The organism is Paenibacillus pectinilyticus, assembly GCF_001700435.1.
Taxonomy (GTDB): domain Bacteria; phylum Bacillota; class Bacilli; order Paenibacillales; family NBRC-103111; genus Paenibacillus_E; species Paenibacillus_E pectinilyticus.
In genome coordinates, this window is the sequence record NZ_LYPC01000028.1 from 360,644 (window position 1) to 418,314 (window position 57,671).

Annotated in this window: 40 protein-coding genes (2 of these 40 running past the window's edge); 9 read left to right on the plus strand and 31 right to left on the minus strand. The window is 48.3% G+C overall.

The annotated features are described in order from the left end of the window. The 7 genes from A8709_RS29425 to gltB form a co-directional block, all read right to left on the minus strand. A protein-coding gene (locus tag A8709_RS29425; RefSeq protein ID WP_065857963.1) for an S-layer homology domain-containing protein crosses the window boundary here: on the minus strand, positions 1-5,061 show its 5' portion. The gene continues 2,442 nt to the left of window position 1, outside the view; 5,061 of the gene's 7,503 nt are visible here — the first part of the coding sequence; it begins with the start codon at positions 5,059-5,061; its stop codon lies off the left edge, out of view. A 29-nt stretch (positions 5,062-5,090) separates the two neighbouring features. Next, positions 5,091-10,385, minus strand: a complete 5,295-nt coding sequence (locus A8709_RS29430) for a hypothetical protein (RefSeq protein WP_065857965.1) — start codon at positions 10,383-10,385, stop codon at positions 5,091-5,093. A gap of 33 nt (positions 10,386-10,418) precedes the next feature. Continuing rightward, positions 10,419-11,117: a S1 family peptidase gene (locus tag A8709_RS29435; protein WP_065857967.1), complete on the minus strand. Its 699-nt coding sequence runs from the start codon at positions 11,115-11,117 to the stop codon at positions 10,419-10,421. A gap of 157 nt (positions 11,118-11,274) precedes the next feature. Next, positions 11,275-12,387: a response regulator gene (locus tag A8709_RS29440; RefSeq protein ID WP_065858735.1), complete on the minus strand. Its 1,113-nt coding sequence runs from the start codon at positions 12,385-12,387 to the stop codon at positions 11,275-11,277. Then, positions 12,380-15,493, minus strand: a complete 3,114-nt coding sequence (locus A8709_RS29445; protein ID WP_341833446.1) for a hybrid sensor histidine kinase/response regulator — start codon at positions 15,491-15,493, stop codon at positions 12,380-12,382. The genes A8709_RS29440 and A8709_RS29445 overlap by 8 nt, the downstream gene beginning before the upstream one ends. Positions 15,494-15,692: 199 nt before the next feature. Continuing rightward, a complete protein-coding gene (locus tag A8709_RS29450; protein WP_065857971.1) occupies positions 15,693-17,177 on the minus strand; it encodes a glutamate synthase subunit beta in 1,485 nt (494 codons plus the stop codon). 108 nt (positions 17,178-17,285) lie between these two features. Then, complete coding sequence (gene gltB, locus A8709_RS29455; RefSeq protein ID WP_065857973.1) at positions 17,286-21,878, minus strand: glutamate synthase large subunit; 4,593 nt, start codon at positions 21,876-21,878, stop codon at positions 17,286-17,288. A 376-nt stretch (positions 21,879-22,254) separates the two neighbouring features. Between gltB and A8709_RS29460 the strand changes: the two genes are divergently transcribed. The 5 genes from A8709_RS29460 to A8709_RS34795 all read left to right on the plus strand — a co-directional run bounded on the left by A8709_RS29460 (position 22,255) and on the right by A8709_RS34795 (position 25,914). Continuing rightward, positions 22,255-23,232 carry an HD domain-containing protein gene (locus tag A8709_RS29460; RefSeq protein ID WP_084225607.1) on the plus strand — a complete coding sequence of 326 codons (978 nt, stop codon included), beginning with the start codon at positions 22,255-22,257 and terminating at the stop codon, positions 23,230-23,232. 113 nt (positions 23,233-23,345) lie between these two features. Beyond that, on the plus strand, positions 23,346-23,921 hold the full coding sequence (locus A8709_RS29465; protein WP_065857975.1) for a thymidine kinase: 576 nt from the start codon (positions 23,346-23,348) through the stop codon (positions 23,919-23,921). 104 nt (positions 23,922-24,025) lie between these two features. Continuing rightward, the gene (locus A8709_RS29470) at positions 24,026-25,204 is read left to right on the plus strand and encodes an MGDG synthase family glycosyltransferase (protein WP_065857977.1); all 1,179 of its coding nucleotides are present in this window, start codon (positions 24,026-24,028) and stop codon (positions 25,202-25,204) included. Positions 25,205-25,231: 27 nt separating this feature from the next. Continuing rightward, positions 25,232-25,717 carry a hypothetical protein gene (locus tag A8709_RS29475; protein WP_065857979.1) on the plus strand — a complete coding sequence of 162 codons (486 nt, stop codon included), beginning with the start codon at positions 25,232-25,234 and terminating at the stop codon, positions 25,715-25,717. 41 nt (positions 25,718-25,758) lie between these two features. Next, on the plus strand, positions 25,759-25,914 hold the full coding sequence (locus tag A8709_RS34795; RefSeq protein WP_167357205.1) for a hypothetical protein: 156 nt from the start codon (positions 25,759-25,761) through the stop codon (positions 25,912-25,914). A 600-nt stretch (positions 25,915-26,514) separates the two neighbouring features. Here A8709_RS34795 and A8709_RS29480 read toward each other — a convergent pair. Continuing rightward, the gene (locus tag A8709_RS29480) at positions 26,515-27,726 is read right to left on the minus strand and encodes a WD40/YVTN/BNR-like repeat-containing protein (protein WP_065857981.1); all 1,212 of its coding nucleotides are present in this window, start codon (positions 27,724-27,726) and stop codon (positions 26,515-26,517) included. A gap of 191 nt (positions 27,727-27,917) precedes the next feature. On the opposite strand from A8709_RS29480, the gene A8709_RS29485 reads away from it, so the two are divergent. Together A8709_RS29485 and A8709_RS29490 are read left to right on the plus strand one after the other, a co-directional pair. Then, positions 27,918-28,925: a M23 family metallopeptidase gene (locus A8709_RS29485; RefSeq protein WP_244163345.1), complete on the plus strand. Its 1,008-nt coding sequence runs from the start codon at positions 27,918-27,920 to the stop codon at positions 28,923-28,925. Beyond that, entirely contained in the window at positions 28,922-29,374 is a 453-nt protein-coding gene (locus A8709_RS29490; RefSeq protein ID WP_065857983.1) for a bactofilin family protein, read from the plus strand. The genes A8709_RS29485 and A8709_RS29490 overlap by 4 nt, the downstream gene beginning before the upstream one ends. Before the next feature lie 68 nt (positions 29,375-29,442). On the opposite strand, the gene A8709_RS29495 is transcribed toward A8709_RS29490, so the two are convergent. The 6 genes from A8709_RS29495 to A8709_RS29520 all read right to left on the minus strand — a co-directional run bounded on the left by A8709_RS29495 (position 29,443) and on the right by A8709_RS29520 (position 35,977). Then, entirely contained in the window at positions 29,443-30,468 is a 1,026-nt protein-coding gene (locus A8709_RS29495) for an ABC transporter substrate-binding protein (protein ID WP_065857985.1), read from the minus strand. Positions 30,469-30,481: 13 nt separating this feature from the next. Beyond that, entirely contained in the window at positions 30,482-31,246 is a 765-nt protein-coding gene (locus A8709_RS29500; RefSeq protein ID WP_065857987.1) for an ABC transporter permease, read from the minus strand. Beyond that, positions 31,179-32,018, minus strand: a complete 840-nt coding sequence (locus A8709_RS29505; RefSeq protein WP_065857988.1) for an ABC transporter ATP-binding protein — start codon at positions 32,016-32,018, stop codon at positions 31,179-31,181. Before A8709_RS29505 ends, A8709_RS29500 begins: the two co-directional genes overlap by 68 nt. A gap of 74 nt (positions 32,019-32,092) precedes the next feature. Then, positions 32,093-33,346, minus strand: coding sequence for a DUF445 domain-containing protein (locus tag A8709_RS29510; RefSeq protein ID WP_065857990.1), 1,254 nt, complete (start codon positions 33,344-33,346; stop codon positions 32,093-32,095). 727 nt (positions 33,347-34,073) lie between these two features. Beyond that, a complete protein-coding gene (locus A8709_RS29515) occupies positions 34,074-34,754 on the minus strand; it encodes an HD domain-containing protein (RefSeq protein ID WP_065857992.1) in 681 nt (226 codons plus the stop codon). Then, a complete protein-coding gene (locus A8709_RS29520; protein ID WP_065857994.1) occupies positions 34,751-35,977 on the minus strand; it encodes a TrmB family transcriptional regulator in 1,227 nt (408 codons plus the stop codon). Before A8709_RS29520 ends, A8709_RS29515 begins: the two co-directional genes overlap by 4 nt. 267 nt (positions 35,978-36,244) lie before the next feature. Between A8709_RS29520 and A8709_RS29525 the strand changes: the two genes are divergently transcribed. Further along, positions 36,245-36,697, plus strand: coding sequence for a flavodoxin (locus tag A8709_RS29525; protein WP_065857996.1), 453 nt, complete (start codon positions 36,245-36,247; stop codon positions 36,695-36,697). A 100-nt stretch (positions 36,698-36,797) separates the two neighbouring features. On the opposite strand, the gene A8709_RS29530 is transcribed toward A8709_RS29525, so the two are convergent. The 16 genes from A8709_RS29530 to arfA all read right to left on the minus strand — a co-directional run bounded on the left by A8709_RS29530 (position 36,798) and on the right by arfA (position 56,282). After that, positions 36,798-37,484 carry an MgtC/SapB family protein gene (locus A8709_RS29530; protein ID WP_065857997.1) on the minus strand — a complete coding sequence of 229 codons (687 nt, stop codon included), beginning with the start codon at positions 37,482-37,484 and terminating at the stop codon, positions 36,798-36,800. Positions 37,485-37,627: 143 nt separating this feature from the next. Continuing rightward, positions 37,628-38,317, minus strand: a complete 690-nt coding sequence (locus A8709_RS29535; protein WP_065857998.1) for a response regulator transcription factor — start codon at positions 38,315-38,317, stop codon at positions 37,628-37,630. Beyond that, positions 38,314-39,789 (minus strand): sensor histidine kinase, encoded by a 1,476-nt coding sequence (locus A8709_RS29540; protein ID WP_065857999.1) that lies wholly within the window; start codon positions 39,787-39,789, stop codon positions 38,314-38,316. The genes A8709_RS29535 and A8709_RS29540 overlap by 4 nt, the downstream gene beginning before the upstream one ends. A 5-nt stretch (positions 39,790-39,794) precedes the next feature. After that, the gene (locus tag A8709_RS29545; protein WP_065858000.1) at positions 39,795-40,547 is read right to left on the minus strand and encodes an ABC transporter permease; all 753 of its coding nucleotides are present in this window, start codon (positions 40,545-40,547) and stop codon (positions 39,795-39,797) included. Beyond that, positions 40,540-41,277: an ABC transporter ATP-binding protein gene (locus tag A8709_RS29550; protein ID WP_065858002.1), complete on the minus strand. Its 738-nt coding sequence runs from the start codon at positions 41,275-41,277 to the stop codon at positions 40,540-40,542. The genes A8709_RS29545 and A8709_RS29550 overlap by 8 nt, the downstream gene beginning before the upstream one ends. Positions 41,278-41,344: 67 nt before the next feature. Continuing rightward, positions 41,345-42,274, minus strand: a complete 930-nt coding sequence (locus A8709_RS29555) for a hypothetical protein (RefSeq protein WP_065858004.1) — start codon at positions 42,272-42,274, stop codon at positions 41,345-41,347. 223 nt (positions 42,275-42,497) lie between these two features. After that, entirely contained in the window at positions 42,498-43,661 is a 1,164-nt protein-coding gene (locus A8709_RS29560; RefSeq protein ID WP_065858006.1) for a Ger(x)C family spore germination protein, read from the minus strand. Between the two features lie 2 nt (positions 43,662-43,663). Further along, positions 43,664-45,112, minus strand: a complete 1,449-nt coding sequence (locus A8709_RS29565; RefSeq protein WP_065858009.1) for a spore germination protein — start codon at positions 45,110-45,112, stop codon at positions 43,664-43,666. Further along, on the minus strand, positions 45,113-46,204 hold the full coding sequence (locus A8709_RS29570; protein WP_167357207.1) for a GerAB/ArcD/ProY family transporter: 1,092 nt from the start codon (positions 46,202-46,204) through the stop codon (positions 45,113-45,115). 312 nt (positions 46,205-46,516) lie between these two features. Beyond that, the gene (gene helD, locus A8709_RS29575; RefSeq protein WP_065858013.1) at positions 46,517-48,847 is read right to left on the minus strand and encodes an RNA polymerase recycling motor HelD; all 2,331 of its coding nucleotides are present in this window, start codon (positions 48,845-48,847) and stop codon (positions 46,517-46,519) included. A 37-nt stretch (positions 48,848-48,884) separates the two neighbouring features. Then, entirely contained in the window at positions 48,885-49,856 is a 972-nt protein-coding gene (locus tag A8709_RS29580) for an ABC transporter ATP-binding protein (protein WP_065858015.1), read from the minus strand. 30 nt (positions 49,857-49,886) lie between these two features. Continuing rightward, the gene (locus A8709_RS29585) at positions 49,887-50,678 is read right to left on the minus strand and encodes an ABC transporter permease (protein WP_065858017.1); all 792 of its coding nucleotides are present in this window, start codon (positions 50,676-50,678) and stop codon (positions 49,887-49,889) included. Then, positions 50,675-51,451, minus strand: coding sequence for an ABC transporter permease (locus A8709_RS29590; protein ID WP_065858019.1), 777 nt, complete (start codon positions 51,449-51,451; stop codon positions 50,675-50,677). The genes A8709_RS29585 and A8709_RS29590 overlap by 4 nt, the downstream gene beginning before the upstream one ends. Positions 51,452-52,143: 692 nt before the next feature. Then, positions 52,144-54,153: an LTA synthase family protein gene (locus tag A8709_RS29595; RefSeq protein ID WP_141692700.1), complete on the minus strand. Its 2,010-nt coding sequence runs from the start codon at positions 54,151-54,153 to the stop codon at positions 52,144-52,146. A gap of 99 nt (positions 54,154-54,252) precedes the next feature. Continuing rightward, positions 54,253-54,579 carry a c-type cytochrome gene (locus A8709_RS29600; RefSeq protein ID WP_065858743.1) on the minus strand — a complete coding sequence of 109 codons (327 nt, stop codon included), beginning with the start codon at positions 54,577-54,579 and terminating at the stop codon, positions 54,253-54,255. Between the two features lie 191 nt (positions 54,580-54,770). After that, complete coding sequence (arfA, locus tag A8709_RS29605) at positions 54,771-56,282, minus strand: arabinosylfuranosidase ArfA (protein ID WP_065858021.1); 1,512 nt, start codon at positions 56,280-56,282, stop codon at positions 54,771-54,773. A gap of 176 nt (positions 56,283-56,458) precedes the next feature. Between arfA and A8709_RS29610 the strand changes: the two genes are divergently transcribed. Further along, a complete protein-coding gene (locus tag A8709_RS29610) occupies positions 56,459-57,364 on the plus strand; it encodes an ArsR/SmtB family transcription factor (protein ID WP_065858023.1) in 906 nt (301 codons plus the stop codon). Between the two features lie 63 nt (positions 57,365-57,427). Here A8709_RS29610 and A8709_RS29615 read toward each other — a convergent pair whose 3' ends face one another. After that, positions 57,428-57,671, minus strand: the final stretch of a protein-coding gene (locus tag A8709_RS29615) for a DUF1003 domain-containing protein (RefSeq protein ID WP_065858025.1). The gene runs 269 nt beyond the window's last position; only the last 244 of its 513 coding nucleotides appear in the window; its start codon lies off the right edge, out of view — the gene reads right to left on this strand; it ends in the stop codon at positions 57,428-57,430.

Consider the following 57,671-nt stretch of genomic DNA (forward strand, 5'->3'; position numbering starts at 1 on the left):
CGCAGCAGCGGATACGCCAACAACATACGATTGTCCTACTTCCAAGCCCGTATATTTGATGTTCCCTTCTAGGGATTCGCCAGCCAAGCTTGTCTGATTGACTGCGCTCGAATTGGAATTCGCCGTCCATCCGCCGAGACGAATGTGCTCATATTGGCCATTGGACTCATTCCAATAAGGCTTCAGGTCCTCTTCTGTCATTTGCAACGAGGAGAAGTTCGGATAAGCGCTAAGCTTCCCATTCGCTTCCTGCAGGACATCAATAGCATAGCTGAGTTCGCTATCCCCTTGATTCGATCCTCGCCCAGCCGGCTTAAAGGAAAGGTCGAAATAGCCGTTACCTGCTGGTTTCACATTCACATCGCTGACCGCTGGTGGTGCAAGCGGGTCAATGATTTCAAATTTATTCAGTGTCGTCTTTGTCTCGAAATTACTTGTCGATTTCAGCTCTGCGCGCAAATAGTAATTGCCTTGCGACAGCAAGCCCCTAATATCTTCGGTATCCCCAAGCAATGGCACTTTCGTAACATCGATTTCCGTTTGCCCGGATGTTATGCTGCCTGACACTGTGCCTAAATTGGCCACATTCAAGTCCTTGGCAATTAACAGCCCTGTATCACCCGGAGCCGCAATCTCCTCATTGAATGCCTGCTTCGTTGTGCTCACCGCATCTTTGGTCAAATACAGACTTACGGTATCGCCAGGCTTCGCATGACTCACTTTCCAAGATGCTGTAAATTTGTTCGCGTCCGTACGACTTGGATCTAACTTGATCTCGTCAAGCTTGGCCGCTTGCGGGATATTCATTAACTTAGACTCCACACTCTGATCGGCGTATAGTTTCCATGTATTTCCGCTAATACGGTCGTGCGGCATGGCTACATACACCTTGTTCGAACCATCCGTCGTCCCTTGTTGGGTAAAAGCATTCGCTTGCGGATTCGTTCTCGTTTCATCATAGATAAGCTTGTAATCTTTGCCGTTATTGTCTTTCATAACGAGATTAGGCGCTTTATTACCGGAGTATGATAGCTCAAGAAGGGCATCGCCCGTAATTCCATTCATTGGAATTTCATGAAGCTTTCCTTCATCAGATACTTTAATGCCGCCAATACCCACATTCATCGAGCCGTTATCCAGCACGTCAACGCCTTCGGCTACACTACGATATTGAATTTCATGGACGGCATCCTCTTTGGTCTCCCATGAAGTCGCTACCGTCTGAACTCCTTCTCCTAAGACCACTAGTCTCGGTCCCTTTTCAGGATCCTGCACCTGTAAGTAAATGAGACCTTCCGGCAGACCTTCACCCGACGTGCCGAATTCGATTCCGCCATTAAAGTAGTAGGTAATGCCCAGACTAAAGAACAGAATGGAGACACTGCCCCACATTTTATCGTTGTTCGCGCCTAAGGAAACGCCGCCCAAGCCCATGCCGCCGAAGATGGGCACTTTACCAGGCACCTGCACTTTGGCGCTGACGAAGCCTTCAAAGTCAATTCTGTTTTTGATCAAATTTTGACCTAGGAAGATCGAAGCTTTACCAATAATCAAGTCCCATCCCATGACGTCGATTTCGGCAGAAGCACTGACGAACCATGGCGTCATCCATTGTGCGGAGACCATCGCTTCCTTCAGCATTTCCACACGATCCGACGTGGAGCTCGCACGATAGTCCATTTTCCCAACGAGCTTAATGCCCGAGCGTCTCAGCGTCATATCGATGCTGCCGTAGAAGGTCGCGGGTGTGACGCCAAACGAAACGTCCGCTCCCGCTTCAATCGTTAAAGGCACATCGCTGGAGCCCCCTGCAATCGTATCCGCAAGTTCACGAATCGCACCGCGAATGCCTGTCAAATACGTACCTCCTGCAACCATGACGCCAGGGTCTCCCAGCTCAGCCGAAAAGGCGATCACATTTGGGAGAATTCGCTTGTCGGGCACTTGCTTAAACCCGATCTCAACATGTACCTTCGTAATTCCTCGAAGATCCGCATCAAAATTGAGGTCATACTTATTCTGAACGCCAGGTTCCTTCTGCTCGTAATGGACGAGATTGAATTCACCCGATACATTGCTTTTCTTGTCTTCACCTTCGGACTTAGAGCTATCCATCAGGCCGATGCTTTTCTCCAAATCGAATTTCAAGTCGGCGTCAATACCGACAAACCCTTTATCGTTAAATTTAACATTCTTAATTTCAGCATCTGCAATCTTCATGTTCACCGTTCCACCGAAGGAAACGCCGTCTTCACGCAGAATGAAGTCATTGAACTTCAGCCCAAAACCGCTGATCGAGAAGCTTGGCGCTGCAAATAAACTGTGTTTGTTAAAATACACATCAGGAATTAACAGTTGTCGAAGCGGGTTCAATCGATCACCTAGATCGCCTGCTGCCCACTTCAAGGAGCCGTTTAACGAGTCGTCCTCGCCGCCTTTATCGGCTTCTGCTTCTGGTTCTTCGGCATCCTCTGCCGTTAGTGATTTATCAAAGCCGTTGAAGAAATCCAGCGTCCATTCGCCCTTATGGAACACGAATCCGCTGCTTGCCACACTTAACGTGCCATCACCTTTTACGTTCAACGTATTTAAGAAAGGGATGTCTTTATAAGCGCTCGACAGTTTACCGGCAAGACCGAAGACATCCAACTGCCCCGTTGCGAAAACCATATCCTTCCCGCGATAAGCGACACTGTTATTGATAATCGCCGGCTCTGATTTCGTATCGACCACATATTTTGCTTCAGTGCCCGTCCCAATACGGTTGATCATCCCTTTGATTTCTACCAGCACTTCTTGATGGGTTTGATCGCCTTCCTCTTTGAACTGCTCTAGTTCTTCTTCACTTTCAAAAGCCACCAAGCGGTAAGCCGGCACGCGAACTTCCGGCAGCAGCGAAGTGATGTCCAGCTCTGGATCTGCGAGTTTACTCGCTTTCTCCACAAGGCTTTTCGCTTGATTAAACAGTGCCTTATGGGCACTAAATCCACCGTTTACGGTATAGCCAGGATAGGCTTCCTCCAGCTCTTTCTTCGCTGAATCTGTCATGCCCTGCCCTAAATTCACCATCTTCTTCACAACGGCCAACAGGTTCGCCTTCTTAACTCTGGCCTCTTCATTCTCGCTCACAACAAAACGTTGGCTCGTCGTGATGTCATATAGCTTGGCATCGTCCGGGTTATCACCGGTGTCACCTTTATAGTCAATCTCAACTTGATACTCACCCAGCGGCAGATCAGGTCCCAAATCCTTCAATTCCTTGCCATCTGCATCTTTCAAAAGCGCTCCGCTTGCGTCCACAAGATCGCCAGTCCGATACGTAATGCGCATATCCCCGACTTGCCCATCTCCGGATGGCTGCAGGATAACAGAATTCTTCACGGGCACTTTATACCGGTGACCTGTCGCGATTTCTTTTAGATAAAGATCGAAGTTCGGGTCTGTCGTTGCATTGCCCGTATTATACGCTTCAATATTGCTCAAATTCAGTGTGATGTACTTCACATCCGTCGTATAAGCCTCTTTCGGCGACATGGCATAGACAAATGTTTGCGAACCTTCACCTACAGCAGGCAAGAAAACAAAATTAGCTTTGCTGGACATATATTGTGCTTTAATCGACTCGTCTTTCACGGTTTCCAGCTTTAATTCCGTTTCCGGCGAGCTGGCCGTCAGCATATATTCTTTGGTCGTCGGCCATGCTTTACCCTTGGCAACTACCTTGAAGGAAGCTGTTACGGTTTCCCCAGGCTTATACTTGGGCTCTATACCGTTTTGCGCTTCTTCTGGTGTTGCCTCTTTCTTGAACGTAATCGAGGATCTATCCGACGTTTTGGTCAGGATTTTCCCGTTGGCATCACGCTTGATCTGTCCGCGTTCATCGAGGTCGACAAACTTTAACCCGTTAGCCAGTTGCATCTCAACGTCTATCCGAGACTGTTCCATTTGGAAAGCCGGCAAGTTCTCGATTTCAGCTACAACGTTAAACACGCCTTCATTCTCATAAGCACTGCCATCTTCCTTCGTTGCCAATTGGTTGACAGGGTCGATGTAACGGATGGAGAATACTTTGTCCGGTTCTATGATTTCACCAAGACCATAAACCGTTTCGAACGATTTCGTCGCGTCTTTCACGATACGATCGGGGTTCCAGTACAAAGCAACCGCAGAATCGGCTGTCCCATAATCATTCGTGTCTGTTGTAAAATCCAAGTTGGGATGCACTTGATAATCCCACTTCGTATTCGCTAGGCCATTCCAATGGCCGACGATCATTTCATCAACAATGTTGATATCATTTTCCGAAAAATTGTTAAATCCATAAGCAACCACATTAGTCGCCAGCGGATTGGTCTTATCGTACTTGTCCTTCATGACCCAATACGCAGGCAGTGTATATAACGCTCTTTCGTCAGGACCAATACTTCCGTCCAATTTGGATTCATCTACGAGCTTTCTTTCCACCTGCAAGGGCACTTTATAAGCAGTTCCTACTTGAAAAGCAGGACCATCATTGCCACCGACCATCGTGTCCAGCAAAATACGTGATCCAACCTGCACCTCGACCCCAGAATGATTGGTCACTTCATATCGGATATTCACATTGCCGGCATTTTTCTTGTCTTTGACATCCATATACAGCATGAGAATTTGTTTGATCGATACACCTTTGATCGTCCAAACCGTTTCAATTTGTCTCGTCCCATCCGGGTTGTTGACAATTGTTGGAGGCGTCACCTCAGATAGAAAGTTAATGGCAAATTTATAGGGATTACCAAAAATATAGTCCGTACCATCAATCCGGAACGTCGTAAAGGAAGATTCCGGATCATCGCCTCTGAACATCATATCGACCTGTTGATCGTTCTTACGTACCGGTTGACCATCCACCGTGCGAATGGCGAAACGGCCTGAGTGATTATCGACGGTTACTTTAATAAAGCTGTTGCTAAGCACCGTCACGTCCTTGGCATTCAATCCGTCAGCCAAAGCGGCTAACGGAAAATTCATAACAAGTGTGAAGAATACAAGAATGGCTAAACATTTTCTAAACGCTCTCATGAACAACGGCTCCTTCGTTTACTGCCGGTCTATTTATTAATTTTGCCTATGAAGAAGGTCGCGAACTCCCTCTCCCGTTCTTGCGTTCTAACGATGATCGTATACCAACCTGTCTCTGGGAAAACAACGGTAAATTTGTTATTCAGCAATTGGTCCATCGTGATTTTCTGTGCGATATATTTCATCTGTCCTTCACGGTAAAGCCCACTGTGATACAGAATATCGAAGGTACCGCGTTCGTTGACCGCACTTTCTCCATTCACCTGCATCAGGTTATAACCGGATATCGTGAACGTAATATCGTTGCGGTTAAACAAGATGCTTTCGCTCGATGATGCGGACAAGACTTGATCATTGCCTACAATAAGCAGACCCGCACTTGAAAGTACTACGACATCCTGTTTGATCGTGGCTGTATTCCCAACTTCATCGGTAACGGTGTACACCACTTTTTGCCTGCCAAGCTTCGATAGGTCCAGTTGCTCTACGGTAACCTTCAGGTTGCTAGCTGCTGAAAGATTATCCGAAACCGTGTAGCCGCCAAGATCGACAAGCGGGTTGAAATTCGCTTTATTTTGCGCAATTGCGATGAAGGGACTCTTTAATTGAATCGTCGGAGCTGTATTGTCGAGTCCTTCCACTTTAATGAGTGAGATAGTGGTATTACCCAATAAATCCGTCAAAGCCACACGCATCTCGCCATTCGTACTATAAGTCATCGCATAGTCATAATGGCCATCCGCATCGCTGATTAAATTGCTGTAGCTTGCCCCATCTGGTACCGGCACTGTACCTCGGAATACTTGATTCGGAGCATCCACATGCCCATGCATCGTTACTCTCATTTTGCCTTTCGCATAGGTTTTACCGTCGATCGTCACGATTCGGTCCTGTGTCAAAAGGTTGCCATTCTCATCAACAAACTCGTAATCGATGCGTTCAGGATCAGGCAGCTTCGTCACAATTTGGGTAACTGTTTCTTCTAAAACGGTGGTATTGCCTAAACCATCCGCAATCGTGAATTCCCCTGAACCATTGGCGTATAACGTTGTTTGTTTAGGCGCTCTTATGATTTTAAAATCTTTATCACTCACATTGATTTTCTCAACGCTTAATGTCACACCTTGTGCCATAACCACTTGATTTTGCGCGTTTTTAACGGTTTTGAACGTCTTTTCTCCGTGGCTGCCGTAACTGTACGATTGAACAATATGTGCAGTAGGCTGCGATCGGTCAATGTTATCCACAACGACTGTTGCCGATCCCTGATTTCCCGCTTCATCCTCGAAGTCGAAAGTGAATGTCCCATTCTCGGTGAAAATGTAACTAGAACGCCCCTCATTGTTGGTGATGCGAACGTCTTCCGAAGTGGAGAGCTTCACGCGTACATTCGACGTTGTCGGACCGATGACGCTTTTCTCGATCGTTCCGGTCGGCGGCGTATTGTCAACATTGTTGACGACGATAAGGAGTTTGTCATGCCTTGTAACATCTGTGACATCTGTCAGATCAAAGGTATAGACTCCATTTTGCGAAATGCTGAATGTATTTCCCTTTGTTCGAACTGGCAGCACGGGGTTCTCCGTAAGCGTTGCTGGCATTACTTTGATGCCCGGCTTAACAGTAATCGTTAGTAGCGCATTACCAGCTACTGGCCGCAGCGTGTCTTGGGACGCAAGTCCATAAATCGGCTCGTCTGAAGATGAATATCCTCTTGTGTCGATATCAACTGCGTCGCTTATCGTACCGGTTGCCGACTTAAATTTGACCTTTAACTTCAATTGACCGGCTTGTCCGCTAGGTACATCGACTTTGATGAAATTCGTATAGGGCAGCCATGGATGCCAATTCGCTCCATCGTCCGTAGAAATCGCATATGAATAGCCATCCTTGGCTACGTTTTTAAGCTCCGTTTTGACGATGGCCTGATAGCCATCCGTTTCGTTGCCATCCAAGTAAACCAAATCTGATTTCAGCACTTCGATCGGGGTATTTTCTTCTCTCACGAGCTTGAAAGCACCCGTATGTGTAATCGCCACGTTACCTGCTCCATCTGTTGCATATACATATAACGTGTAGTCAGTGACTTCGCCTGGAGCCAAGTTGGAATTATCAACAGTCACGTTGCCGTCTTCAGGTAGAATCTTCCAAATTGCAGAAGACTCATCAGGCGGAACTGCTGCAGTAGGAAGCCATTGGTATTTGGTTGTCATCCCCTCCGGTGAAAACAGCTCCGTCGCCACAACGGCGACACTATGCGATGGTTTAGCGTAGCCCACTTCTGTTTTACTAAAGTAGACAACTGGTGCTTTATTATCGAAATTGTAAGTTTGGCTGAAGTAGTAAAGCTTATCATCCGTTTGACTTTTGATTCGAATATGAAGGTATTGTGTACCGTTTAGGCTTGTATCTTTACCTACAATGTAAACCGCGTTCGTGACACTGCTCTCACCAAGATCAGCTGCCGGATCAACCTCTGGGGAGATGAAGGCTTTGAAAGCACTAGCATCAGGCACCGCTGCAGATGGGCTGAATGCATAGACCGCTTCTGCGACGGATATCCCATTGATTGCAAAGGCGATTTCATGACTGCGTACATACGTATTCATATCATCTGTGTCAAAAGAGGCATGAATATTCACGGTATTATTAACAACCACATGTTCATCCATGTTGGTTTCGGTTTGATTCCCTGCTTTGTCTACAGCTCGAAGATACAGAACATATTCGCCATTCTCATTTCCGTTCACATCGAGGTTGAGGTTATTCAACGTCGTAATAGTCCCGTTGGCGGGCACTACCTTCCAGCTAATCTCTTGTGGCTGTTCACCAACTTTGACCCACTGGTAAAGCAGCTTGCTCGAATCAATCCCGCTGTGCTCATCGCTAGCCTGCACACTCGCCTTGACCTCTGCGGTGTTATTACCGCCAGAGATATGGGCTGACACTTGTGGCGCTTTATTATCGAGCAGAATTGTAGCGGAGCTATACACCCAGTTAGAGTCATCGTGTTTAAAATCATCTGGCGTCCATAAGCTCAAATTCTTATATTGACCAACAGCTTCCAGCGCTTTGCCTTCTGCGTAAGTCTGGGCATCCGTGTCCGAGCTGCCAGCATGCTGAGCCTTATATTCACTTATCCATCCGTTATACTGGGAAGCATTCGACAATTTGAATTTCTTCATTTTATCAACCTGCATCAGTTCCCTAGCTGTATCCCACGTCATATCTGCCGTCCATGTATGTAAATACCAGCTCCCGCTGTTTGCAGGTGTGAACGCTTCATCTGGCGGCATCAGCAAGTTCGTCTTATTGTTGACTACCATTAGGCTCACATCAGGAAGTTCCCCTGGGTACAAGCCTTCGCTCGGCTGCAAGCCTGTAAGTGAATACCTTTTTACCGCTGCAAATTGATCAGCTTCTTTACCCGCTAATGGATTCTCCGGGCTTTGGCTCCACATGTAATAAACAAGTCCTACACCAGGCGAACTCTCGTTTGATGACCCTGTCAGATTAAGCGGATGATAGATGCCTCGACTCGGTCTTACCGCTCCCGCTTCATCGGGATCAAGCGAAGGCGTTGTGATCGCAGGATCATTGGCGTCGATCGTGACTTTGCCGACTTTTCCGTAGCTCGTGTCAGTGGCACCACCATTTTCATAGATGTAAGAAAAACTCGGCGGCGTGTTATCAATGGATAACTTTGCCCAATCAATCTTTGTATTCGCTACGGTCTGCGATGGATCACTATTCGTTGATTTACTCGTATTCGCTGCGTCCATGAGCAGATTCCCGGCATAATCCTGAATAACACCTTTGTCTGTGTTGCCTGGTTTTAGATTATGCGTCAGCCTTATGGCTTTGAGCAGCGAAACGTCCACATCATCTTGGGTCACATATGCTCGGAACGTCCAAATACTAGAATTTTCACCATCTTGGTAATAGGCCTTCATACCATTATTAAATAGGAGATAGAGACCTCCAACGGGCAACCCATCCTTAACAATGGCGTCCTCGGTTAATTGCACCTTGAAATCGATGACATCGCCTTTATTCAGCGTACTGCCAGTGACAATATCAGGTTGGATCCCGTTAGCAACCGATGAGTATTTAGGGGGAACGGCATCGATGATGACGCGAAAGCCTTGACCCGATGTATAGTCAAACGGATTTATTGTCTTACCGGCTAGTAAAGTGCTGCTGGTTGTGCTGGCTTTTGTGAAGCCATCCAGTTTCAACGGATTTCCTGCTGTGTCATGAAACTCTGAGGCATCGATTTTCTCCCATAGTGACTCATCGTTCAGCCTATGTGTTTCCAACTCCCCGCCATCTGATATAGGGAGATTGCCCGTATGATGGAAATCGGAAGCGGTATACACATAAGGTAGTGCTTTGGTATAATCCTTGAGCTCGTTAGCTGTCAGCGACAGCTTCATGCTTTGATTCTCGCCTGAAGCGGGCAACCCCGTTCCGGCGGGATTCGTAAATAGATAATGGCTGGTTAGCTTGGCAGCCATGACTGGTGCGGAGGCTTTAACAGCCTCGTTGAAGTTGTAAGACAGCGCTAACTTCTGATCTTTTCTCAGAAACAGCTCTTGCTGATGAATGACCGTATTCTCTCGTTCTGTACCATCTGAAGTAAACGTATAGTCCTTAATCGTAGGCAGATCGATATCTGCAAAATAGATGCGAATATCATCCACTTCAGTTCCGCTGCCGTTCGTTTCCGTTTGAATCAGAATTGTATCGTTCGGTCCAAAATCTAGCCAGCCTGAATTAGCATTCAGTAAGTCTGGTTCACTGCTTGTGGAATGTGCATACCAGCGTTCATTGCCATTCGTAAAAGCTTTGATATAAGCGCCATGGTCAGACGTACTATCCAGCTTTCCTGCTTTGACTAGAAATTTGGCCGTCCCACCTTCAGCAATCCGCTTCAGCTCCGGTATTTGCGATACGTTAATATAGCCTCTAAAAAAGCCATCCACATGGTTGATGTCTTTATCGGTAAATTCACGATCATCGCAATCATAATCGTCCCCCTCCATGGAGAACGAGATCCCTGGCAACTGCGGCGCTCCACAAGGATAAGCAACGCGTGTAAACACCGAGAAGAAATTCAATTCAGCCGAATCGTAGCTGCTCGTCCAAGACGGCATGTCCTTATGGTTAACAACCTTTGCGCCATAAATATACGTGTCTAAATAGTTCGTGTTCGTGCTGACAGCAGCACTTGCTGTGCCCGTCATCACATTCGCGAGCAGTGTCGTAAACAGCAAACAACCCGCTAGCCAACTCGATATTCCTTTTCTCAATCGCTCGTTCACACTTTGACCTCCAATATGTAAGTTAATGCCTATCTACTTGCCTACCTCTGCAGTATCTTTCATGATTTTCACGATATCCCCCGTCCCCACAACCAGATGAATATTGTTCATCGTGCGGAGCGACCCTGAGATCAGACCTGCCATATTTCCATATTTATCTAAAATAGGTCCACCCGACATCCCGCTCACAATCTGCGCAGATATCAGCACGCGATCACGTCCGTTAATCGGAGCCCGCGGACTGTTCACGATGCCTTCTGTAATGATCTTCGTCTCTTTCATCGGATACCCGATGGCGAATACTTTTTCACCATGCTTAACTGGGCTTGAACGAAGCTCCAACGGTACGTAGTTGTCAACTTGACCCGATGGGATCTCGGAAGGCGAAAGTTTGAGCACAGCCACATCGGCCGTTTCATCCTGAGCAATGACAGAGCATGCTACCGTTACTTTTCCATCATTTAGCACACAGCCAACCCGGTCAGCGCCACCAATCACGTGATAAGCGGTTAATGCCGTACCCTCTGCGGATACCACAAAGCCCGTTCCCACATCTTTTACCGTGCCATCTTCACGAAATGCCTTTACATAAAAAACAGACTTTTCCGCCTTCGCATAAATGGCCTCCGCATCATAAATTTCAGGTGGATCCGCCCCCGAAATCGTAAAATGACTGGCAAATAGGCATAATGCCCCCATAGTAACAATAAGTAACTTACGCGTTTTCTTCACACTGACACTCACCTCTAACGAATAGTCCTATATACCTACACATTATAAAGACACGTTCTCTCAAAATTCTCACAAAACGGTAAATCCTGTCGAATGAGGGCAGAAGGCACAACAAAAAGACGGAAGGCGCCTAAACGCCCTCCGTCTTTTCTCACATCTATTCTAAATAAGCTGCTACACTGGCCGTCATTTCCGCAGGAGGCTCCAGCCCTAGCTCTCTGCGATATAACGCTTTGAAACTCGCATAATACTTAGCGATTCGTTCCTTTTTCCCGCTCTTCGCATACATGTCTATGACCAATTGCTGCATGTCCTCTTGAAGTGGGTAGATAGCCAGATAAGTATCCGCCTTACGCTCAGCTTGATTCCATGCTTCCTCTCGCATATCTCGTTCAATCAATTGGCGTGCAAGCAACGTGTATTGCTTGCTGTAGCTTTCCTCCAATTGTGTTTTCCAGAGATAGTCCTTTCGGTCTAACAAGGGGCCGCGGTAGAGCCCGAACAACTTTTCCGCACGAGCGATGTCTTGTATACCTTCTGAGATCACCCGATCACTCATCTGAAACTCCAACAGATCGTACGACGTTCCGAGCATATCGATCAGATACCCGTCATTCGTTTTCAGAATATCTACACCGATTTCTTGCTCCTTCAATAACTTTTTGAGGCGGTAAATGGTGTTATGCAAATTATGCGTAGCCCGATCTTCCAGCATGTCCGGCCATAACATATCAGCCAGATGCCATTTATTAATATCCTGGCCTGGGTAGCAAAGGAAATACGCGAACAGCTCCTCCGTCTTCTTCGTCGGCCAACGGACAAGCGCCCCCTCCGGGTTGCGAATTTCCAGACTCCCAAAACACCGAATCGCAGACTGCCGTGCCTTCGGTTCAGTTGTCGCAGCAGCCGGACGCTGCTTCATCAATCGGCTCGTTACGCGTTCAATGGCAGCGGGGGTGACCGGCTTTAAGATATAGTCGAACGCATAGACCTTAAAGGCATCCAACGCATATTCTTTATAGGCGGTCGTGAAAATAATCTTGGTGAGATCGGAGAGCTCATTCATTCTTTGAGCGAGCTCAAGCCCGTTCATTTTCGGCATCTCCACATCAAGAAAAGCAAGATCTGGTTTGAGATCAGCCATAGCTGCTAGTGCCTCATGGGGACTGCTGAAAGCTCCAATAATCGTATAATGCGGATTACGCCCAATCAGTACTTTCATTAATTCGAGAATGGGTTTCTCGTCTTCAACAATAACAACGTTAAACAAGTTCTTCCCACCTTTCATCGATGGTATCCTGATCTCTGCCATTCAAAGGTAAATACATCGTAACTTTAGTACCTCGCCCCATTTCTGAACTAATCGTCAATGAAGCTCCCGGCAGGTTATCCAGCCGTTTACGGATATTCATAATCGCAATGCCACCGCTTCCCCGCTCGCCGCTTGCCATTTGATAGAGGAGATCATCTGGAATCCCAATGCCGTTATCCTGCACAGTCACTAGCAAATAGCGATCTCCTTCTTGAATCGTCAACGTCACGGTTCCATATCCGTCCTTCTCGAACAGACCATGTCGAATCGCATTCTCTACAAAAGGCTGGATGCTGAGCGATGGGATTGAAAGATGCTTCAAGCTTTCATCCACATAACAAATAAACTCAAACCGTTCTCCGTAACGCGCCTTCTCAATCTCGACATAGGCATCAATCAACTCCAGCTCTCGGTGAAGACTGACGAACAAATCATTGCGGTCCATATCCAGAATATATCGCAAAAATTGACTTAGCTTCGATAATAAATAAGCGGCCTTCTCTCCATCCGTATAGCAAAATGAAATGACACTGCTCAGCGCATTATACAGAAAATGCGGCTTAATCTGCGCCTGATGGAAGGCAAGCTCGTTACGAATCGCTTCTTGGATGGACGTTTTCATCGCAATTAACGTTTGAATTCTAGCTACAAGTGTCTCGGCCTCGAATGGCTTCGTGACATAATCATTAGCTCCCGCGCTGAATCCGAGCGCAATATCTTGTGAAGTATCCTTAACCGTCGCGAATAAAATCGGCAAATCGAGAATGGAATGCTGCGCGCGCAGCAAACGACAGAGCTCGATACCAGATATACCCGGCATCATCACATCTAAGATCACCAAATCAATTTGCGGATGTTCGCTCATTTTGACCAGCGCTTCTTTGGCGGAGAAGGCAGCGATCACATTGTATCTTTGTCTTTTCAAAATATTAAGCAGGGTGTAGATGTTGGACGCTTCATCATCTACGATGAGAATGGTATGTGCATGTGCCTCCATAATATCCAAGGAATCCGTGTCATTCACATCTCTTTGCTGATAGAAATCAGCGATCGACCGCTCTTGATTAACAGGTATGTAATCTAAGGCTGTCGGCAGCTTAAACATCATACGTGTGCCCTGTCCAACCTCGGACCAGTCGATTCGAATGTCGCCGCCCATCCGCTCTACGAGCTTGCGACTTATATACAAACCAACGCCCATCCCTGTGTAGCCATCCTCCGGCAGCACATGTTCCTGCTGCTCAAAATACACGAATACCTTAGGATATTTGTCGAGCGGTATACCCGTACCCGTATCCTCCACCGTAATATGGATGTAATCATCCACAGCGCTTGCGCTTACGCGGATAACACCTTTTTCCGTGTGCTTCATGGCATTATGTACTAAATTGTACATAATTTGACGTAAGCGGTTCTCATCCGCTTGTACCCACATATCGGTTGGAACTTGGTTATCCAGTTGCACTGTTTTTCCTGCAAGCTCGAACTGCAGGACGTCAAAGACGATTTGCGTCACCGCTCTCACATCCACAACGGTCATAAGCAAGCGCAGTTCACCGTGTTTCAGACGTGTGACATCAATTAAATCCTGCATCAGCATGGATAGTTTCACGGATGTATCTTTGACTAACCAAAGATTTTGCTTCTGTCTAGCGGACAAATTATGCTCATCGTCGTCCAACAAGGAGGATGTAATGTTCATGATCCCGTGCAGCGGCGTCTTAATCTCATGCGAGGTATGCATCAGAAACTCGTCCTTTAACTGATTGGAGACGGTGAGCCTATGTGTCAAAAGTTCCGTTTTTTCGTAGGCATTCGTTAACCGTACCGCTAGCAAGAGGTTCATCAACGTAATGAAGCCAATGATTCCGACTTTATGCCAAATATCCGAGGATATCGTACTTTCTGAATATAAAACTCCATCGATTAAGGAAGCCAGCAAGGCTATGATGGCTACAATGAACAAGCCAAGCTCTTTCCTCTCATAGGTCCCTTTTTCACTTCGGAAGAAGAGATAGATCATTCTAAACAGAATCGCGATGGGTACAAAACCGATGTAAAGAAAGAAAATGTCTCTCATTTCGTTATAAAGGGAGTACGGTAAAACAATGATCGCCGCTAAGATTAGAATAATGGGAGCAATGAGCAACTTCATTTTTTTCCGCGAAATCAGCTGATGATGGATGGAACAGAAGAATAAAATGATTAACATCGAACTCAGAAATTCAAAGACATCTAGCATTTTATACACAATTTCAAATGGCATCTCAGGCAGCAGTCGCTGAAAGAGTTTCTCGCCATACAACGCATAGACACCGGCCGTGCTAAGGAGATACAACCCACTAAGTAAATACGTCTTATCTCGGCTGCGCAGTATATATAGGCTAAGATGGTAAGCGCCGAACATGACGAGCATCATAATAATCGCCAGATCACTGCCGATCAATAAGCTATTCAGTTTGCTAATATCCGCGTGCAAACCAAACTGGATCGCGTTGACAATTCCGCCCGTCAGATATTCATAGTTGGAAACTTGCAAAATAATTTCAATATCCTTTATATTCGCATGAAAGAAGGTGCTGTAAGGTGTATTGCCGGGTAGATTGGCTTCCTTGCTCGTTGCTGGAAGACCGCTCTCCCCCGCCAACTTACCGTCGATATAGAGTCGATGAGACATCCGAATGCTGCGCAGTTTCAGACCATAGATCTCATCAGCATCTTTTACACTGACTATTAACCGATACGTGCCGTATCCTTTCCTGCTCATGCCGCCTTCCTTCGTCTTCCCATTCCACCTCTCGGGTACGTTTAAGTAGGCAACATCTGTTAACAGCCCCTTTTGAAAATCTGCCGGTTCCAGCAGTTTCCCTTCATAGAACTCCCAGTCTCCATTCAATGTAACCACACCAAGCTTGTGGAAATCATAGTTCGTTAAATCCAGGACTCCCCGCTTCGCCGTTTCCATATTTTGATGAGGAACCATTTGTGCATAGATGCCCATGAATAATAAAATAGACAGCGAGAATACCAAGCCGATGCCTATAATTTTGCGAAAACCCCTCACCGATATTCTCCCTTTCTCCGTTGTTCCATTACATTTGATCCTATCATTTCACACTCACAAAAAACTCACAAGCCTCTCTTTCCCCTAACCTTGGATAAAATGAAAGGAAATCCGCTTCACGCGCAAATAATTCGCTTAATCACAAAAAAACTGTCTGCAAGTAGAAGATCTACCTGCAAACAGTCTCTCAAACATCATCTTAGGGTAAATTCGATGAGCCCATCAAGAACCGGTCCACTTCACGCGCCACTGCGCGTCCTTCATTGATCGCCCACACGACAAGACTTTGCCCACGACGCATATCGCCAGCAGCAAAAACACCTTCTACATTCGTTGCAAACTTCCCGTAGTCCGCTTTCGCGTTGGAACGCTCATCTTTGGCAACGCCAAGTTGATCCAGTACGGTGTTCTCAGGACCAGTGAAGCCCATCGCGATCAGCACGAGCTGAGCTGGGTACACTTTCTCACTGCCCGGTACTTCCACCGGTACGAATGCACCCTTCTCGTTCTTCTGCCACTCGATTAGCACCGTGTGCAGCTCTTTCAGGTTGCCGTTCTCATCACCAACGAATTTCTTCGTGTTGATCAAGTACGTCCGTGGATCTTCACCTTGAAGCGCAGCGGCCTCTTGTTGACCGTAGTCCACTTTCAGCACCTTCGGCCATTCTGGCCAAGGGTTGTTCGCTGGGCGCGTTTCAGGCGACTTCGGCATGATTTCGAACTGCGTCACACTCTTGCATTTATGACGAATGGACGTACCCACACAGTCCGTTCCTGTATCACCACCGCCGATGACGATTACGTCTTTGCCTTCGGCAGAGATGTACTGGCCGTCCGCGTGCTCGGAATCGAGCAAGCTCTTCGTGTTTTTGCTCAGGAATTCCATCGCCAGATGAACACCGCCGAGCTCGCGTCCCTCGATCGGAAGATCACGGCCTTTCGTTGCGCCGCCGCAGAGAACGATCGCATCGAATTCCTCTTGCAGCTTCTCGATCGGATAGTTCACACCGACGTGTGCGCCTGTGATGAAGGCTACGCCTTCCGCTTCAAGCAGCTCAACACGACGCTCCACATACTTTTTATCCAGCTTCATGTTCGGAATGCCGTACATCAACAAGCCGCCTACGCGGTCAGCGCGCTCAAAAACAGTCACCCAATGTCCAGCTTTATTCAGCTGTGCCGCAGCCGCAAGTCCGGATGGACCTGATCCGACAACAGCTACCTTTTTCCCCGTGCGTGTTTCTGGCGGCTCTGGCGTGATCCAGCCTTCAGCGAAGCCTTTATCGATGATCGCTTTTTCAATGCTTTTGATCGTAACCGGTGTATCTTTCAAGCCTACTGTACAAGATCCTTCACAAGGAGCAGGACAGACACGACCCGTAAATTCTGGGAAGTTATTCGTCTTATGCAGACGATCCAGCGCTTCGCGCCATTGTCCGCGATACACCAGATCATTCCATTCTGGAATGAGATTATTCACCGGGCAACCAGCGGCCATGCCGCTGATCAGTGCCCCTGTGTGGCAGAAAGGAATCCCGCAATCCATGCAACGGGAGCCTTGTGTCTGCAATTTATCTTCTGTCAGCGGTGTCGCAAACTCTTTCCAATGGCCGATTCGGACCAGAGGAGAAGCTTCGGATGCCACTTCACGAGCGTGTTCTATAAATCCGGTTGGTTTCCCCATTTACGTTTAATCCCTCCTGAGCATGTTAGCCAGCATAGCTGGCACTCTTGCATCACCGCGGTCTGCTCTCTCGCATTATCGCGTTTCGTTAGTCGTACACTGATTTCGTTAGTTTCCACCGACGCGGGAAACATCCCTCATATTCGCCTCGAAAGCAACCATGACCGCTTCTTGTTGGCTTAGACCGGAGCGTTTCACCTTCTCGATGGCATCAAACATCCGTTTGTAGTCCTTCGGTATCACTTTCACGAACTTCCAAACGTACTCATCCCAGTGCTGAATAACGTGGTGGGCAACACTGCTATCCGTAAATGTAGCATGATGCTGGATCATCGTTTTCAACTCGTTCATCTCATACGTTTCTTCCAGCTGCTCGAGGTAAACCATCTCTTTATTCACTTTATTTGAGAAGTCGCCTTTCTCATCCAATACGTAAGCGATACCGCCTGACATCCCTGCGGCAAAATTGCGTCCTGTTGAACCGAGAACAACAACGCGACCGCCTGTCATATATTCACAACCATGATCGCCAACACCTTCAACGACAGCACGCACACCGCTGTTTCTTACGCAGAAGCGCTCGCCTGCGATACCACGGATATAAACATCGCCGTCCGTTGCGCCATATAAAGCTGTGTTACCGATAATGACATTTTCTTGAGGTACAAACGTGGACTTACTCGATGGGAAAATGGACAGCTTGCCGCCCGATAATCCTTTCCCGACGTAGTCATTGGCATCTCCTTCGAGAGAGAGTGTGATCCCTTTCGGTACGAAAGCGCCAAAGCTTTGACCCGCTGAGCCTTCAAAATGAAGACGAATCGTATCGTGTGGCAAACCCTCTACGCCATGTCGGCGTGTAACTTCACTTCCCACGATCGTGCCGACAACACGATTGACGTTCGTAATCGGCAGAATCGCGTGAACGTGTTCTTTGCGCTCGATCGCGGGTTCACAGATCGCGAGCAGCTTCGTCACATCGAGGGAGCGATCCAAGCCGTGATCCTGCTCCATTTGGCAGAAGCGACCGACTTCTTCGCCCATGTCTGGTTGGTGCAGTAGCGGCGATAGATCAACGCCCTTCGCTTTCCAATGCTCGACAGCTTGCTTGGACTCGAGAATATCCGTGCGCCCAACCATCTCTTCGATGGTACGGAAGCCCAGCTCTGCCATCATCTCACGCACATCATTGGCGATGAAGGTCATGAAGTTCACGACATGCTGCGGATCCCCAGCAAATTTCTTGCGAAGCTCCGGATTCTGCGTGGCAACGCCAACCGGACATGTATCCAAATGGCAGACGCGCATCATCACGCAGCCGATTGTGATAAGTGGAGTTGTCGCGAAGCCGAACTCCTCTGCACCGAGCAAGGCAGCTACGACAACGTCGCGCCCTGTCATCAGCTTGCCGTCCGTCTCGACGACGATCCGGCTGCGCAGGTTGTTCAGCACGAGTGTCTGGTGCGTTTCCGCCAGACCGAGCTCCCACGGCAGTCCCGCGTGACGAATACTCGTCTGCGGTGACGCGCCTGTGCCTCCGTCGTAGCCGGAGATGAGGACCACGTCCGCTTTCCCTTTGGCTACGCCGGCAGCGATGGTGCCAACACCGACCTCGGATACCAGCTTGACGCTGATCCGTGCCCGTGGGTTGGCATTCTTGAGATCGTGGATCAGCTCTGCGAGATCCTCGATCGAATAAATATCATGATGCGGCGGCGGTGAAATCAAGCCTACGCCTGGCGTAACACCGCGAACCTCGGCGACCCAAGGGTACACCTTGGTCCCCGGGAGCTGACCGCCCTCGCCGGGCTTCGCGCCCTGCGCCATCTTGATCTGAATCTCATCAGCGTTGACGAGATAATGGCTCGTGACGCCGAAGCGGCCGGACGCCACCTGCTTAATGGCACTGCGGCGAAGATCGCCGTTCGCATCCGGCGTGAAGCGCTCCGGATGCTCGCCGCCTTCGCCGGTATTGCTCTTGCCGCCGATGCGGTTCATCGCGATCGCGATCGTTTCGTGCGCTTCTTTGGAGATGGAGCCGTAGGACATGGCTCCCGTCTTGAAGCGCTTAAAGATCGATTCGATCGGTTCCACCTCTTCGATCGGAATCGGTGTGCGTCCTGCTTTGAAGCTCAGCAGGCCGCGTAGAGCCATATATTTCTCGTCTTCCCGTTTGACGAGCTTGGAGAAGTTCTTGTACTGTGCGTAGTTGTTACTGCGAACAGCGGATTGCAGAGCATGCACGGTCTCAGGGGTATAGATGTGATCTTCCCCATCTCGGCGCCACTGCAAGTCGCCGCCCGTATCAAGCACGCGATCACGCCCTGCTTGCTCGGAGAAAGCACGGTTGTGGCGAATGAGTGTTTCCTTCGCAACCACATCGATACCGATACCGCCAACTGGCGTGTACGTCCAAGTGAAGTAGCTGTCAATCAGCTCTTGGCTGAGACCAATCGCTTCGAAAATCTGCGCCCCGCGATAGCTTTGAATGGTTGAAATCCCCATTTTCGCTAACACTTTAACTACACCCTTCGTTACCGCTTTGATGTAGTTATAGGTTGCCTTCTCATGATCAACGCCAACAAGCTGCTTGCGCTGAATCATATCATCTAACGTCTCTAGCGCCAGATACGGGTTGATTGCGCCTGCGCCGTAACCAAGCAGCAAGGCAAAATGATGCACCTCACGCGGTTCACCAGACTCCACGAGCAAGCTGATCTTCGTCCGTGTACCTTGACGAATCAAGTGGTGATGTAAGCCTGATGTGGCAAGCAGCGCCGGAATCGGTGCGTGCAAGCTGTCCACACCACGGTCCGAGAGAATGATTAGCGTAGCGCCATCGAGGATTGCTTGATCCGCAGCTGAGTACAAATCTTGCATCGCAAGCTCTAGCCCAGCTGTGCCTGTTGCCGCTTCGAAAAGCGTCGGCAATGTAACGGTTTTGAAGCCATCACGCTGAATATGACGCAGCTTCGCTAACTCTTCATTAGAGAGGAAGGGCGATTTCAACCGAATCTGACGACAGCTTTCGGGTTCTGGTTTGATCAGATTGCGCTCAGGTCCAATCGTCGTGCCCTGCGCCGTAATGATTTCTTCAAAGTTCGCATCAATCGGCGGGTTCGTCACTTGTGCGAATAATTGTTTGAAATAGTTATAGAGCAATTGCGGACGGTCAGAAAGCACCGCTAACGGAGCATCCGTACCCATGGAACCGATCGGATCCACACCTGTTTTGCCCATCGGCTCAAGGGTCTTACGCAATTGTTCAAATGTGTATCCGAATGCTTGCTGACGCTGAAGAATCGTGTCATGATCAGAACCAAGTACGATTGGAGCATCTTCCAAATCCTCTAAGGAAACGAGATGCTCATTCAACCAATCGCGATACGGCTGCTCGCTAGCGATGCCGCTCTTGATTTCCTCATCGGTCACGATGCGGCCCTCTACGGTATCTACAAGCAACATGCGACCTGGTCTCAGACGGTCTTTGTACAAAATGCGCTCAGGCTCGATATCCAGCACGCCAACTTCAGATGCAAGTACGATCAAATCATCCGTCGTGACATAATACCGCGAAGGGCGCAGTCCGTTACGATCGAGAATCGCTCCGATTTGACTGCCATCTGTGAAGGCAATAGCCGCAGGGCCATCCCACGGTTCCATCAGGGTGCTGTGATACTCGTAGAACGCTTTTTTCTCATCATCCATACCTTCATGTTTGGACCAAGGCTCTGGCACCATCATCATGGCGGCATGCGGTAAGGAGCGACCTGAGAGCATCAGGAACTCCAGTGTGTTATCGAACATTTGGGAATCGGAACCGTCGGTATCAATAACAGGAAGAATGCGTGTGAAATCTTCACCAAATAAATCGGAATCACACATCGCTTGTCGCGCGTGCATCCAGTTGACATTACCGCGAAGCGTATTGATTTCACCGTTGTGGATCAAATAACGATACGGATGCGCGCGTTCCCAGCTTGGGAACGTATTCGTGCTGAAACGAGAGTGAACCAGCGCTAGGGCAGAGTCGACTTTCTCGTCTTGCAGTTCTACGTAATACGCATCCACTTGCTCTGGTGTTAACATCCCTTTATAAACAATGGTTCTGCTAGACAAGCTAGAATAGTAAAATTGCGATTCGGCATGAGTACTTTTGATAGCGTTTTCAGACAGCTTGCGAATCATGTATAATTTGCGCTCGAAATCTAGGTTGGTTGCGACATCTGCACTTTGACCAATAAATACCTGACGAACATAAGGTTCAGCGGATTTCGCCGAATCTCCTAAAGAACTGTTGTCTGTCGGAACGGTTCTCCATCCAAGGAAATGTTGCCCTTCTTGTCTAACTATTCGCTCAATTGTACTTTCACAAGCTTGACGAGCCTCTAACTCCTGTGGCAGATACACCATGCCTACGCCATAGCTTCCTGAAACTGGAAGCTTAATGTTCTCTTTTTCACAAGCAGATTGGAAATACGTGTCCGGAATTTGCATAAGAATGCCTGCGCCATCTCCCGTATTCTGCTCACAGCCTTGCCCGCCACGATGATCCAAATTACAAAGTACACGAAGTGCTTGCTTGACGATGGCATGCGATTTGACACCCTTGATGTTGGCAACAAAGCCTATCCCACAGGCATCATGCTCATTCCTCGGATCGTACAATCCCTGTTTGGGAGGTAATCCTTTAATAGTCATGTTGTGCAACCTTTCTTCCCTCGTTTTCGCTGGGCTTTGTTAGACGCATGCTTTAAAGTGCTAAAAACTGACGAAATGCAACACCATATTTCGACTACATCCGCAAGAAGTAGAGGAAATATTCTCAATATTTTTTATATTATATTAACACTTGATTTCCTATTGTTCAATTTAAAAATATTTAAAATGAAAAGGTTTTCATTTTAATAGAATTCGGGGTAAAATCATACGGTACATACGTGTGTATTTGTCTCATTTCCTATATAAATGCAACTGGCTTTGCATGTAATAGCAAACTTTCTACGTTTCATGCTATGATAGCTAATACCGCTGCAAGAACATACATCCAGATTCCACATCTTAGGAGGAGCTCTGTTTGAGTATACAGCATACTTTTGGGGCCGGCATGATTAGGGAGCCTCTTTACCAATGGCAGCTAGAAGCCCATCCGGTAGAAATTGAGCTGTTCCGCTCAAGACCGGTCAGACGCCTGAAATTTTTACATCATTTCGGAGCTTCTGCGCTGTTTTCACCACTTACACATTCACGATTCGAACATACGGTAGGCGTTTGGTCACTCATGGCTCACTTTTGTCCAGAAGAACCTCTTCTGCGCATCGCGGCGATTCTTCATGATATCGGACATCTGCCCTTCTCCCATGCGGTTGAACGTACACTGGGGTACAATCATCATCGTCATACCGAGCAATTAATCGGGCAAGGCATCATCGCCGACATCTTGATTAAGCATGGCATTTCACCACGTGCCATCGTGGAACTATTGAAACAAGAAACACCGCTAACGAACCCGACTACGATTCTCGGATTCGATCATTTGGACAGCTTTCTGCGGGATACTTACTACGCTGGCAAACAGACTATGCCCCCCTCTGAACTTATCAAAGGGCTAAGCATGCAGGGACCCTACATAACCGCAGATGAGGCTTCTGCTATAGCGCTTGTTGATGCGATCGTGGAAGATCACCGCATGTTTCTTAACCCGCAATTTCTTGCGATGGATGCCCTGTTGGCGAAAGCTGCGGCCCATCATTGTGAGTCTAATCCAGGTATGAGAGATCGAATTCCAACGCTAATGGATCACGAGCTGATTCAAGAACTGCTGCAAAGCAATAATGATGTTGCGAGGGAAACCATCCATGTGCTCATGTATGAACCTCATCGTATTCAAGTGACACAGGAGCCGGTTCCGGGCAGTATTGAGGTTAAAATTGGTAAAGTGTACAAAAAACAACCATTAATCGGTGACAAGCTCGCCTCCGAGGCTAGCTTTCAAGTTGCCGTCAAGCTGGCTGAGCTGGATAGCATGGCCGCTACTTATTTTTTCACCATTTAATCTTACTTGTTATTCCCGGTTGATAACCAACATCGCAGAGCGCGATGTAGTGGTTACAACGTCCGTCCTTAGGGCGCATTTATCTTATCTCCTCAGAAGGGACTGGCCCCGCTTTGGCTAAATTGTATTTTCGTTATGGTACGATGAACAGTGGTAAATCCATTGAAGTTTTACGTGTTGCTCATAATTATGAGGAGCAGGGCAAAAAGGTACTTTTGCTGACACCCGTGGTCGACGATCGGTTCGGCGTTGGTCAGGTCGCGTCTCGTATCGGTATGCAAAAGGGAGCAACTGTTGTCGACGAGCATTTGGATATGGTTGCGCTGGCGAGTACAGAGCGTCCGAATTGCATTCTTGTGGATGAGGCGCAATTTCTAAGTACCGTTCAGGTCGCACAATTAATTGAAGTCGTCGATGAACTTGATATTCCGGTTATCGCTTACGGACTTCGTGCTGATTTCATGGGACAACTATTCGAGGGCAGCAACGCTCTATTGGCGGTAGCCGATACGATTGAAGAAATCAAAACCGTGTGCTGGTATTGCAACAAGAAAGCCATTATGAATATGCGCTGCAAAGATGGCATCCCGATCTTCCATGGGGAACAAATTCAAATTGGCGGGAATGAAAGCTACGTTCCTGTATGTCGTAAATGCTATGCGGCCAATAAGAAAAAGGCACAAAACTAAGGATATCTGGTCCTAAGGATATACAACCTTACATGTAACATGGACAAGCTTTATTTTACTGAATTAGACAAACGATCTGGTCTATAAAAAGAAAGGTGAGTTCCTTGCGCAAAAAACGGATTTTGCTATTATCTGAGGGCTTCGGGAAAGGTCATACACAAGCGGCTCATGCGTTGTCTGTCGGGCTACGGCAATCCTCGTCAGACATTATTACCCGCGTGATCGAGCTTGGTGCTTTTTTGCATCCTACCTTAGCACCTTGGGTCTTCTCGGCATACCGCCGCACGGTGACTTCACAACCTAGACTCTATGGTATGCTTTACCGAAATCAGTATGATAAAAGGCCGAGCCGCGTGGCGAGTCTGGTTCTGCACCGCATCTTTTACTCGCAGACGAAAGCGATCATCAAGCAATTAAAGCCGGATATCATCGTCTGTACGCATCCCTTCCCAAGCATTATTGTTTCTAGACTGAAACGCGCTGGGCTCGATGTTCCACTGTTCACCGTCATCACGGATTACGATGTTCATGGGACTTGGATGGATTCGGCGGTTGACAAATACTTGGTATCTACGCCTCTTGTGCGGGAGCGCCTAATTGACTGTGGCGTGTCCGAAAAACAAGTCGAAGTGACCGGCATTCCTGTTCACCCTAATTTTCGCAAAGCGCACAGCAAGGAGCAGATTTTCGCTGAGTTCGGACTGAAGGCTATGCCAACGGTCATGGTGATGGGCGGCGGTTGGGGTGTTTTCAAGAAGGAAGAGAAAGAACAATTACTAACGTATTTGGCCAGTTGGAGTCAAGATATTCAACTGCTCATCTGCCTCGGCACGAACGAGAAAGCACGCCGTCAGCTGCTCGAGGAAGATGCATTCCGCCAGCCGAATGTCCATCTCATTGGCTACACTACGGAGATAAGCAAACTCATGGATATCTCGGATATACTCGTTACAAAGCCAGGCGGAATGACATGCACGGAGGCGATGGCTAAGGGCATACCGATGCTGTTCTACAGCCCCATCCCTGGTCAGGAAGAGAAAAACTGCTCCTATTTTCAGGAAAATGGCTTCGGCCAACGGATCACCTCCTTGGAGATGATTGATCACTGGTTTAAGCTGCTGCTCGAGCAATATCCGGAGCTTGCCAAGCGCAGAACGAATATCCGTGAGTTTCACAGCGACGATGCACAGAACTGCACAAAAGCGATAATGCAGCATCTGGAGCAGATGGATAACCCCTCCTATAATCAGGCATCATCAAAAACACCGCTCATACAATGGTAGTATCCATTGTAAGGGCGGTGTTTTTCTATGAATCCCATTCATCGATTGGGCAAGCAGGCTATTTTCGTCTATTTACTCATCTGGTTCGTTGGCAGCCTATGGATGATGGCGGTCTTAGGCAGCAGTAACTTTCAGGGCAAATTGCTAGGTGTCGATTTCGCCCTATACCACGAGTATACCAGCTTTGGTTTTGCGGGTGCGTTGGGTGGCACTTTGTACGGACTGCGCATGTTTCATGAGCATTACCAGGAGCTTACCACGCAGTGGATCTACTGGTACCTTATGCGACCTATCCTCTGCTTCGGCTCTGCGATTATCACGATCATCCTCTTCGAGAGTGGAATTATGCTGCTGCAGGTCGGCGATTCCATGTCAGCGCGCATCAGCATAGCCTTTCTAACCGGGTACGGGTATGGAAAATTCATGGAGAAGCTGCGGGATCTGACCACAACGTTCTTTAACGGCAAAAATACGAATGGGAACGGCGGCAATGGGAGTGATACGCCTAAGTGAGTGGGTTTTGGGGATGCCGAGAAAGGATACGGAGGCGACGTATGGTTGACTATTGTCATGCGACGCCACACCGCGCGCTGAGAGCTGCGCGCGGTAGTGGAAAAGCTTCTGAGGGGACTCGTGGGAGATTAGGGGCGCTGGCGGCGGAGGGCTCGGGGACAATAAGGAGTAATACTGCTGACGAGGGGCTTGGATAACGATACGGTGGGCAGATGATGATGGAGGTTGCGAGGATGATATGGAGGACTGCTGCTGGGAACTCCGGGAACAATGACAAGTGGTGATTAAGATGTTGGGGATCTCGGGGATGCATCAGGAGCGCTGCTGGCGAGGGGCTTCGAAAACAAAATTAACTGGAAAACCACCATCTAATTTGGCCAAAGTGGCCTCAAAACTTGGATTAGATGGATTACCTGTAGTTATTTCCTCCTCATTTCGCTCAAATAGCAAAAACGAGCTAAATTAGCTACATGTTTTCCAGTTATTTGGATAAAACGATGCATGGGGTCAGATTTAGCTGTATGTTTTCCAGTTAGTTCGATCGATTGGGTTCGCTACTAATCAAGTCATGCTCCCGCTTACAGTGCGCTGTTTTCCAGCGTTATCTGCTTTAGTCCAATATGTTTTCGGACTAAATGATGGAGTGGGAGCACTAAAGCAGATTCAGCGTGAAGGGTGAGTGATTATCTAGCGGTAACTGACGTTGCACGAAGATAACCTTGAGAACTGCTAGGCTTTATGCATAGCCAGAAAATAAAAAATGACCACCGCGATGAACATCCGCGGTGGCCTTATGTTTATGGTGCATCAAAGGTATGCACCTTGTTCCATTTCACACCACCACTATTGGTGGTGTACATGACGCTCGGCTGCGCATTATCATTCGTGATAAGCCAGCCGCTATTCGCGTCTGCCATGCCAAGCAGCAGCTCGCCATAACCGGTGAACGTCTCCGTACCGTTCACCCAGGTCTTGCCGCCGTCCTTCGTCCAGCCGACGGAGTTAGGCTTGTCGCACGCCGGGCAGCTGCCGCCCATGAAGGCTACGTCGGTGTTCACGACGTAGAGAGGGCCGGGCTTCGAGCCCGTATTCTTCGCACCTGATGTTTCCCCCATCGGGAAACCAGGTGCAGGGCCTGCACCTGCCGTGCTGTTCACCAGCACGGTCTGCCAGTTCTTGCCTCCGTCTTTCGTATGGAACAGCGAATATGATGTTTGGCTCATCCCTGATTCACCTATCAGCTCAATCCACGCATCATCCACCCCTGCGGAACGAATAACAGTGCCCGTTAAGGTCGCAACCGATGAACGCGACATGACGGTTTTCCAATTTTGCCCGCCATCCTGCGTTCTCAGAACTTCAACCTTACCCTTCGTCCCTCGGACCGCCCAGCCATTCTTGCTGTCATGGAAGTATGCATCTCCTTGGATCCCTGCAGGAACCTGCAGTTTCACCCATTTGACCCCGCCATCCACCGTTTTGGCATTGCCGCTATAGGCTTCCTTCTTAGATACAAAGTGGAGGAAAGCTTGATTCGGAACCGTTCCAACTGCAGACCAGTGCGCGCCGCCATCATGCGTACCTAACAGCTTGCTTGTTCCCCCCTCGCTAGCCCAAGCATCCTGACTATTTAAAGCAAATACCTGCTCGATTTCTCCAGTTCCTGTGTATTGCACCTTCCATTTCACTCCACCGTCATCGGTATGAGCGATCCAGCCTTTGCCGCCGATCCAGCCCTTTTGCGCATCAGCCAGTCTTAACGCAGTCACTCCTTTTAACAAGGTCGATGATGAACTATCGCTGCCTTTGGTAGGGAGGGTTGAGGCACTCGCACCAGGTGTTGCCGTTGGTACGGTCGTCGGCACGACAGTCGTTACATCCGGCGTGCTTACCGCAGTTGGCAGAGTTGATTCTGTAACTGTCACATTACCGCTTGTCTGCCCAGAAGACTTGCATCCTGTCAAAGCGATAGCGGATATCGCGACCAGTAAAAGTAATCTTTTGACCATACAAATCACTCCTTTCATTCCTATATAGTTCATCGTTCTTATCTCATATAGACGTTGCCTTCGAGAGAAAAGTTGAACATCAATCCCTACCATCATCTCCATTTTCCGAAAAATTAGGCATGACTCATCCCACTGAGGAATACAATCGTAAACAAGAAGGGGGACATTGTGACGAAAGGGAGGAGGATCGGTTGAAATTCATTTGGGGTAAAAAAGAACTCACCTTCATGATCATTCCGGGTGCCAATCGCCGTACTGTCAGATTCAAGCTTCCGCACAGTAGTCTCTATATTGTGCCTAGTGTGATCGCGCTTGTACTGCTGGGCTTTTTTGTGACGATTTACTTCATGAATACCCGTTCCCATCAAACTCGTAACAGTATGCAGCAAGCTTTCGATGGACAAGAACGTCAGTTAGTCGATCAAATTACACATAAAACGAGTGAGATTGAACAGCTGCAGTCGGATCTGATTGATCTTGCCCAGCAGGCGGATGAATTCAAGGTGAAGCTTGAAGAAATTAAGAAACTGGATCATGTGATCGAACTCATGAGTCAACCAGAAAACATAAACGGGACAAGCAAAAAACTGTCGAGCAGCGCGCCGTTAAAGGGCTCCAACCTTGACGTCGGAGGCAGTGATGTTCCCGTCACATCGCAAGAAGTCTCCTCGCTCGTGAGTGATACGAAGCAAGGGCTTTTTTCATTAGTTGACGACATTAATGCCCTTCTCGACCACTTAACAGAATCCGAAGCCAAAATTAAAGAAGCTAATCGTATAGCCAGCATTACGCCTACGCTTTGGCCCATCGCCTCGCACAGCATCACCTCCGGGTTCGGCATCCGAATAGACCCTTTTACTTTCAAACCTTCCATGCATACGGGTTACGATCTGGATGGTGAACTCAATGATCCCGTGTATGTAACAGCAGCAGGCAAAGTCATTGAAGTGGGCTATGACGACGAACATGGCAATCATATTATCGTTGATCACTCTCGTGGGATTGAAACCGAGTATATGCATCTGAATAAAATGCTCGTAAAACGCGGAGAATCAGTAACAAAAGGTCAGCAGATCGGCCTCGTCGGTTCTACTGGACGCAGTACGGGCTCCCATCTTCATTATGAGGTTCATAAAAGCGGTGTCCCGATTGACCCTAAACCTTATCTCATTACAGATCGAAAGGATGAACGCAAATGATCGGAAGCTCAAAGGTAAGACGGATAGACGCCAAAACCACAGACACCCTGATCGGTGGCAGTACCATTCTGGAGGGCAAAATCATGTCCGAGGCCAGCCTTCGCATCGAAGGACAACTGAATGGGGACATTGAGTGTGCAGGCGATATCACCATCGGTGAAAACGCTGTCGTGCAATCCAACATCCACGCACGCGATGTTATCGTTGCTGGTAAAGTGAAAGGAAATGTACATACGAAAGGCAAATTAATCGTAACGAGTTCAGGTATCTTGATTGGGAACATCGATGTGCGCTCTGTCATTATTGAGGAAGGCGGGATTTTCCAAGGGAGCAGCGCCATGAATGTTGCTGTAACAGCAAGCGATAAATCCGGTGGCGGCAAAGTCATCGACGCGAAAGCGCACAAACAGCAGAAGAACGAGCAGCAGGCCGCTGCGGGTGGGAATTAGCGTTGACGCTGTGAAACAGAAAGAGCTCGTTCTTCATCCCCTTTTGGGCGGATGTGAACAAGCTCTTTTTATTTCCCGGACTTTACCTCAGCTAACATGGAAAGGTCCACGAATGGACTGAGATCTAACTCCTCTGGTTTGATTCCTTTGATGTATCTAGCATCGATGGACACCTTCGCCATCTCTTCCATCACCTTGACGTCAACATCCGTAGTCAGCTTTAGACGACTGAGCGAGGCTTTGATTAGACTTTTGTCCATACCCTTACCGCTGTATTTCTTAAGCTGGTTATTGATCAGGTCGTAGGCTTGATCAGGATTGCTCTGAATGAAGGCAATACCGTCCATATTAGCCTTAATGGCGCCCTTGACGATGTCTCTGTGGCGCTGGATAAACTTATCGCTGGCCACCATGATAACCGTTGGGTAATCACCGTGATTCGGTGGGATATCCTTCCAATCAGCGATAACTTTGCCGAGTCCAGCCTTCTCGATCTGTGTCCCCCATGGCTCTGGGACTAGCGTAGCGTCGATTTCTTTTTGGCGAAAAGAAATGAGGGTGTCCGCTGGAGAGCGAACGATCAGATGCGCGTTCTCTGCGCCTCTACCGAGCGAAATACCAGCTTGCTGCAGCAGCATGCGCAAAGAAATTTCATTCGTGTTCCCTTTGGCGGGAATCGCGATGGTTTTATCTTTGAGATCCGCGACGGTCTGGATGCCGGCTCCTGTGCGGGCAACCAGCACGGCACCGCCGTTATTCGAGCCTGAGACGACACGGAAATTGCCGCTTTTGAGGAAAAAAGTTGTCGCCGGCCCTGGGCCCACGAAGCCAACATCGATATCCCCCGTCGCCATCGCGATGGACAAGTCAGAACCGTTGTCAAAGGCGGTGACTTCGATTTTCACTTCATCGCCCCATTCGCGGGCAAAATAACCTTTTTCCAGCGCGATGTACGCGGCGGCATGGGTCACATTTTTAAAAACACCGACCCGAACGACCTGTGGCTTGCCTGATGCTGTCAGCTTCTCCTGGCATGCGCTCAGAAGCGACACTGCAAGGAGCAACAGAAGAAATACTTTGATGCGTTTTGTCATCACGCCCACTCCTTTACGACTTGGAGCCAGCGAGGCCGTAGCGCTCTAGCACTTTATCTTCTAGTTTTTTGAAGCAGAAATGGTCAGAAACCGTGCCCAGCACCGCGATAATAATAACGATACACAGCATGAGCGAAGTGTCACCTAAGTTCCGTCCATCCTGCAAAAGCTGACCCAAGCCCGCACCCTTCGCAATTAACTCGCCGGCCACAAGGGCCCGCCAAGCGAATGCCCAAGCCGTCCGAACACCGTTGATTAAATGAGGAAAAGCAGCAGGAATCATGACTTGGATGAACAAATTAAAGCCATTTCCCGTTCCCATCGTCTGGGCAGCGCGCAAATAAATCGGCGGGATGTTCTTAATCCCCGTCCGGCTCGCCAGAGCCATCGTCCAAGTTGCTCCGAGCGTTGTGATGAATATAACCGAGGTTTCGTTAAGACCGAACCATATAATAGCAAAAGGCAGCCAAGCAATGCTCGGAATCGTCTGCAAGGAAACAACTAGGAAGCCCAGCGTATCATCGAGAAAGCGATATCTGGCGAAGAGGAAGCCTAACGTCATCCCTATGACGAGTGAGAGCGCGAAAGAAATGAGGAGTCGCAGCATGCTAGCTCCCGTCGCTTGTAAGAGCTCCCCGTGCACAATGCCGTCATAGAAAGCTTGCAGTGTCTGCGAAACGGAAGGAAACTTCCATCCCCAGCCAAAAATCCTATATCCCGCCTCCCAAGCTATCAGAAGCAGTACCAGAAAAGTCGTTCTTCTTAATGCTGTACTCATCGCCAGTCTCCTCTCTCACAACTTTCTCGAGCTCATCCGCCAGCGCGTCCATAATAAGCGCCTCCATATGATGGAGCACGGAATCTGAACTTTCGCGAGGTCTTGCCGCTTTCACAGCGAACTCCTTCTTAATCGTGCCGGGGCGTGTCGACATAACTAGAACCCGATCCGACAGAATGACCGCTTCGCGAATATTGTGGGTGATGAAGAGGATCGTTTTGCGCGTACGCATCCATATTTCTTCCAGCTCTTTATGCAAAATAAGGCGAGTTTGCTCGTCAAGGGCCGCGAAGGGCTCGTCCATGAGCAAAATTTCCGGGTCCATCGCAAGCGCTCTTGCGATTGCCGCACGCTGTTTCATCCCGCCTGAAAGCTCATGCGGATAACGATCAGCAAAACGGCTGAGATGAACCGATTTGATCTGCTCCATCGCCATTTCGTGACGCTCTTTCTTCGCGATCCCCTTCTGCTTGAGGCCGAAGGCCACATTGTCTAACACAGTTAGCCATGGAAATAGGCCATGCTCCTGAAAAACGACGACACGGTCTGCTCCGGCGCCTGTCACCTTTTTCCCATTAACCTGAATCGTGCCTTCCGTTTGCGTATCAAAGCCCGCCACAAGATTGAGTACGGTGGATTTCCCACAACCTGATGGTCCCAGCAGCGAGACGAATTCCCCTTTATTAATGGTAAGTGTGATATCATCCAGCGCCTTGTAGTTACCGCCGATACGCTGATTGAACGTCTTGCTGACTCCCTTTATCTCGATCAAACTCGCTTCCCCCACTTGGTTCAAATTCGGTTAAACAATTGCTTTATTAAAAAAATTAACCGACTTGCAGCCTTTTAAAAAAGCAACCTCAAGCCTGCCAAACCGAGCCCGATGATGAATCCGCAAATTGCGCCGTTCACCCGAATCCATTGGAGATCGCTGCCGATCTTATCTTCCATCAAAACGGTGAGCTTTTCATTATCGAGTTTATCCAGATTCTCTTTGACGAGTTGGCCAATTTTGCTATGATTTTGTTCCAAATAGGCTGTAATTTGATCTTGAATCCATGCTTCTCCGCGCGCTATCATATCGTCATTCTCACGAATAGAGAGGAGCATGTTGCGAATGATCGGCACGACATGGACAGGAATAAACTCAGGCTGATCAATGAAATTCTCGGCCTTTTCTTTCAGCCTGCCTAGCATGAAAGCTAGCTTCTCATCGAGATCGAACATCTCAGGAAGCTTGGTTTTGAGTGACTCTAGCTCCGCTATGAGCTGCGGGTTGCGTTCTAATTTGTGAAGCTCGTTGCGAATGAATGTGAGTACCGATTCACGGCGCGGATGATTCTTCATACGCATTTGGTCGATGTAGCTCAGCACAAAATTCTGGATGATGCCGCCGATTTTCTCCTCGTTGACCATCCCGATAAACGCATTTACGGCAAAAGCCATGAAGCCATTGGACTGAAGTCCTTCGAATGCTTTAATCGCCATCGCACCTAGTTGGTCGCGTGTATCCGCTTTAATCGCCCAAGCAGCTGCTTTATCCAGCACAAAATCTAGTGTCTTGCTGTCGTAGCCGCCGTCCTCAATGGTGTCAATCAGCGTACGCACGAGTCGGCTTGTGTCCACGTCTTGAATCGCTTTATGAATTTCCTCCGCGAGAAGAGGCGTTAATTTCTCAAGGTCAATTGCTTGCAGAGCATGCTTGGCCAGGGCTGTGAGCCCTTTATGCAAGGAGGCATTGTCGAGCTGCTTGTCTGCAAGCTCTAGACCGCGCTCAAGGAAGTGAATCTGCTCTAGACGCGCCTTGATCGTTTCTTTGGAGAGCAGTTCATTTTGCACAGTTGAGACGAGTGCTTTCGTAATTTTCTCGCGGTTATTCGGCAATAGAGCCGTATGCGGGATCGGAATTCCCAGCGGATGTCGGAACAAGGCGCTTACCGCGAACCAGTCCGCCAAGCCGCCGACGACCCCCGCTTCAAATCCACCTTGCAGGAAGGTGCCCCATACTGTCGAGGATACCGCCGTTGGCAGCGTAGCTAGAAAACCCGCCCCCATCACACCAAGTGAAACGGTTGCTATATACTTTGCTTCTTTTTTCATTGTCATAACATCTCTTTCTTCGTGAGGGTGATGAATCATTCTTTCTAGTTTATCACAAATTGGAAAGAAACGCGGCAGAGGGTTGGAGGGGGGACTGGATGGGGGGTTGGATAAGGGGCATTTTGTGGCTAGATGAGGGCTGGATGGGGGTAGACGGTAGCAAGTTATGGCGGGTTGGCGGCGATTAGTGTAAAAGAATTATTTCGCCGTCCATACGTGCGAGTGGCGGTACTGAACTATACTAAACGATTACAAAGCCTGCGATTGTGCTTCTTTTTTCTAGTAAAATAGGCGATATACAAAAATACCTACGAATATGCAGGCATTTCTGGGAGAAATCACCAATTGGAGCTTACAGGCTTCAAAAGCCTGTACTTTTGCAGGTATACTTCATGAAGTGATGATATCAACCAATAAAGCCTGCATTTTTGCAGGCTTACAATTTGCCTAGCGGGGTTTGTGGTGGTTAAGCTCGGATTTGGAGCTTACCATCGACTACATGGGTACTTGAGCTCGGGCTGGGCCTGTTGCAAATGATGGTGGATGTTAAGCTCGGGCTGGGCACGTTGCAGATGATGGTGGATGTTAAGCTCGGAGTTCTATCCGGAACGATAGCCTTTGTGAGTCTTGGTTTCCACTCTATCAGGAGACAGGGTAAAGCTTTGATTCAAGCTTTACCTAACAAAAAGAGAGCCAACCCACGGCTCTCTCTACTCAACCAAACAAACTATCGCTCGCCTTCCCACTCTGCATAAAACTGCTGCAGGTACTGCTCCATGAAGCGATGCCGCTCCTCCGCGAGATGCCTCGCGTAGGGTGTATTCATAAGCTCCTTCAGTTTGAGGAGCTTCTCGTAAAAATGATTAATCGCGGTGTCATTGCCCCCGCGATACTCCTCCACCGTCATCTGCTCGCGCGCGATGACGGAAGGATCATGGATCGGGCGGCCTTTCCAGCCCGAATAAGCAAACACGCGCGATATGCCTACCGCGCCAATGGCATCCAACCGGTCGGCATCCTGCACGACCTGTCCCTCCAAAGTGCGCATAGGCGGCCGCGCGCCGCCCTTGAAGGACATCGTGCTGATGATCTCCAGCACGTGCGCAATCTGCGCCGCCGGCGTGCCGCTGTCGGCGAGCCAGTCCTCCAGCTCGCGTTGCGCCGCAGCTGGGTCGGCGTTCAGCTTCTCGTCGACAACGTCGTGAAGCAACGCCGCAAGCTCGCAGACGAAGCCATCAGCGCCCTCCTGGGCGGCTATACGCTTCGTCGTCTGCACTACGCGATAAATATGCCACCAATCGTGGCCACTGCTATCGCGTTCAAGCTTCTCCTTCACGAGCGCTTCCGCCGCGAGTAAAATCCGTTCCTGCTCCACTACTTCCAAATGCACATCATCCTGCTGCGTCATTTCTTCTTTTTCCTCTTTCCTTGCTGCGATTTGCCATCGCTGGACTTATTTTCGCTCTGCTTCCCTTGCTCTATCTTGCCATCTGCAGACTTACTTTCACTCTGCTTCCCATTCTCCAACTTCTCTTCACCCAACTCCGCTTGCCCTGCCCGTTCTTCACCATACTTCTCTTCAATCGGTTCCCCTTGCCCAATCTTTCCTTCGTCAGAGCTCTCTTCACTCCGCTCACTGATCCCAGTCTTTCCATCACTAGACTTCTCTTTAGCCAGCTTACTTGCCCCAGCTTTCCCTTCACTGAGCTCTACCGTACTAGCCACTTCCTGACTCACCAGCCCGCCCGTGATCCCACCACTTACTTTCAGCGTCACTAGCTTGCTCTCATCCAGTCGCTTCGATTCCGGCACTTTACCATCTATGTACTTTTGTATAATTTTCTTAAAATGCTTCCCATATTTATCCTCTAACTTGGCTCCCATATCCTGCTGCAATTCATGTAAGACGGCATTGCTGCAAAAATGATGATACAGCAGCTCCACCATCGCAGGGTGCTCCGTCAACATCGCCAAGGTGATTTCGTCTCCGCCACGTGTGCCAACAATCGCCAGTTTACGGTCAATGAGGATCGTAAATTTCCGTACTTCGCTTACTCCTCTTCCATCTCGTACCTCTCGCCCTTCCACACCTTTCGATCCTTCGCCTCGTCTACGAGCAAAAGGATAAAAGCCAACCCCCGCTTCGCGCGTTGGCGCTACGAAAACGCGCACGCCATGTGCGGGCGCTTGCCGAAGCTCATCCTTTAGCAGCTTCGCTTCCTCAGGGGAAAGATCACAAAACACTTCTTCCTTCGCTCTCTTCAGCTCAGAGCGAACGCGCTCCAACACCTTGGCGTCGCCCTCCAAGCTGAAATACTCCGAGCGATGCGCATCCTGCTTCGGCAGATGCTCCTTCACATAGCGAATCGAGGCCTGCAGCTCCGATTCAATTCGCTCGCCGATCTCCTCGATCGGCACGCACTGGTACACCGTGGGCTCACCGTGACTCGTGAGTACAGCGCCTTTCTCCGCTAGCTTTTGCAAAGCTGCATATACATTCGAACGCGATACGCCAAGCCCTTTGGCGATTTCGTAGCCGGTTTGTGTGCCGCTCACGGCGAGCACGTGCAGACACTTGGCTTCCAGGTCTGTGAACCCGAGGTTTTTCAAATGCATAAGAACGTTTTCCATGCGCTGCTCCCCCTTTTCAACCTATCCCAATTTACCTGTATGACTCGCGAAGACGGCTTCTTTCCTCATTTTCATAGCCATATAACCGCCTAAATCAATCCGTAGTCCTGCCTAATTCTATTGTAGCATGATCCCCAGCCTAAGTAGTATCCGTTCAAAGTACGATCTCGTTAAAAATAAATTGTTGACAATGATAATCATTATCAACTAATATGGTGGAAGTTAATGGGTTCATATGATTAATTACTCACTATCAGGAGGTCCACCATGTCCAAAATTATTATCGTTTACGCTAGCATGTCTGGAAATACAGAGGAAATGGCCGATGCGGTAGCAGCCGGTATTCAGGAGGCAGGCGTTACGCCTGTTCTTAAAAACGTGATGGACGCCAATGCAAGTGAACTAGAGAACTACGAAGGGGTTATTCTCGGCTCTTACACTTGGGGAGATGGTGATCTTCCGGATGAATTCGAAGATTTCTACGATGAAATGGATGACATCAACCTAGAAGGACGCAAATTCGGTGTGTTTGGTTCTGCGGACTCCTCGTATGCAGAGTTTGGTGCTGCTGTAGATACGCTTGAGAAGAAGCTGGCTGAACTGGGTGCTGAGAAAGTATTCGACGGTCTGAAGGTTGAACTCAACCCATCCAAAGACGAGAAGGAACTGTGCCGCCAGCTTGGACTTAAATTCGCCGCAGCTTTAGGTGTATCCATCTAAGCAGTACATTCTATTTTGGAACCAAAAAGGACCGCAGAGCAGCTCAACAGCCACCCTCGGTCCTTCTCTTTTCGGCCTACCCGCGCCGATTCCTACCTTTTTATAACGTCTCCACTTCGGCAATCTCAATGTATGCCATACTTTTCAACTCATCATAAACTTCAGAAGCATATTTCCTATCTACGAAAATAATAAAATTCAGCTCCTGCAATTCTTTGTTCAGTTCTTTGATATGGACGCTTTTCATTTTGTAGCCTTTGGCAATGATCGCTTTAATAATCGCGGTTAAATTCCCTTCGTGAGACACGATCAGACGCACGCGCAGATCCTTCATCGTCAGCGGCCTAGGTCCTATTTTTTTAATAAAATAAGGCAATACAATGACGCTGATGAGAATAAGCAGTAGTCCGAAAAACGCTTCAACGAAGAACCCAGCGCCCACCGCAATTCCTAACCCCGCAGCGCCCCAAATCATTGCCGCCGTTGTTAGACCGACAATGACATCATTGTGCTTGCGGAGAATGGCTCCCGCTCCAAGAAAACCAATTCCGCTCACCACTTGCGCTGCTAACCTCATGGGATCCATCACGTGCAGCCCCGCTACAGCGAATTTGTTCGCAGATTCGATAGACACGACAGTCAATAAGCAGCTGCTTAAGCAAATGACGAGCGACGTTTTGAGGCCTAGCGGTTTATTCCGAATTTCCCGTTCCAACCCAATAATTAATCCAAAAATAGCTGAAATCCCTAATTTCATTAAAATATGCAAATCTACAGTAAACAGCATCGTTGTTGACTCCTCTAGTAAAGTAACCTTTACAATATCTTAACAAAGGGAGTAAGTAAATAACTATTGGCTCATTACCAATATCTTTATGCTGGCAAACAAAAAGCCTGAGAGGCGTTAGGCGCACTTCCCAAGCTTGATAGTTAAATGCGGAAGCGATAGCCCGCTCCCCAAATCGTTTCGATATATTGCGGATTCGACGGATCTTGCTCGATTTTCTCACGCAGCTTGCGGATATGTACCGTCACGGTGGCAATTTCCCCCATGGCATCCATCCCCCATAGCAAATCGAACAACTGCTCTTTGCTGTACACACGATTCGGGTTCACCGCCAAATGCGTGAGCAGATCGAACTCTTTGGTCGTGAACATGACCTCTCGGTCATTCACAAATACGCGCCGTGCTGATTTATCAATCATGAGACCGCGAATGCGAACCTCATCGTTCTTCGCCTCACGCCGCCCCATCAGCCGCTCATAGCGGGCCAAATGGGCTTTCACCCTAGCCACCAGCTCACTTGGGCTAAATGGCTTGATCATATAATCGTCGGCTCCAAGGCCGAGGCCGCGAATCTTATCAATGTCTTCCTTTTTGGCAGACACCATGATGATGGGAATGTCCTTCTCACTGCGGATGCGCCGGCAAATTTCAAAGCCATCCACAAATGGCAGCATCAGGTCGAGAATGACCAAATCATAATCTTTCGTAAGGGCTCGTTCCAAGCCACGGTCGCCGCTATTTTCAATATCAACCTCATACCCGCTGATTTCCAAATAATCTCGTTCTAATTCTGCAATGCTTTGTTCATCTTCTACGATCAAAATCCGACTCATGCTTCGCTTCCTTTCCCCTGAATCCGTGGTAACGCCATGTACACCGTAGTCCCCCGGCCGAGCATGCTCGTTGCGCCGATGCGTCCGCCATGTTCCTCCATAATTTGCTTCGCGATGGCCAGCCCTAACCCGCTTCCGCCTGTCGCCGAGTTCCGTGAAGGATCCGCCCGATAGAAGCGGTCGAAAATATGCGGTAACGCCTCCTCCGAGATGCCTTGACCGTTATCTTTGACTTGAATGACAGCGAAGCCGCCCTGTTCTATGACACTTAATGTGATGCGGCAGTGACCTTCTTCACTGTATTTGACCGCATTTTCTATAATATTCAGGAGTACACGTCTCAGCTTGTCACGATCCGCCGTCACCAACATCGGTTCTTGTGGCAGATCCGCCAATGTAAACTGGACCCCTTTTTTCTCCATATCAAACTGCAATTCTTGTGTGCAATCTTGAACATAATGCCCGAGATCCACCGTTTCGAATTGAAATGGCACCTTCCCCAAGTCCAGCTTAGAAAATAGAAACAGCTCATCGATCAGCCGATCCATATCTGCTGCTTTGTTGTAGATCGTTCGAATGTACTTATCCAGCTTATCCGGGGAATTCGAAACACCATCCATGATGCCTTCGACGTAACCTTTAATCGCTGTAACTGGCGTTTTCAAATCATGTGAAATGTTCGAAATGAGCTCCTTGCGATTCTCTTCGTATTGGAGCTGGAGCTCTACCGATTTCTTGAGTTTATGTCTCATTTCCTCAAAAGCAATACTCAACTCGCCAAGTTCATCATTCCCATGCGGCTTGATTTCAAAGTCAAGGTTGCCCTCTTTGATTTCCACCGCTGCGCGTTTCAAGGCACGTAATGGCCGAATAATGCTGCGTGACACGAAATAGGTCAACACGCCATTCGTGGCGATGAGAATAAACAGAAACGTCCAAATGACTGATTTTGAAAATTGATGCAAATATTTCTGGAAAGGACCTCCATCTAGAAATACGAAGACTGTCCCTTTACTCCCATCAGCAAACAAGAAATCTTGCTGTCTAGTTATCCACAGGGAACCTTGATTCCGCTGAAATTGACCGTTCGATGTGCCATAAGCTGGAAGTTTCGAGGTGTCGCCCGCTTCTCCTACATTTATATAAGGGGACATATATTTAATCGTTTGATCCTGGCGAATGATCAGTCCCATGTTGATTTTGTGGAATCGTTCTTCCAGATCCTTCACGAACACTTGATCGAGAAAAGCATCTGGATTCGTATCCGTCTTCGCCTTCATATAAGCAACATTCTCCAGTTCCTGATCAACAACACGCTTGATCGGATTGCCATGGGAGAAGTCCACTTGAAAGCCGGATTTCAAGCTTCCGAACGTCGCAACGCTGATCAGAACGACGGCTAGCCCAAAGAGCACAAGCGGTACAAGCAGCATGGCAATATAGGATAGCACTAGCCGTACGCGAATCGACATTGAACTCAGAGCTCCTTTTTATCAAACAAATAATAACCTGCTGTAAAAAACAGTATACTGCACGCTATCAAAAACATAAAGATCGAGGTGATCTTCCCCGTCACCATCGAGCCGCCAACCCAAAGCATATGCCAATCCATATACGCTGTCGGTGAGTAGGTCGCGATCTGTGGCACGAAGAAAGCCGCTACTTTAATGGCTAGATACACTAGAATACTGACGGTTAATGCCGAGCTGCTGCTCGAGAAAAACTGTGCCAGACACACCGCTGCGATGCTCAAAACTAGGAGAGGAACGAAAGCGGAGCCATAGGCGAGAAACCAATCGGATAACATCCCTATGCCGCCAAAATGTTGAAAGAACAGCGCTGCAATCATCGATGCGACTAACGCTACGACGAGGAACGCGGCAATATAGATGGCTAGTGCCAATTGTTTGGAAGCGAAGACCTTGAACCTGGAGAGCGGTCTGGTCAAAATGTTTTTCATCGTGCGATCACCCATCTCACCGGAGAACACGTCCGCGGCACCCATGAACACGAACAGGGGCAGGAAAATACTCGTGAACAAACTAAGCATGACGATTGGGAAATCTTTGGCGGCGATTGCGCCAATGCCAATGCCGTGCTGAAATCTGGAAAGCAGGATCCCCGCTAGGATCGGCAGCAGCAAAGTGACAACTAGGAAGAAGATCGTTTTCTTCTTGTACGCTAATTTGAGCGTCTCATTCCATACGTTAGCTGTTAATATACTAGGCATGAGCGGCAAGCCCCCTGACTTCTTTGATTTCACGAAGATACGCCGCTTCCAGAGAGGGACTGCCTTGTATCAATTCAGAGACGAGTCCCTCGCGGACGAGCCGCCCTTGATGAATGATGCCAATGCGGTTGCACATCAGCTCCATTTCGTGGATCAGGTGGGAAGAGATCAAGAACGTTATTTGTTCTTCGCGTGCAAGTTTTAAGATGATTTCGCGAATATGCACCATGCCCTCGATATCGAGACCGTTCGTCGGCTCATCGAGGATCAGCAGCTCTGGCTTCGACAGCATCGCGGCGGCAAGTCCGAGACGCTGCTTCATGCCGAGCGAATAGCCGCCTACCTTTTCATGCTGAAAAGGGGTTAGGTCCACGATCTCCAGCACTTCGTCGATCCGCTGCTTGCCCACACCGGGATACAATCGGGCCGCTTGCTCCAGGTTCCTTCTGCCGCTCATGTAGGTGTAGGCTTCTGCCGTTTCGATTAACACGCCAACCTTGGCCATCGCTTGTTCATACTGCGTTTTCACGTCATAGCCGAATAACTTCATCTCACCCTGCTTTGCCTGAGTCAAGCCGGTCATAATCTTCATAACGGTTGTTTTGCCAGCGCCATTCGGCCCGAAGAAGCCATAAATATCACCCCGCTGCACCGTCATATTCACCTCGTGAATGCCGCGTTGGTTCTTGAATATTTTCGTCACATTGCGTAATTCAACAACGTTCTTCATCTCTTTCCGCCTTTCAAAAGGAATGAGGAGGTCAACTGAGGTTGATACCTCCTCTTTGGGTTATAAATTACTTGCCGCCCCAGTTGTCATGTTTGGACATCTCGTCGAATTTCACGTTCTCTACTTGCTTGCCGCTCAAATCAACTGTATCTGGTGTCGTCGAGTTCAAGCTCGACAAGGTCATATCGATGCGAAGCACGACATCATGCGCTGCTCCTTGGGCATCTTTACCGGACAAATGAATTTGTGCCGTTTGGTTCGTAATGTGCTGATCCGCATCTACACTCGCGTTCACTTCGACGTCATCCATGGAAATGTCCGAGGAAAGCTGTGGCAGACTGTTCTGTAAGGTTCTGAGATCAATGCCGAGCTTATTCGCTTCCGCTGGTACGGGTTTATCTTTGGATGTTGCGCCGTGTTTGATCAAGAGCGAACCCACCGTGTTCACAACCGGAGAGATCTGGCTGCCCGACAGCTTGAAATGAATTTCCTTCCCGTTACCTGCTGCTTCATCCATCGTGATGTAATTTTTCAGATTGCCGACTAGCGCATCTACGACATTTTCCACTTCACTGACGGTTTGTGGGTCTGGTGCATGTGTCTCTTTGTCACGTCCCTTAAACTTCGCGGATGTACCGTCTTGTTCGATCACTTTGTAAACATCAGAATTCGCTGTTTTGATAATTTGTTTGCCATCTTGGCTGTAGAATTGAATTGTTTGTTCTTCTGATCCGTTCTGTACCTTTACTTCCGCGCTGCCTGCGTGATCTGTCCCACTGCTTTTGATCGTCGATTTCACCTGTAGTAAGGAAGCTCCGTTATCCTGTAAAGAAACGTTCACTTGGCGTGTTACATTCTGGATGGTTGCTGTTTGTTTCACAGCTGTTTTGAACGCTTCATACCCGGGAGCATCTCCCACACCTGCATATACCGAAGTCACTAGCATCATGCTGCCAACTGCCACACCTAATCCCAACATTGCAAGCTTCTTATTCATCTCGTCCTGCCTCCGCGTATTCATACGCTATCTCTAATTTGGCCGCGCCCTGCGCTTCCATATCAACTATCTTAGCCCCCTAGACTTAAGTGCCACTAAAGTGCCTATTAACGCGACCTAAACATTTCTTAAATTTTTATAAACTGGGGTGCTTAATGCGCCCTTACATGCAAAAAGGCCCTTCATCGGGTCAATTGACCTTCTGACTGAGCCTTTCTGTGAACTAATACTGATCGGACCTATGATTATCCATTCGCAACATTCCCGAGTGAAGGATGTCTAATTTTATAGTTACCTCTCCAAGCACAAAATCGCTTAACGGTTTCTCGCCTTTGTCCGTTAATTTAGCCCAGGCCGGAAAGTCATCCTTATATAACACGTGTTCAAACCTATAGACATCCACTTTATGGCTTTTGCCTAGTTCGAACGTCTGTATAATCTCTTCCTTAATTTGTTGTTCAATTAAGCTTTTCAGGGTGGCCTCATCGAGGGTCCTCAATATCTCTTGAACGGATGCTTTCGCTTTAATCTCAATATCAAATATAGCCTGATCTCCATTTACATGAGGCTTGATCTTAGCCTTCGGGTGAGTGACGGATACACTTTGAGCTGGCTCCCCATCCTTAAAAACATTAACTGGAGTGCGACTTGTATACTGATCAAGCCACCTTGCACCTCTATACTGCGTCTCCGATACCCATTGCAAATCCCGGTATTTGTTGAGAGCATAGACACCGCTATACCTTAACTTAGCATCTGGCTTTGTATTCTTCTTCCATACCCCCTTATCAATACTCAACGAGGGGATCATGACCGTGTTGCCAGGTTCCCGATACCGTGAAACCAACCAGAACAACCGATGTGGGGTAATTAACGAGATCTGACGGTAATTATCAATCGGCTGCATCAAAAGGGAATTCATCGGTGAAACATTGAAGAAAGGGATGACAGAGAAGATCGATTCTATGGGGTCATCCGTGCTATACACCCATTGTGTAAATCTCGTTTCACTATAACGTATAGACCCATCTACAAAATTAGCGATACCCTTGTTCAGTGCATCCTTCGTAAATAAATAAGCGCCGACATGACCCCAAAAAACGCGCTGTTGCGATGTCTGATAGAGCTTATTAAAAGCATCGTTAACCGTTACCCCTTCTTCTTTCCCAACCCAGATTAAAGGGGGCTGTGAAGATTGCCCTGCCTCTTGCTTGGCTACACTGGCAAAATCCAGCATTTGCCCGTATACAATATATTTGCCATCCTTATAGTCGAAGCCAATCGCTGTCATGTAGTTCGTATCTTGAATCGTCTTCAAATCCCAACAACCGGTCTGGCTAAGCAGCATCAAGGCAGCACATAACCATTTCGCTAGTGTTGCTTTCATATTTAGGTGTTCCCGCCTTGCCGGGTATCATCTTTCGGACTGAGATCATGCGGCCTTCGTGTTAACTTTTTCCAAGACCTAGCAATTAACGATGTGAAAATTTCCCCGATCTGCGGAGGAGAAAGCGGTGAGAGATAAGGCACACCGAAAGACTCCAATGTGGATAGGAAGAGCACAAGTGCCATCAGTGAAAGCATGAACCCATAAATACCGAACAAGGTCGAGGCCAACAGAATAAAAATCCGCAGAACTGTGATCGTACCTGCGAGAGATTGGTTCACAAGGGTATACATCGATATCGTGGAAAGAGCAGTAACGACTAAGGTAGTAGGGCTTGTTATTCCTGAGCGGATGGCAGCATCCCCAACAATTAAACCGCCTACCACGGTTACCGTTTGTCCCACTACCTTGGGCAATCGAGCCCCTGCTTCTCGGAATAATTCAAACAACAGCAGCATGATGATAAAATCCATGGGACCCGATAAGGGTAATCCAAGTCGTGAAGAGGAGATCGTAGCTACTAATTGATATGGAATTTGATCTAAATTAAAGCTGGACACTGAAATCCACATGCCAGGCAGTAATACCGCTATTAGCAACCCTCCTGCTCGCAGAAAACGTTCGAAAGAGACATAGAAAAAGGGGTTATGAATATCTTCAGGCGAATCTAAGATATAGGTTAAGGTGACAGGTGCAATGAGGACCATCGGGGAACCATCCACAATAATCGCGAACCGTCCACGAAGCAAGCTATCCGCTACAAAATCAGGTCTTCCCGTATAATTGAGCAGCGGAAAAAGGGAGTACGTCCGCCCTGACAGCGCATCTTCCAGCTGCGCACTGCTTAAAAGCGCATCGACATCAATCGATTGCAGTCGATCCTTCACTTCTTGAAGAACGGTTGCATCGATGACGTCTTCCAGATAAAGGAGCGCTACAACCGTATTACTCCGTCTACCTAGTGTGATCTTTTCACAGCATAAGCTTGGCGTGAGCAGCCGTTTGCGAACCAACGCGATACTCGTGATAATGTCTTCCGTGAAGCCATCTCTTGGGCCTCGAATGGACGTTTCCGTACTTGACTCCTCTGGACTGCGGTTCGGAGGGGAAGCAATATCCAGCGCATAGAAGGCTTGCGTTTTCTCGAAAAACAGCACCAACTGCCCTGAATAGACCGCTAATGTCATATCTTCCAACACACGAGGTCCAGTCAAAGGAATCAACTGGAGCATCGAGCTCACGTCGATTTCTTCCTCGCTTCGATAGAAGTCACTGTTAATAAACGCTTGCATCCTTGGCAGCACGAGTCCGTCAATCATTTCAACTTTGATCATGCCATCACAGTATAACAACGTCACCATTTCTTGGACATCTTGACTCGTTACAGGATAGGTCTTCAGAATAACATCATCCGATAAGGCAAATCGTTCACGTAATTCCTGCTCATTCACTTAAGCATCCTTCTCCTTTCGCCTCACAGGCAGGACTGAAAGTACAAGCAAGACTAGCAGCATACAGATACCAAAGACAAACATCGTTGAATAATAATACTTCTGCAGCCAGTTCACGAAGAAATGATCAGAAACCGGATACAAGCTGCTTCCAAATAGCAGGAGGCTTACCCAGATAAGAGTCTGTGTTTTGGTTGATTTTTTTTGTATACCTAAGTTATCAACTAACATGAACATTAAGATGGATGTTCGCATACATGCACCTGAAATCCATTGGAAAATAGACAAAAAATCCAGATGGGAAATATATTTCCCAAGATTGACCATACGCCATTGTTCAAAGGCCGGATATCTTAAATTGGCCGATTCAAAAGGACCGAATATCGCAATCGTCCCCGTTAATGGGCCAATCGTTAACCCAATTACACACGTGGTCAAAATAAGTAAAGACCATAGTCGGATTCGCGTCTTGACGTGCTGCTGGAGAAACAGGATACTCAGCATCTCAAATGAAGCACCACAAGTCAGTATCATCGAGATGAAAGTTGGCCCATAGCCGTGCGTAAAAAGCGGTGTTAACAGCTGGTAGTCTTTATATTGAAAATTGGCACCCATGACGAAATAGCCCAGCATCACGACCCCCGGCAATAAAATACCTGCTGTAATCGCAATGGCTTTGATCCCTTCTCTCGCAGCAAAAAAGCAAAATAGCATGAAGGCCAGACTAATCATGTATCCAGGCGTTTTGGGTAAATAGGTAATATGCGCCCATGATGTAACATCCCGTAACGTAATACTGGCATGCAAAAGGGTGACGAGAACAACGACGATTTTAAGTGGGTACGTCCCCCATTTCCCCAATCTCTGATCGACCCAGTCCATCAGATTGCCCTGCTTGGTTCGTCGAATTAAATAATAAACAAGCAGGGTAAAGAGCATTAAAGGAAGTAGTGCTATTGAAGCGCCCACCCAGGAATCCCGCTTCCCATAGTGCAACAGCACAGGGATGAGCAGCACATGATTGGTGATGGCGATCGAAATGATAATGACATAATAAAGTTGAAGAGCAGTAATCTGCTTTTTAACATTCATAGGGTTCTCCCGCTTTGATAGGATGCCGTAACCAGGCATCGGTTATCGTTAAGTTCTCCTTCCAATGGAAAATTATGCGTATAAACGCAACAAAGCCGCCTCCCGTAGACCGGAAAGCGGCGTATGATTGTGCATTTATGCAATTAGAATGTGGCCAAAATGATAACCAACAAAATGTACAATACCAGAACAACTGCTGTACTGGAGTATCCAACGTTTGACATGGTTAGTTCCCCCTCCCGCCTGCCTTAACTTCTTCTTGGTGCTCCCTATATCTTATGTTGGGCAGGGCGAATGGGTATGGACGTATGTCTATTTACTAGGAAGAAAAGGTGTTAATTCACCTAGATAACAGACATCCAAGTGGTGAAGCGGCCTTGTACAGGCCGTGTAAAACAACTTGCGTTCCTTCGCCTCTGCGTAGACTGCAGCCCCGGCGTCATAGATAATAACCGCATCGAACTCGAGTCCTTTGGCGAGGTACGCCGGCAAAATCATCACGCCTGCCTCATAGTGCAGCGTATCTTTGCTGATCCGCGCGAGCCCCGGCAGCAGCGGCTTCAACCGTCCGTGCGCGTACTCCGTCTCGCGCTCGGTCTTGCAAATGATCGCGACGGAGCTTGCGCCGCCGCCCTGTCTTAGAGCTGCCGCCTCGGCGACGAGGCGGATCAGCTCTTGCTCATTAGCCGCGCGCAGCAGGCGCGGCTCTTCGCCGCTGCGGCTGAACGCTTCCACCGGTTCGCCGCCCGGCAGGACCTGACACGCGAATTCCGTGATTTCGCGTGTCGAGCGGTAGCTCTTGATGAGACGAATGGTCTCCGTCTCGTCTTCCCCCATCAGCTCGCTAATGGAGCTGTAACCGTGCTCTTGCATTTGCTCTGGCTGCGCGGCGCCAGAGCTGACGGCCACGCCCTCACTCACATTCGCGTTCGCGTGCGTGAAGATCCCTTGATTCCAGTCGCCCAGAAGGGTGAAACGGGCGCGTGGAAACAGCTTTTTGAGATACGCATAGTGAAACGGCGAATAGTCCTGCGCTTCATCGACAAGACAATAGCGAATCGTGCCTACGCGAAGTTGTCCTTCAACAAGCCCCTTGAGATACACAAGCGGGGTTGCATCCTCATAGAGCAGATTACCCTGCGCCAACGCGTCCACTGTGAAGGTGCTGATCGTCGTCCACGCTTCTGGCAGCGGTTGATCAGCTAGCTTCACCAGCTCCTGCTGTAAGCTTGGGTCCGTAAACAGCTCTATATACATACCGAGCACATCGACATAAGCTAGCTTCTGTGCCTTCTCCCTAAGCGGATTAATCGCTTTGTGCGCTTTGACACGGCTCATTTTCTTCATTTCCGGCTCACTGCCCATGTACTTCGGCTCACGCACAAGCTTGCGATAGAAGCGTTTCTGCACATCCGCTTGAAACACGTCCAGCTGCTCCAAAATCCACTCGGATAATTGCTCCATCCGCTCACCGATCGCAAGAATCGAAGGCTTACTATAGAAGCGTTCGCTCAGCTCAGCGCCAGTAATGAGAACTTTTTTCCCGACGGCTAGATCGAGGAATCGGATACCACCGTTCTTCAGCTTCTCACCGTAAGCTTCGATGACGGCTAGGAAAGCCTCAGACGTTTTGTAGGTAATATTGTTCAAACGTGCTGTGTACTCGGGATTGTGATCGGTACCGGTCAAAATAAACTCCAGCTGATCATACGGATCCTCCAGCTTCAGTCCCATGTCGGTTAATTTATGCGTCAAATAATCTTGGAAGGTCGTCTGCTGCATCGTCGCTTCGCCAAGCTCAGGCAACACTCGTGAAACATAATCGCTGAACAGCGAATTCGGCGAAAAAAGAATCATATTATCGGCGCTCAGCGTCGTCCGGTACTTGTAGAGCAAGTATGCGATGCGCTGCAGCGCAACGGAGGTTTTGCCGCTGCCTGCCGCGCCTTGGACGACCAGCACCTTGTGCTGATCATCGCGGATGATCTGATTCTGCTCCCGCTGAATCGTGGTGACAATGGAGCTCATCTTCTCGTCCGCGCTGCGGCTGAGCATCTTCTGGAGCATTTCATCTCCGATGGAAAGCCCCGTATCGAACACATCTTGCAGCTCGCCTGCCTTGATGATGTATTGTCGCTTGAGCCAGAGCTCGCCGCTCACGTCCATCTCTGGTGTCCGATACGTTGCCGGGCCCGGCGGGTAATCATAGAACACGCTAGCGATCGGCGCGCGCCAGTCATAGATCAGAATTTCATCGGTTTTGCTATCAATGAAAGATGTTAACCCGATATAGATTTTCTCCCGCGCCTGCTCGCCCTTCTCCTGAAAATCAATACGGCTGAAGTACGGCGCATCGACGACGCGCTGCAGCTTGCGCAGCGCATCTTGTGCCAGTCGATAGCTTCGTTCTTGCCCTTGCAGCACATGCTCCTGTTGAGCCATACTCGCCGCCGTTTCAATCAAATCATCGTCATTGTCCGCGTTGACGGATATATCGTCCCAGAAGCTCCGGCCAATTGCCGTCGCTTCGGATCTACGTTCATCTACAGTGACACGCAGTTCTTCAATGCGCTGTTTGATATGCGTACGCACCACAGAGACGCGCTGCGCTTCATTGTCACGTTCTTCCTTCCCTATCGCCATGGTTCCATTCCACTCCCACTGTTATCTAAATGTTTATTTAAACATATACGTTTTGAATGACTTCTTCAAATTCCGGTTCTTCCATATGTACATCTTCCATATCGCCCCAGCCACTCACGATGCGGAGTACGTCCATCGCTTTAAGCTCCTGGCGGTTGCACGCAATCGTCAACAGATTCGCTTCTTGCTCCACCACACGGAAGGGCAGCTCCCAGTGATCTGGCACCTGAAAATCGCCCCGATACGATATTTTCATCATCGTCGGTAAGCCGATACGCTCTCTTAGCTTGTCTATGGAACCATCATAACCAATTTGCCCATGGTTAATGACGATAACCCTCGGACATAGCTGTTCAATATCGTCCATGTCATGCGTGGTCAGCAGGATCGTCTTGCCAAAATCCCGATTCAACGTCTGAAGAAAGCCGCGAATGTTGCGTTTGGCTACTACATCTAGGCCAATCGTAGGCTCATCCAGGAATAAAATATCCGGATCATGCAGCATCGAAGCCGCCAAGTCTGCTCGCATCCGCTGACCAAGAGAGAGCTTGCGTACAGGCGTATCTAGCAGCTCTTTCAAGTCAAGCAGCTCCGTCAACTCCCCCAGCCGAAGGCGAGCCGCCCTTTCCTCAACATGATACATCGCCACGAGGATCTCATAGGAATCCTTCACGGGAAGGTCCCACCACAGCTGACTCCGCTGTCCAAAAACGACACCAAGCTGCCTCACGACCTGCTTCCGCTGCTTTTGTGGGCTGCGCCCGTGAATCAAAACCTCACCGGAGGTTGGGTGAAGAATGCCCGTGAGCATTTTGATCGTCGTCGACTTCCCCGCTCCATTAGGTCCAATATACCCGACGAACTCGCCAGTTTCAATCTCGAAGCTCACATCGTGCACGGCTTCTTTCTCTTTATATGCTCTGGAGAATAAAGTACGAATCCCTGAGAACTTCCCTTCTTGGATGACTGGGGTTTGAAACGTTTTGCGTAAATGCTTAACCGTTATCATGGCGTATCTTGCCCTCCTTGTATAGTGAGATTAACTTCCCGTGCTTTGATATCGCGACAGCCCCAGTTTCCAGAAGGACATGGCCAACCACAAGACGAGTACGGAAACAACCAACGTGCCTAGCAGCAGCCCGACTCCCCCTTGATGCCTCAGCACATACAGCGCGGGAATATAATTGACGAAGCCCACAGGTACAAGCACGAAGAGAGCCCCTTGCAGCCATTTGGGATAGAGACTAAGCGGATAGCGAGCCGCTGTTTGAGAGGCATCTTCGGTCATGTTTTGGAGTGACTCTATGCGGGTGAGCCAAAAGCCTGCTGCCGCTGTCGCCAGCCCAATCGCGAACAAAATGACTGCCCCTGTGAGGATGATGAATACTGTCAAAGGAACCGCAGTCCAACTGATCTGACCGCTAGCCATAAGCGCTTTCATCGAGATGATAAGCAAGATGAGTCCTTGACCGATTTCCGCAAATAGAATGCGTGAATTTTGGGTCATCAGTGCAACGAGCACAGGAACAGGACGAATAAGAATCGCATCCAAATCGCCGGAAACGAGATATTTTTCGAGATGATGCACATCGGAAGCTAGCGTTCGATAAATGGCTTTGGCAATCATCATGACGCCATACAAGTAACTTACTTCATACAGTGTCCAGCCTTTGATATTGCCGAATTTCATCATCACCAGTGCCACCATCAGGAATTCAGAAATTTGAATGAACGATGACATGATCGTCGAAAATACAAAGTTAAATTTGTACTGCATACGACTTCGCATGCTTGCTTTGATCAATAGCATAAACAACCGAATCGAGATCATCCGCCCTGCACCTCCAACTTCCTGCGAACCAACCTAGTAACGGCCAAGCAGACACAAGTAAACCCGATGCCCCATAAGAGAGCGCCGAGCTGGGCAGTTCCATCTTGAAGTCCGAGATAAATGCGGGTTGGATAATAGAGTAGATAAGGGTAAGGTGTATACATGCTAATCGTGCGAAGCCAACCTGGCAGCCATTCTAGCGGAATAAAAAAGCCGGAAAGCAGCATAGCGAAGGAATAATTGACCCAATAGAACCACCGTGATTCTGTCGTCCATAGGGCAGCAACCCCGATTAAATAATTCATGCAAATAGAGATATAGGAGGCCGTAACTAACGAGAGTGCTGTCCATCCAACCACGGAAACCTGCTGGGGAAGCTGTAAGGAGAAGATGAAATAATAGAGGACATAAATCGGAATGCTTTTATATAAAAATTGATACCATACCTGGCCCCACTCGCGGCTCATCGTCTGATAAAACAGATGCACCGGCCGCATGAGATCGACCGCGATTTGCCCCGTGCGCACCGCTTGCTCGAGTCCAAGCCCATTCGTCGTAAACTGGGTAATCCACAGAATCGCCTGGTTAAAAGCAATATAACCCACGATCCCTTTGGCTCCGTACTCACCCAGCGATGTGTCGCTGCCTAAGCCGGTCCAGATGCTCGCATAGATGAAGCCGAACACCGCGCTCACTGCATTATGAAGCAGATGTGAGCCTCGATATTGCAAGTTTCTTGCGTAAGCCTTGCGCGCCAATACGGCGAAAAGCATAAAGCACCTCCTGTGTTTTTGGTACATGATATGACCATAACGTGCAGTCGCCGCGTAGAGACGGAATACCATATTACCAAAATAACCCTGCTGGTGGCAACAGTTATTTATTGCTTTCTCCTTTGTGGAATCGTGGGGAAACTTAACTGGAAAACCTACAGCTAATTCACTGGATTTAGCTCTGAAGTGACAACTAGATGGAAAATGTACAGCTAATTTTCTCGAATTCGCTGCTTTGGAGGGGATTGATCGAAATTACCTGTATATTTTCCAGTTATCTCTCTCCGAGCATAGAATTTTGCGAAAATAGATGGAGGTTTTCCAGTTAGTGCTGGGCGGGTTGCAATTGGGGTTGGGGTTGGGGCGTGGCGGGAGTGTTGGCTTAGAGAGAGCGTTAGGTCAGAAGTTGGGGAGTGTTGGCTTAAAGAGAACGTTGGGTCAGAAGTTGGGGAGTGTTGACGCGGAGCGAGTGTTGACGCGGAGCGAGTGTTGACGCGGAGCCAGTGTTGGCTCGGGGTGGGGTTGGGGCGTTGGCGCGGTACCGTGGCCTTGGGAGGCTAGGGGCATTTGGGTTAAGGGCGGGATTACGGTGCGGGATTGCTTATACTCCCACTCTATTTATAGCTCTTGTCAGACACACCAAACACCAAAAAGCCATCTCCCCGAGTAAGGGAGACGGCTTCTTCTACATCCTACTGCGCACTCGCAGGCTTCGCATCTTCGCTGCCCTGCGCCTCAGACTTCGCCGCGATGCCGGTGGCACCGAACTCGGCGTTGTAATCCGGTTGTGAGCCTTTGGTCAAGTAATCGTGATCGATATAATTGGCCAAAAACTGCTTCCCGAACATTAAATCGTACTGGACGTTACGATAGTCATTGATCAGCGGCGCTAAGGATTCTGGCGCTTTTGCCTGCAATTGACCATCCGCGTCCACGACGAGATTACTGAGCAGACCTGGTATTTGTTGTGCCAATTCGCCATCTAGTGTGAAGTTGGCTGGTTTTTCCATGCCCAGCATATCTAGAACATGTGCACCTAAGAAAGAAGCACTTGTCACTGGATTCTCTTGCTTAGGCATATCGAAATTGGACCATGTCACAAGCGGTGTGCTGTGCATTTTCTTAATTTCATCCAAAGACCATTGATTCGCGTTGCTTGTTGAGATGAAGCCCGCTTCTTTATACACTTGATAATCCATGCCTAGCATTGGTAAATGGTCACCATAGAAGATGATCATCGTCGGTTCATCCGAATCCTTGAAATGATCAATCATCATTTGCAAGCTTGCATCCGCATCATGTGCGCCTTGCGTATAGGTTTCCAGAATACTTTTCGCTTGCGCAGAAAGACCGCTGCCTGTTGCTTTGATCGTATTTTCTCCATAACGAGGATCATCATAAGGACCATGATTTTGCATCGTCACTGTGTAAATAAACATCGGATCTTCCGTTTTATCTACTTCGCTATTTACATTTCTTGCAACTTCAGCGTCGGAGATAAAATAACCCTTAATTTCTGGGTTTACAAATTTCTCGCTGCTCTTGAAGGATTGGAACCCAAGCTCTTTATAAACCGTGTTGCGGTCCCAGAACCAGCCTTCATAAGAGTGAATCCCCATGCTTTTATAACCTTGGTTAGCAAAATAACTAGCCAAACTAGGTAATGGTTTAGAGATATACTGTTGATACGGAATCGATCCACCTGGTAAAAAACTCATCGAATTCCCAGTCAACACTTCAAATTCTACGTTACTCGTCCCTCCGCCGTATTGCGGGGACAGGAGATATCCGGCATTGCCAGCTTCCTTCTGCAACCGATGAATCGTTGGTAACGGATCTTCGCTGTACGTTACATTCGTTAACAATGTCGGATCCCAGAACGCTTCGCTCATGACGAAAATGACATTCGGCTTTTTGCCTGCAGACAGTTTGGCGCTTTTCACTTCAGGAGCCTTCGCAGCAGTTGCCTGAATGTTGGTAGCAACCGAAGCAATGGCCGTTTCATTGTACGTATCGGGCTTCTGTACGATCGAGTTTTTCACATTCAGCGTGAAAGCAAGCGTGAGACCATTGTTCGCATAGTTTTGCTGCTGATCCCAGACGATTTCATTGACGCCAGCATGATCTAAGATTTTGCCTGCCAGCGGTGATTTGATCCCGAATGCATATAAGGCATACAGCGAAAAAAGCCCTAAGCCAATGCGGGCAATAATTGGAATGGTCACACGTGGAATCACCCATCTTAACAGCAAAACGAGGATAATAACCGCGGCTACCGCAATAATTCGAATGAGCGCAGCTTTCCCGGTGACGAGGGTGGCAATATCCATACTCTCTTTATTCAGCAATATATCCCAAGGGAAGAACGGCTCCCCAATCATTTTCACTTTCATGTACGAGATAATCGCCATTAAACCAAGAATTAAAGTAGCAATTGAACCGGAAATCGCTAAGGATCCCACGATCGCATAAATCAAAGCAAGTAAACAAAAAGTTAAGACAACATTTAATAGAAACAACGGATGATTCGTGGAAATCCAGTGCATGGTTTCATGCCAGCTCCCACGTTCGAGAAATTCCATACCTACAACAGACAGAATCGGTAAACCGATCATAAATAATACTAGTGAAATCGATGCTCCCAGACGGCTTGTGCTCCGCTTCTTCGGAAGACGGCTCCGGGGCTTCAAATTCAAGTGCATCTTACATCACTCTCCTCATGCCCCTAATTCTAAATGTCAATTGTGAAGGAATTATGTAGCTAACCTTAAGGGAACCTTAATACTCCCAGATCCTTCCACTCACTTGAGTCCCGCTAACCATGCGGCCAGTGCTTTTAATTCCTCATCTTTCATGGATACTTGAAAAGGAGGCATCCCATTTCCGCCTTTTTGAATTTGCCTGATAATGGCAGCTTCATCGAGACGTTCGCCTACTTTTTGGATATTGGGGCCTTCGCCGCCTTGTAGTTGATTTCCATGACAGGAAATACAGTAATTTTGGTATAGCTTTGGCACATCTACTTTAACCGAAGTACTCGCACTTGGAGTCTCCTTCGGCTTGTCCCCACAAGCGGTTAAACCCAATGCTGCAACCAGCATCAAGCTGCCAACCCAGCCCACTTTCATCTTCACGGCGCCTTAACCCCTTCAAACTCGTTTCTCTCATCATACCAGAGGAACGCATAGAATGAAAAAAAAGCCGCGTCACCGTCACATAATTGCCTCGTTTTCATACCTATTTCCGAGGTTTCTCTTATGTGTATTATGGTGCGAATCACGGCTTTTTATCTATGTTTGCTCAAAAATCTTTCTATGTTTTACACAAGTTTCAATCGAATAACGTTCCATGAAGCTTTCCCTAAATGAGCAGAAATCTGCCCATTTGCAGCGGCGTTTGCATTGCCTGCGGAATGAGGCTTCACGCGGTCTGGCGCTTCTAAGGTATTCGATGCTTTGAGATCATCGCTTTCAAGCACGATATGCTCCTTGATCTCGAAAGCACCGAAGCTGCGGAGATCCATCTCCAGCGGTAGTGCTTCTTCCAGATGGCGATTGACGGCAAAAATAGTCAGTTCCGATGTTTCTTCATTATGCACAGCAACAGCTTCCAGATAAGGAACGTCTGTGTAGTCTTTGGCATCATACTTAGGCGATTTGATCAGTGGAACAAGCACCGTTCCTCGGCCAAAAACACTTGCGTGCAAGTACGGGTAGTAGATCGTTTGCTTCCAAGCCGCGCCACCATTAGCGGTCATGATAGGTGCAATAACGTTTACCAATTGCGCTAAGCACGCCATTTTGACACGATCCGCACGTTTCAGCATGGAAATCAACATACAGCCTACGAGCAGCGCGTCTTCATGGTTATAGATGTCTTCCAACTGCGGAGGCGCGATGGACCAAGGCTCGATTTGACGATCGGCATCATTCGAGTGGTACCACACATTCCATTCATCGAAGGATAAATGGATCTTTTTCTTGCCGCGTTTCTTCGCCTGCACGAAGTCAGCCGTTGAGATCACCGTATGAATAAATTGATCCATACCCACGGATTGCGCAAGGAAATTAGCCGAATCTTGATCGCGGTTTCCGTAATATTGATGTAGTGATATGTAATCCACATGATCATACGTATGCTCGAGCACAGTCGCTTCCCAATCCGGGAACGTTGGCATTGTTAAGCTGGAACTTCCGCATGCAACTAGCTCGATGGAAGGATCGACCCACTTCATCACTTTCGCCGTTTCACAGGCAGCCCGGCCATATTCTACGGCTGTTTTACTTCCTGTTTGCCACGGACCATCCATTTCGTTGCCTAGACACCAGGTTTTGATATTATGCGGCGTGCGGTAGCCATGCGAGATTCGCAAATCACTCCAGTAGGTGCCGCCTGTAATATTCGAATATTCGATAATGTCTCTTGCTTCATCGGGTCCACGCGTTCCAAGATTAACAGCCATCATCGCATCGGTATTCGCCTTGCGGCACCAGTCCATGAATTCATTCAGGCCGATCAGGTTCGGCTCAATGGTACGCCAAGCGAGATCAAGCCGTCTTTTGCGCTCACTGAGGGGTCCGATGCCATCTTCCCAGTTGTAACCGGATACAAAGTTCCCGCCTGGATAGCGAACAATCGGCACTTGCAGCGCTTTGACAAGTTCTAATACATCCCCGCGAAAACCTTGTTCATCTGCTTGCGGGTGCCCAGGCTCGTAAATTCCGCCGTATACGGCGCGTCCTAAATGCTCGATAAAGGAACCATATAACCGAGCATCCACTTCTCCTACTTTAAAATCCTTGTCAATAATCATCGTAGCTTTCATAGACATTTCATTCACCTCGTAGTATGATTAATATAAGTATTAAACAGTTAATATAAACGTTATGTCATGTCTTAAGTAAACAACAAAAATGGAGGAAGATCAAGACCTTTTACCTCCATTTCTTGCATTCATATTTATGTTAATCCGACGAGTGAATACGAAAGATAGAAGGAGATCCCCCTATGATTCAAACAACAACAGACCGTAAATGGCTGCCCTTATATGAAGCGCTGGCAAGCGATGTACGGCTTACGATATTGGAACTTTTAGCTGAGGAAGCGATGAATGTGAAGGATTTGGCTCAGCGGCTTGAGCTAAGCAGTGCGATTGTTACGATGCATGTCAAAAAGTTAGAAGCTGGCGGCCTCATTCATACGAAGCTCGTTCGCAAGCAAGGCGGCACGCACAAAATTTGTACGCTCGCCCTCTCACGGATCGACATCCAGCTGCCACAATCCTCCGAGCAGCAGCGATTATTCAATGAAGTATCGATTCCAGTCGGACATTATACGCGCTTTGAGGTTCATCCAACTTGCGGATTAGCGACGGATGAACACTTAATCGGACAGTTTGATGATCCGCGTTTCTTCTTTGAGCCGGAACGCATGCATGCTAGGATACTGTGGTTCGGACGGGGTTTCGTGGAGTATCGCATTCCGAACTATATGCTGCCCGGACAAACGCTCGAGGAGATTGAATTCTCACTCGAGATTGGTTCTGAAGCGCCCGGTATTGCGGAAAATTGGCCGTCCGACATTCACTTTCATGTGAATAACACCTTGCTCGGCTACTGGACAAGTCCAGGCGACTCGGGGCATGGCCGCGGCACGCTTACCCCTGCCTGGTGGTCGGACTCCACCAATCAGTATGGTTGGTTGAAAGTGCTTCGCATCACCGAGGATGGCACATTTCTTGATGGTCAACGACTGTCCGATATTACGCTCAAGGACATTCCTGTGTCCCGTAATGAGTGGACATTACGCCTAGAAGTACCGGAACATGCAGAGCATGTCGGCGGGCTAACGCTGTACGGCGAGGGCTTCGGCAACTACAACCAAGACATACGGTTTCGAACTTATCGAAGATAGCGTGCCAAGCCGCATATAACGAAAAGGGAACCAAGATGACGAATCATCCTCGTTCCCTCTGTTTTATTTTGACTGCAACAATGCCTTAATTTCCGCAAGCTCAGATCTAACTTCTTCCCTAAACCCGGCAAAGTCAGCCTCTAACCTATGTAAATGGCCCTGCATGTCATCGATTTCCTGCTCTGCTTTGTAATTAATGGCAAAATCAATAATGGCTTCTTCTTTATCTCTAGTCGATTGTCTATTCTGGCTCATCATAATAATCGGTGCTTGGAAGCCAGCTAGAAAGGATAATAAGAGATTCAAT

Bases quoted from the DNA above. Each gene is read 5' to 3' on its own strand.
- A8709_RS29450 (WP_065857971.1), bottom strand. From the start codon at position 17,177: ATGGGGAAACCAACCGGATTTATAGAACACGCTCGTGAAGTGGCATCC.
- gltB (WP_065857973.1), bottom strand. From the start codon at position 21,878: ATGACTATTAAAGGATTACCTCCCAAACAGGGATTGTACGATCCGAGG.
- A8709_RS29475 (WP_065857979.1), top strand. From the start codon at position 25,232: ATGAATCCCATTCATCGATTGGGCAAGCAGGCTATTTTCGTCTATTTA.
- A8709_RS34795 (WP_167357205.1), top strand. From the start codon at position 25,759: ATGGTTGACTATTGTCATGCGACGCCACACCGCGCGCTGAGAGCTGCG.
- A8709_RS29480 (WP_065857981.1), bottom strand. From the start codon at position 27,726: ATGGTCAAAAGATTACTTTTACTGGTCGCGATATCCGCTATCGCTTTG.
- A8709_RS29490 (WP_065857983.1), top strand. From the start codon at position 28,922: ATGATCGGAAGCTCAAAGGTAAGACGGATAGACGCCAAAACCACAGAC.
- A8709_RS29495 (WP_065857985.1), bottom strand. From the start codon at position 30,468: ATGACAAAACGCATCAAAGTATTTCTTCTGTTGCTCCTTGCAGTGTCG.
- A8709_RS29500 (WP_065857987.1), bottom strand. From the start codon at position 31,246: ATGAGTACAGCATTAAGAAGAACGACTTTTCTGGTACTGCTTCTGATA.
- A8709_RS29510 (WP_065857990.1), bottom strand. From the start codon at position 33,346: ATGAAAAAAGAAGCAAAGTATATAGCAACCGTTTCACTTGGTGTGATG.
- A8709_RS29515 (WP_065857992.1), bottom strand. From the start codon at position 34,754: ATGACGCAGCAGGATGATGTGCATTTGGAAGTAGTGGAGCAGGAACGG.
- A8709_RS29520 (WP_065857994.1), bottom strand. From the start codon at position 35,977: ATGGAAAACGTTCTTATGCATTTGAAAAACCTCGGGTTCACAGACCTG.
- A8709_RS29525 (WP_065857996.1), top strand. From the start codon at position 36,245: ATGTCCAAAATTATTATCGTTTACGCTAGCATGTCTGGAAATACAGAG.
- A8709_RS29530 (WP_065857997.1), bottom strand. From the start codon at position 37,484: ATGCTGTTTACTGTAGATTTGCATATTTTAATGAAATTAGGGATTTCA.
- A8709_RS29535 (WP_065857998.1), bottom strand. From the start codon at position 38,317: ATGAGTCGGATTTTGATCGTAGAAGATGAACAAAGCATTGCAGAATTA.
- A8709_RS29540 (WP_065857999.1), bottom strand. From the start codon at position 39,789: ATGTCGATTCGCGTACGGCTAGTGCTATCCTATATTGCCATGCTGCTT.
- A8709_RS29545 (WP_065858000.1), bottom strand. From the start codon at position 40,547: ATGCCTAGTATATTAACAGCTAACGTATGGAATGAGACGCTCAAATTA.
- A8709_RS29550 (WP_065858002.1), bottom strand. From the start codon at position 41,277: ATGAAGAACGTTGTTGAATTACGCAATGTGACGAAAATATTCAAGAAC.
- A8709_RS29555 (WP_065858004.1), bottom strand. From the start codon at position 42,274: ATGAATAAGAAGCTTGCAATGTTGGGATTAGGTGTGGCAGTTGGCAGC.
- A8709_RS29560 (WP_065858006.1), bottom strand. From the start codon at position 43,661: ATGAAAGCAACACTAGCGAAATGGTTATGTGCTGCCTTGATGCTGCTT.
- A8709_RS29570 (WP_167357207.1), bottom strand. From the start codon at position 46,204: ATGAATGTTAAAAAGCAGATTACTGCTCTTCAACTTTATTATGTCATT.
- helD (WP_065858013.1), bottom strand. From the start codon at position 48,847: ATGGCGATAGGGAAGGAAGAACGTGACAATGAAGCGCAGCGCGTCTCT.
- A8709_RS29580 (WP_065858015.1), bottom strand. From the start codon at position 49,856: ATGATAACGGTTAAGCATTTACGCAAAACGTTTCAAACCCCAGTCATC.
- A8709_RS29585 (WP_065858017.1), bottom strand. From the start codon at position 50,678: ATGATCTCGATTCGGTTGTTTATGCTATTGATCAAAGCAAGCATGCGA.
- A8709_RS29590 (WP_065858019.1), bottom strand. From the start codon at position 51,451: ATGCTTTTCGCCGTATTGGCGCGCAAGGCTTACGCAAGAAACTTGCAA.
- A8709_RS29595 (WP_141692700.1), bottom strand. From the start codon at position 54,153: ATGCACTTGAATTTGAAGCCCCGGAGCCGTCTTCCGAAGAAGCGGAGC.
- A8709_RS29600 (WP_065858743.1), bottom strand. From the start codon at position 54,579: ATGAAAGTGGGCTGGGTTGGCAGCTTGATGCTGGTTGCAGCATTGGGT.
- arfA (WP_065858021.1), bottom strand. From the start codon at position 56,282: ATGTCTATGAAAGCTACGATGATTATTGACAAGGATTTTAAAGTAGGA.
- A8709_RS29610 (WP_065858023.1), top strand. From the start codon at position 56,459: ATGATTCAAACAACAACAGACCGTAAATGGCTGCCCTTATATGAAGCG.